Origin of the sequence: Corynebacterium sp. 122RC1 (genome assembly GCF_024580955.1) — a bacterium.
Classification (GTDB): Bacteria; Actinomycetota; Actinomycetes; order Mycobacteriales; family Mycobacteriaceae; genus Corynebacterium; species Corynebacterium kozikiae.
In genome coordinates this window covers 1-57,671 of record NZ_JANIKD010000006.1, presented here as the reverse complement: position 1 = coordinate 57,671, position 57,671 = coordinate 1, and the positions used below count along the sequence as shown (strand labels likewise).

Genomic DNA, 57,671 nt, shown 5'->3' with positions numbered 1-57,671 from the left:
AACCCAGCGCGCCCATCCCCCACTGAGCACTCGCCTGCTATCCCACCGTAACGCCTGCTAAGGCTGCTATGCCTGCTCTGGCGGCTATGGCTGCAGCACGCCGATTGCCAGCAGGCCCATCACAGCCAAGCCCACCGGGATGCGGTACGCGGCAAACCAGGCGAAGGAATTATTGGAAACAAACTTGAGCAGCCAAGCAATTGAGGCGTAGCCGAGGACAAAACAAATCGCGGTGCCTACGAGGAGCTGGGCCCCGGTTGCCGCTTGGCCGGCGGTGGGATTGAAAGCGTCGGGAAGCGAGAACAAACCGGATGCAAACACCGCTGGGATAGCCAGCAAGAAGGAAAAGCGTGCCGCAACCTCGCGGTCAAGGCCAGTGAACAGACCTGCGGAGATCGTGCCGCCGGAGCGGGAGACACCTGGGATCAGCGCGAGGCACTGAGCGAAACCCATGATGAGGGCGTCTTTGTACATAAGTTCGGTGTAGCCGCGGTTCTTCTTGCCCCAGCGCTCCGCAGCGATGAACACGAAGGAGAACAGCACGAGCACGGTGGCGGTAATCCAAAGGTTGCGCAGCGCATCGCGTATATAGTCCTTGGCCAGAAAGCCGATCACCGCAACCGGGATCGAGCCCAGGATCACCATCCAGCCCATACGGTATTCAAAACCGCGGGCGTGCTTGTTGAACAGCCCGCGCAGCCAGCCGGATGCGATGTTGAAGATGTCTTTGGCAAAAAACACCAACACAGCGAGTTCGGTGCCGAGCTGCACCACGGCGGTAAAGGAGGCGCCGGCGTCTTGGCCCCAGAACAGCTCGGACACGATGCGCAAATGCCCGGAGGAGCTGATGGGGAGGAACTCCGTGAGGCCCTGCACAATGGAGAGCACGATCACTTGCCACCAGGACATGTCAGTGGTGGCGCCAACTTGGGCTTGGGCAAGGATGGCGATATCTGAATTCACAAGGTGCAACGCTACCACTACTGTGAAGCAAGTGAAGTATCTACCAGTGGGTCGCAGCGGACTAAAAGTTTCCAACCTGGGTTTAGGCACCCAAACATGGGGCCGTGGCACGAGCCAAGACGATGCCACCGCGATGCTTCAGCAATACCACCTACAAGGCGGCAACTTTGTGGAGCTGGCCCCTGACGCGTTCCCCATGTTCGCCACCGCAGCCGCCGCAACCGGCATCAACAAGGATCGCGATGAACTGGTGCTTTCCGTTGCGTCTGGCGTGGATGAACGAGCAACCTACGGGCATCGAGTGGATACCTCCAGGCGCAATCTGCTCGCGGAACTGGATCACGCGCTGCGCTCCCTCCAGGTGGATCACATCGATCTGTGGACCGTGGGTCACTGGGATCCGCAGGTCCCCTGCGAGGAAGTAGCACACACCCTGAGCACTGCGATCAACCAGGGCAAAGTTCGCTACGCCGGGGTTCGCGGCTACGAAGGCTGGCAATTGGCGCTGCTGCACAGCCAGATCCCCCACCTGCTGGTTGCCGCGCAGAGTGAATATCACCTGCTTGCCCGCGGCGCCGAAACGCAGTTGATTCCCGCAGCGAGCTACCTGGGCGTCGGAGTGATTGCGGGGGCTCCGATCGCGCACGGCGTGCTCAGCGGCCAGTACCAGCACGGCATCCCTCAGGATTCCAGGGCCGCGCGCGGGCAGCATACCGACGTCCACGCGTTGCTCGCAGCCACCACCGGCGGTGAAAACGGTGAGAATGGCGAGAGGGCCAACCGCGTGCTCCGAGCCCTCGCCGCCCTCGCTACCGCAGCAGAGGGTTTGGGCATCTCCATGGCTGTTGCCGCGAGCGCGTGGGTGCGCCAGCAACCGGGCGTGAGCGCGATCGTTTCCACCCCGCGCACCCCGCAGCAGTTGCAGGAGTATCTGGAAAGTGCGCAAGTCCACATTCCTCGCAGCATTCTCGCAGCACTGGACGACGTTACCCTTTAGCCCACCTGATAGGCTTGCAGATTGTGAATCGAGACCGCAGCTTCAGCCACATCACCCGCCTCGCTGTGGGTTCCACGCTCGCCGCACTCCTGCTCAGCGCCTGCGGCACCTCAGTGGAGTCCAAGCTCAACACCGAGGAACTCACCGGCGCCATGGGCAACGCCACCCCGGTTGCCTCCCCTGCTTCGAACACCCCCGACGGCGAGGTTCTCGAACTCGGCGAGAAGCTGGCGGAAATCGAGGTGATCGGGCAGACGCTTGCCGTGCGAAGCCAGGATGGCCTCAAGCTCGGCACCCTGGAGGAGTTTCGCGCTGACGACGCAGCCAGCATCACACTCCCAAGCGAATGCGGGCGCGTTGCGGCCTCCAGCGGGAAATTTGTGCTCGCCTGTGGCCAAAGCGCATACCTGATTGACCCTGCTGATACGCAACTCCCCTCACCCATTGATCTGGGTGGGTCCTACGACCTCGCCGTGCTCAGTAGTGACGCCAACATCATCGCCGCTTCCACCCAGACAAACCAGGCGGTAGTGGTTCCTGCAGACGGTTCAGATGAGGCCGCGAAGCCCTTCGCAGTGGAAGGCACCACCTCCCAACTGGCCTTGAGCACTCGCCCCGATGGCAGCGACGCCGTGGTGCGAATCAACCGCGAAAAGACCCTCATCCAAGACATCGAACTTGAAGAACACCGCGCCGGGGCGATGCTGCGCGTCGGTTTAGGTGTAGGCGAGATCTCCGCAGGTGAGCAAGGCATGTTCCTGGCCGCGGACACCGTGGGCAACCAGCTCGCCGTGTACCAGTCCTTGGATTTCATCCGCCTTCACCAAACCACCCCCGTAGCAGAAGGCCCGTGGTCCACCGCCTGGGATGCCCAGGGCCAGCGAGCCTTGGTTGCCTCCACCGGAACAAACACCCTGTCCTCCTACCGGCTCAACACCGGCACCCCGGAGCTGGACGCAACCTGGGAAACCATTGCAGACGCCCAACACCTCGCCGTTGTGGGCAATCAGGTGGTGCTGAGCTCCGCGAGCGGGGCCGGATTGCAAATCATCGACCTTTAACACCCCCCCGAAAGACGTTTCACCCGCAGCACAAGAGGAGAAAACCTATGCCATCATTCCATGACCTGCGTGTCCGTGCATACCAAATGGCACTTCGCGGCATGTTCAAGCTATCCCCGGAGCGCATCCACGGCATCATCTCCCAGGGCATGCACGGGCTGCAGGTAGCCGCTCCGCTGCGCACTGCTGTAGGCAAGGTCGTGAGTGTGGATGACCCAATCCTGAGCCAGGAAGTCTTCGGGGTGCGCTTCCCGGCACCCCTTGGCCTTGCGGCGGGCTTCGACAAGAACGGTGAGGCGCCGGACGCGTGGGCGTCGGTAGGCTTTGGCTACGCGGAGCTGGGCACCGTGACTGCCTCCCCGCAGCCTGGCAACCCCACGCCGAGGCTGTTCCGCCTGCCGCAGGACAAAGCGATTCTCAACCGCATGGGCTTCAACAACGCGGGTGCAGCCGAAGTTGCGCAGAACCTGCGCCGCCGCAGCAGCGACGCCGTAATTGGCATCAACATCGGCAAAACCAAGGTTGTGCCTGCTGAAGGAGCGGTGGATGATTATCGCCGCTCGGCATCATTGCTTGGTGACCTCGCGGATTACCTGGTGGTGAACGTCTCCTCCCCCAACACCCCAGGGCTTCGGGATTTGCAGGCAGTGGAGTCTTTGCGCCCAATCCTTAGCGCAGTGCAGGAGGCAACACAGGTGCCGGTGCTGGTGAAGATCGCCCCGGATCTGAGCGACGAGGACGTGGACGCAGTGGCGGACCTTGCCTTGGAGCTCGGGCTGGCCGGCATCGTGGCAACGAACACCACCATCTCCCGCGAGGGACTGAACACCCCGAAGGCCGAGGTGGAAGCCATGGGCGCAGGTGGCATTTCTGGTGCCCCGGTGGCCGAGCGCGCAATGCAAGTGCTGGAACGCCTGCATGAACGCGTGGGTGGGCGCCTGGTTCTCATTGGCGTTGGCGGTATTTCCACTCCGCAGCAGGCCTGGGAGCGCATCGCTGCGGGTGCCTCGCTTCTGCAGGGCTACACCGGCATGATTTACGGTGGGCCGGACTGGATCCGTGACATCCACCTGGGCATCGCCAAGCAACTGCGCGCACATGGGCTGAACAGCATTGACCAAGCGGTGGGCTCCAAATTGCCGTGGACTTTGGGCTAACTAGAGCTGAAAAACGCTGGCCGGGAACCTTCCGACCAGCATTTTCTTCTTAGCTTCCGCTCATTGCCTACCCGCAGCGCTATTGCGGATGAGGATCGCTCCGAGGAACGCACCCACGGCGTAGAGAAGGAGCCAGTATTGCTGCCAATATGCAAAAGGCTCGTTTGGGATAAAGCGCCCCAAAACCACCAACAGTAATGCTACCGCGAGGGCGACTACCTTCACGATCCCACCCTCATCCTTGCGGTTCATCGTGGCAAAGCCGCCGAGCAGGGCAATTGCCAGAATGATGAGGAGGAAGCGTGGCGTGACGGGGAATGGCGCCATCCATCCGTCGGTGAACACTGAGATCACGCCGAAGATGAACATTGCAAACGCAACTGCCACTAATGCACCACCAACGCGGAAACCCTTGGAGATGGGAGCCTGCCTTGGAGAATCATTAGTCATTCTGGTACCAGCCCCACAGCACGGTGCGCGCAATTGAGTGGAAGTACAGGTTGAAGCCCAACACCGTTGGGGTGGCATCAGCGGGGATATCGAGCTCCTCGACGTCTACGGCGTGCACAGCGAAGAGGTAGCGGTGCGGGCCGTGGCCTGCTGGGGGCTGCGGACCGTAGTAGCCAACCTTTCCGGAGTCACCCTTCAAGGTGAGGGCCAGCTCAGCAGTGCCGGCGCCTTGGGCGAGCTCGGTGGTGCTCACCGGGATGTTGCACACGGCCCAGTGCCAGAAACCAGCCGCGGTAGGGGCGTCCGGGTCAAAGCAGGTGATTGCGATGGACTTGGTGCCTTCTGGCAGGTCAGACCACGCGAGGTGGGGGGAAACGTCGTTTCCACCCAGGTGCTGCTCCGCGATCTTGGCACCGTTTTCCAAGTCGTGAGACACCAAAGTGAACGTGGGGAGATCCTTCAGCGGGGCGTAAGGATCTGGCCCCGGGAAGCGGGAATCTTGTGCATAGTCACTCATACGTTTCAGTTTTACAGCATTGCACTCGTGGAAGCGGTGCACTTCACACAGTTTGGTTACCCCCACTCCACCGCGCGTACAACTGTGCGTAGCGCCCGCCAAGTGCGAGCAGCTCCGCGTGCGTGCCATCTTCCACGATGCTCCCCTCACTCATCACCAGAATTCGGTCCGCGTCCACGGCTTGGTTAAGGCGGTGGGCCACCACGAGCGCGGTGGAACCCGCAACGATCCTGGTGGCTGCATCCTCCAACGCCTGGGCTGTATCGCTGCCGGCCTCACTGGTTGCCTCATCCAAAATGAGCACCTTCGGCTGTTTGAGCACCACCCTGGCTAGAGCGATGTGCTGGGCAATTTCGGGAGGGAGCTCGTGGTGATTAGCCCCCACGAGTGTGTCTAACGCCTGAGGGAACGCGCGCTGGAACGCCACACTTTCCTGATCCAACCCTGCCTCGGCGAGGGCGTGCAACAGGTGTTCGTCGGAAGCCTCTGGAGCCGCCAGGCGCAAGTCCTCGCGTAGCGTGCCGGAGAACACGTGATTTTCCTGAGACACCAGGGTGATGTTTTGTGCCACCCAATCCGGGTCTACCTGGGCAATGTTGTGCTCGCCCACCGTGATGCTGCCCTCGGTGGGGGCATGCAGGCCGGCGATCAACTGTGCCAGGGTGGATTTTCCCGCTCCGGACGTGCCCACCAGCGCCGTGGTGCTGCCGGGGGCCAGGGTGAGGTTCAGTCCTTCGAGCACCTTGGCGCCATGGCTGTAGGCAAAACCCAGGTTTGACATCCGGATTTCCACCGGCTCGTTGAGTGGCTCGGGGTAAGGGAGGTTCTTTTCGGGGTTGATCGTTGCCAGCGCAACCACGCGCCCCAGGGAGGTAAAAGACTGCTGGATTTCCCCGGTAAAGAACATCACGTTGAAGATGTGCACTTCCGCGCGGAAGACCAAAAACACCGCTGCCGACGCCTGGCCCAAGGTAATCGCGTCCTCCTGGACCAGCCAGATCGCAGCGAACAGCACGCCTAGGAACCACAGGGCGTAGGCGAGTTGGCCGAATTGCAGCAACCGGAGAATGAGCGGCAGTTTGGTTGCCTCGGCGCGGACTGCTACCCAGGAGTCGCGTTCAAAGCGCTGTGCAGCCCAGGTGCCGAACCCAAACGCGCGAATTGTGCCGAGGCCGCGCAGCGTATCCAATTGCGTTGCGTTACGGCGCGACTCCGCCACAGACACCGAATTGGCGTACTCCGGCAGCCTCACAATCACGGCGCGCACGGGCAAGTACATAATGGCGATCATCAGGACTACCACCAGGCCGAAGCGCCAATCCAACAAGACCAGGGAAATGAAGGTCATCGGGAGGAGGAACGCGGTGAGGAAGATCCTCTGGCCAATCCAGCCGAAAATCCGCAGCGGTTCTTCAATGTCCCTGGTCATGCGGGTGATCACGTTGCCTGTACCCAGCTCCATGATCGCGGGAATTGGCGCCTGCAATACCGCGTGCAGGGTTTTCCGCCGAAGATCCACCGCCAAGGTGCGTAACTTTTTGCCAATGAAATAGCTCGAAGCTGCCCTGCCCAAGGCATCCGCCAAGAAGAGTAGACACACCGTGACAATGACCCCAACGAGCGCATCAGTGCCTTCACCGAAGGGCCACACCGGGGTGCCCGTGACCACATCCACTGAGTAGCCGAGCACCGTGGTGGTGGACACCATAAAGCTCAACACCACGAGGTTGAGCAAGCTCATCCCCAACCACCACTTGCGGTTGAGCGGATGATCCAAGGTTGCCAGGTAGCGCAAAACTTCACGGACGCTCGCCGGCTTGAGGCTATCCTGCAGCAGGCTGTCCTGGTGTGTTTCAGGAGACGTCATTGCTTCCACAACCTCGAATTCGTCAGCACAATAGTGGTCTTTCCGGCCCGAAACTCCTTCACGTTGCGCACCACCTTGTCCAAGGTCAAAGCATCCAAGCCGGTGGTGGGATCATCCAACAGCAACACCTTTGGCTGAGCCAACAACGCCCTGGCCAAGGCCACGCGCTGGCGCTGGCCGCCCGAAAGATTCAGGCCGGCCTCCCCCACCGGAGTGCTGGGCAGCGCGCCGTCCGGCCCGAAGCCGCCGAGCCTGCGTACCACGTCCTGCGCACAGGCCGCCTCCAGCGCCGCGTGCACCTGCGTATCACTGTGTTGGCCCAAAGGATCCACATTTTCGCGCAGCGTAGCCTCGAACAAATGCGCCTGGTGCGGGGGCGCAAGCACGCCCGGAAGGGCGCGCAACGCAGCGGCCCGTTCCTGGGAACGCGCGTCCTGCGGCCACACCTCAAGCCCGGCGCTGCCCTCATGCGGCAGAGCGACGTTAGTGGCTGCGGCGGTGGCGGCGTCGTCACCGCTTTTCGCCGCACCGTACAACGTTTCGATCCTGCCCGCCGAGGCCACACCGCGCGCCCACCAGTTCACCGCCAGGTCGAGGCTCTTGCCCAACGCATCGAATGCGGGCGGGGCGAGCATGGTGATGGTGAGGAACTCGCCGGCGGTGAATTCGCCGCGGGCCAGCTTGATGCCGGAATATGCGGCCACCACGCCCATGCACAAGGCCGGGACAATCTGGCGGATAAAGCCCAATTTGGACACCAGGGCGTTTTCCTGCAGGCCCAACTTCAACGCGAGCTCAAGCTTGCGCTCGAACTGTGCCTGGGAAGTCTCAACGGCGCCTAGGCCCTTGACCACCCGCGACCCCTGCGCCAAATCGGTGGCGAAGCCCGCGGCATCTGCCTCGGCTTGGCGACGCCGCTGCGCAATTCCCGTGACCGGAGAAGACGTGAGAATACTTGCCGCCGCCGTCAGCGCTGCACCAGCGACGAACATCACCGCCACAACCCACGAAATCGGCCCAACCACCACCACGGCACCAAGCAGGTAGCCGATCATCATCACCGGAAAATTGAAGATCTCACGGGTTTCAGCAAGGGTAGCGACGTCCGCATCCACCGTGTTCACCACAGCACCCGGGCCCTCGGTGATCTCATCAGCGGAAAGCAAACGCCCGGTCAGCCACATCCGCAACCCATGCATAATCCTGCGGATCGAGAGCGTTCCAAATGCATCCGCCATCGCCTCAGCCCAAATTTGGAAGTAAAACAGCAGTACAAAGCCCCCGAGGATCCCCAGAGCCAAGAGCGGAGAACTGAGGGTGAAGTTATGGTCGATGATCCAACCCAGCAGCTTGGGCACCAGGGCCCCTAGGAGGGCGGAGACCACTATGCCGGAGATCGTGAGCGCAACCGCGCCGGGTTCACGAAACACCACGTTGCGTGCGAACTGCTTCGGTGTGCCAAACATCCAGGTATCGGTGGGCTGGGATTCCGCTGCCGTTTGTGGTTCTTTTTGCGGTGGTGGTTGGCTGGGAACGTACCAGCGCCACAAGCGCCACTGGCGGGCCGGACGTGCAGTATTCATGAATGGCAGATTAGCAAAAGGAAGAGTATGCAAAGGATTCCAGAGAGCGCTCTGCGGATGGCTGTGGGACTGTGAGGCTGTGGGACTGTGGGGCCAATTTGCGCGCGGGCGCGTTGGTCGATAGGACGCGTTGGTCGATAGCCCAAAGTCGATAGGACGCGTTTTTCCCAAAAATGGCCGTCCTATCGACCAACGCCACGGCCTATCGACTTTAACCTATCGACCAACGCCAAAGACGGCCCCAACAGCCGAAACCCAAACCCCCAATACCCAAGACCCAAATCCGGACCCAGGCTGTGCGGATCCCACCCACCAGCACCCCACAAACACACCTTTGACAAGGCGATTTGTGGTTACACGCGCATACCTTTATAGTTATGCAAGTGCCCAGCCGAAAGGCTGAACAACACCCAAAGCCCGGGTGGCGGAATGGCAGACGCGCTAGCTTGAGGTGCTAGTGTCCTACTAACGGACGTGGGGGTTCAAGTCCCCCCTCGGGCACAACATATCGAAGTCTCGCAGTACCCACCAGGGTGTTGCGAGATTTTTTGTTCACCTACACCCCTTGCCGCCGAAGGGCACCATGGACCACACACGGATCACGCAGAAAGACCTGGCCACCACACTTCGCGTGCTTGAAGCAGCCGCCGAGCTCAACCAGGACTCCCCCGAAGCCCAGCAGCTCCGAAAGGCACTTTCCGGTCTCTACAAACAGTGGAAGAAGGCGCGCCGCCAGGAGGCCAAACAGGAACGCCGCAACGCTGACGAACAGATCCTCCGTCGCACCGCCACAGCCAGCGCCAATCGAGTAGACGACGAAACCGCCGGACTCCTCATCTCCCCCTTGGGCCAAAAGCCGGTTGCGCTCGAAGCCGGCGCGGTAGCCACGCCGCACGGGTTCGCCGGCAAGCTCCGGAAAGCGCAGAACTGCTACGTCTGCAAGAAGCCCTACACCTTAGTGGATAGCTTCCATCACCAGCTCTGCCCGGATTGCGCCGCGGACAATCGCCTGCGCCGCGAGGCCTCCGTGGACCTCAGCGGCAGGCGCGCCCTCCTCACCGGCGGACGGGCAAAAATCGGCATGTATATCGCGTTGAAGCTGCTGCGCGACGGCGCCGACCTCACCATCACCACCCGCTTCCCCGCCGACGCCGCCCGCAGGTTCGCCGCAGTAGCCGACTCCTCCGAGTGGCTGCACCGCCTGAACGTCGTTGGCATTGACCTGCGTAACCCCGCTCGCGTCGCCGAGTTCGCGGAAGACTTCGCCAAAGCACCCGTAGACATCCTGATCAACAACGCCGCGCAGACAGTCCGGCGCAGCCCCGGAGCCTACAGTGGGCTTATCGACGCCGAGCAGGCCGCACTCACCGGCGCCGCAGCGGAGGTCAAGGTGCTGAGCTACGGCCCCACCCACAATTTGCACCCCCAACAGCTCGAAAGCGCCACCGCAGCGCAACGCTGGGTAGACGAGAGCATGCTCGCGCTGCAGGCCGGGGCACACACGGAGCAAACCGTAGACGCAGGTGGGTTAATCCCTGATTTGGTGAGCCACAACTCCTGGGTGGCCAAGGTGGGCGAGGTCGATCCTATTGAAATGCTCGAGGTGCAACTCTGCAATGCCACTGCCCCGTTCATTTTGCTGAACCGGCTGCGCCCGGCGCTCATCGCAGCGAAGGCGCGGAGGAAGTATGTGGTTAACGTTTCGGCGATGGAAGGCGTGTTCGGCCGCGGCTATAAGGGGCCCGGGCACCCACACACCAACATGGCGAAAGCCGCGCTCAACATGCTCACCCGGACAGTGGCCGGGGAGCTCGTGGAGCACGGCGTGCTGGTCACCGCCGTGGACACTGGGTGGATTACGGACGAACGCCCGCACACCACCAAGCAGCGCCTCCACAAGGAGGGATTCCGCGCCCCGCTCGACCTCGTTGATGGAGCCGCCAGGGTGTACGACCCCATCGTGCAGGGCGAAAACGGCGTGGACCTCTACGGCTGTTTCCTTAAGGATTACCGCCCTCATCCGTGGTAACGCCGTCGAAGGCATCCAGCACCCGCTGCGCCGCGAGCGTTGGGGTGATCTGGGCGTCGCGGAGCTGGCGTTCCGCCAACTTCGAGGCGCTGATGACGTCCGGGTTCGTGTTGAGGCGCTGGAGCAGGGTTTCGTGCACCATGGACCACATCCACTGCACCTGCTGTTCGCGGCGGTTGTGCTCAAAGCGGCCTGATTCCAGCATCACCGCGTGGTGATCCTGAACCACCTGCCAAAAATCATCAATTCCCTGGTGCTCAATCGCGGAAATGGTGATGGTGGGTGGATGCCAGAGCGCGTCCTCCTGGCGGACCATGCGCATGGCTGCGGCCAGCTCGCGCGCAGCGCGTTTGGCGTTTTTCAGATTGGGGCCGTCGGCTTTGTTAATGGCGATGAGATCCGCCATCTCCAGCACACCCTTCTTGATGCCTTGGAGCTGGTCGCCGGCTCCGGCGAGTGCGAGGAAGGTGAAGCAGTCCACCATCTGGCTCACCGCCACCTCGGATTGGCCCACGCCTACGGTTTCTACCAGGATGACGTCGTAACCTGCGGCTTCAAAGACCACCATGGATTCCCTGGTTGCCTTGGCTACGCCGCCGAGTGTGCCCGCGGAGGGTGAGGGACGGATGAAGGCATCGTCCTCGCGGGCCAGCTTTGCCATACGGGTCTTGTCACCCAGGATCGATCCACGGGTCTTGGTGGAGGATGGATCGATGGCGAGCACCGCCACCTTGTGACCGTCGTTGATGAGTTTCATGCCGAGCGCCTCAATGAACGTGGACTTGCCCACGCCTGGTACGCCGGTGATGCCAACTCGCAAGGCGTTGCCGGAAAACGGCAGCAAGCGGACCAGCAGCTCTTGGGCGAGCACACGGTGCGCCGGCGCGGTGGATTCCAGCAGGGTGATTGCCCGAGACATCAGGGTCCGGTTGCGGCTGCGCACTCCTTCAAAGAGCTCGTCGATGTCTATGCGCCTGCGTGCGCGCTTGATCACCTCCGGGGCCACTGCGGTTGCCTCACCGAGGTCGGTTCCCGCGGTGGTGAGCAGCGATCCTAGGTGGTGTTCCAAAAACTCGTTCATGGTGGGGTGCTCCTTGAATGTGGCAACACCGGCCCCGCACATGTTCATGAGGGGCCGGTGTGTTCGAGGTGGACTACCTGCTGGTATGACTCAGCGACTGCTAGACGTCGAGTTCAATACCAAGGTTGGCTGCCAGCTTGGTCAGCATGTCGATCGCCGACTCCGCAACCACGGTGCCTGGTGGGTAGATTGCCACGGCACCGTCGTCGTAGAGCTCTTGGAAATCGCCCGGTGGGATCACGCCACCAACCACGATCATGATGTCCTCTCGGCCAAGTTTGGCCAGCTCCTCCTTAAGCGCAGGCACCAGGGTGAGGTGGCCTGCGGCGAGGGAGGACACGCCGACGACGTGGACGTCGGCATCCACAGCCGCGCGGGCTGCCTCGGCTGGGGTCTGGAACAGCGGTCCGACGTCTACGTCCATGCCGAGGTCAGCGTATGCGGATGCAACGACCTTCTGGCCGCGGTCGTGGCCGTCCTGGCCCATCTTGGCGATGAAGATGCGTGGGCGGCGGCCTTCCTCAGCCTCAAAGGCGTCAGCCATTCGGATGGCCTTCTCCACGTTATCCACGGTGCCCTCCTTGCCAACTTCTTCCTTGTACACGCCGGAAAGCGTGCGGATCTCAGCCTCGTGGCGGCCAAAGACCTTCTCCAAGGCGTCAGAGATCTCACCGACGGTTGCCTTTGCGCGAGCGGCGTCCACGGAGAGCTTGAGCAGGTTTTGCTCCAGGTCACCTGGCTCCTTGTGCTCGTTTTGGGCTGCGGCGGTCAGGGCGTCGAGTGCGCGCTGCACCTCTGCCTCATCGCGCTCTGCACGGAGCTGCTCGAGCTTTGCGATCTGCTCTGCACGCACCTTGGTGTTGTCCACCTTGAGCACTTCAATCTGCTCGTCTTCCTCAACCACGTACTTGTTCACGCCGATCAGGGCCTGGCGGCCGGAGTCAATGCGTGCCTGGGTACGGGCAGCGGATTCCTCGATGCGCAGCTTGGGGATGCCCTCGATGGTTGCCTGGGCCATACCACCCGCGGCCTCCACCTCTTCGATGTGCTTGCGTGCACGCTCAACGAGCTGCTCGGTGAGCCACTCGATGTAGTAGGAGCCGGCCCAAGGATCAACAGGGGCGGTGGTGCCGGATTCCTGTTGCAGCAGCAACTGGGTATTGCGGGCGATGCGAGCAGAGAAGTCCGTTGGCAGCGCCAGTGCCTCGTCCAGTGCATTGGTGTGCAGGGACTGGGTGTGGCCCTGGGTTGCGCCCATTGCTTCGATGGCGGTGCGGGCCACGTTGTTGAAGACGTCCTGGGCGGTCAGGGACCAACCGGAGGTCTGGGAGTGGGTACGCAGAGACTGCGACTTGGGGTTCTTTGGATCGAACTTGGCAACCAGTTCGCTCCACAGCAGGCGGCCAGCGCGCAGCTTTGCGATCTCCATGAAGGTGTTCATGGAAATGCCCCAGAAGAAGGAGAGGCGTGGTGCGAACTTGTCTACGTCCAGGCCCACTTCCTTGCCTGCACGGATGTACTCAATACCATCAGCCAGGGTGTATGCCAGCTCCAGGTCAGCGGTCGCACCAGCTTCCTGGATGTGATAGCCGGAGATGGAGATGGAGTTGAAGCGAGGCATCTTCAAGGAGGTGTACTCGAAGATGTTGGAGATGATCCTCATGGAGGGCTTTGGTGGGTAAATGTAGGTGTTACGCACCATGAACTCTTTGAGGATGTCGTTCTGGATGGTGCCGGCGAGCTGCTCCGGCGGCACGCCCTGCTCCTCAGCGGCAACGATGTACAGCGCCAGAATTGGCAGCACCGCGCCGTTCATGGTCATGGACACGGAAACGTTGCCCAGGTCAATGCCCTCGAAGAGCTGGCGCATGTCCAGGATCGAGTCGATGGCAACGCCGGCCATACCGACGTCACCAACTACGCGCTCATTGTCGGAGTCGTATCCACGGTGGGTGGCCAGGTCGAAGGCCACGGAGAGGCCCTTTTGGCCGGCGGCGAGGTTACGACGGTAGAAGGCGTTGGACTCCGCAGCAGTGGAGAAGCCAGCGTACTGGCGGATGGTCCACGGCTGGTTGGTGTACATCGTGGGGTATGGGCCACGCATGAACGGTGGCATACCGGGGAAGGAATCGAGCTGCTCGGCGGCCACGGAATCATCGCGGTCCTCGCGGTTGAACACGCGGGGGACGTCGATGCCTTCAGGGGTGGTCCACACCTGCTCGCGCAGCGCGGCGGCGTCGGTAGCGCCGGAGTGCTCTGGGGTTGCTGGGGTCTGTGCAAAATTCGGGATGGTGCTCATGGTGGCTTACGCTCCCAACTTTTCAAGCAGCGCTTCAAGCTCTGCGGCTGCGTCGATCTTTAGGTTGAGGTAACCGTCTGCGGTGAACTCATCGTTCGGTGCGCCCGCAACGAGGATGTGCTCCACACCTGCGGCGCGCAGGGCCTCGAAGGCCTCCTTGCCGTTGGCCACATACTCGGCGTCAGTACCGCAGATCACTGCGATTGGCGCAGCCTTGGCTGCCTCATCAAATTCAGGGGTACCAGGCACAACTTGGCCTGGGTTCAAAGCCTCAATGCCGCCAGAAGCCAGCAGGTTGGTGGCAAAGCCGGTGCGGATGTTGTGCTTGGCCAACGGGCCAAGTGGGATCAGGGCGATCCGTGGGCGGTTGCCCTTGACCTCCTGGAAAGCGTCCGAACGGTTGCGCATAGCTTCGAACTGCGCTGCCCAGCGGCGCACATGGGTTGGCTCCACGCGGAGGTCCGCAGGAAGCGCGGCCTCTGCAAGGTTCGGGAACTCGTTGATTGCGGTGAGCTTCTTGGTGCGGTGCGCGATGTCATTGCGCACCTTCTCATGGGAAGCATCCAGCAGTTCCTTTACTGCACCCGCCTCAACGGCCTGAGCAAAGCCACCCTTGGACTCGATATCCTGGAACACCGCCCAAGCCTTCTCGGCGAGCTGGTTGGTGAGCTGCTCCACGTAGTAGGAACCGCCGGCTGGGTCGATCACGTGGCCCAGGTGGGACTCTTCCAGGAGCAACAGGTTGGTGTTGCGGGCAATGCGGTGCGCAAACGTGCGGGAGGTGTTGGGCAGGCCACCTGGGATTGCCCAGTCGAAGGTGAGCACCTCAACATCGGTAGCGCCACCCACACCGCCTGCGAAGGCGGCCACAGTGGAACGCAACATGTTCACCCATGGATCGCGCTGGCTGAACATCACCGGTGCGGTCAGGGCATGCTGTGGTGCGCAGCCGTGCTCAGCGGCACCCAGCACCTCTGCAACGCGAGCCCACAGGGTACGGGCGGCACGCAGCTTGGAGATCTGCGCAAATTGGTCATCGCTGACCGCGTAGCGGAAGGAAAGCTGGCCCAGAGCCTGCTCGACGCTCAGGCCGGCATCTGTCAGAGCGCGCAGGTAATCCACACCCGCGGCGATTGCGAGGCCGATTTCCTCGCCATCAGTTGCACCCTGGTTGGAAAGCGATACGGCGTCCACCAGAATCGCCCGGGTGTTTTCCCGGTTTGCAGCCTCTTTTGCCAGTTCCACAGCGGCGTCAAGATCCACAGATGGGGAGCCATCAACCAAAGAAGTCAGCGGCGAGGCGCCGAGCTCCAGACGCACCGGGGTGCCCTCTTGCGCGTCGACAAGCTCGTAAAGTGCCTGAGCCTGCTTCGCGGTAGCCACACCTGCGTTCAGGCGGACGGGTGCGTACTGGAACAGCACACCCTTGAGCAGCTCGGCAAGGATTGGCTCGCCGTAGATGACGAGGTCAGTGGTGCCGTTTTCCAGAGCCGCGAGCAGCTCAGCGTTTGTTGCGTTTGCGCCGAAGGATTCGGTGACGCCCCAGCCCACGCCCTCTTGTGCGCCAGCGCCGGCTGCTGCGCGGGTGAATGGGAACTCACCTGGTGCTGCTGCCTCGCGAACTTCATCGACGCGGTTGTAGAGGGGGTTGACTTCAATGCCGTCATAGGTGGTCCGAACGAGCTTGCGCCACACATCAAGAGGAACGTCTGCAACGTCCTTCTTTTGAATGCGCGCAAACACGCTGGCCACAGATTTGTACCAAGCCTGCTGCTTGGCTTCGAATTCCTCGGTTTGGGTAAATCGTGTGTCAGTCACGAGTGGACCCTCTCCCCTTTTTGGTTCATTCAGGCTCCACATCCGCCACAGATGAGCAGAGAAGAGCACGGACAAAACTGTGAATTGTTGGCAAATTTGTGGCGCAAAGGCACAGGGCAACCACGGGGTGACCGGCGCCTCACAGCACGTTTTAGAGTGTAGCCGCAAAGCCACGGGATTTTTCTTCAAACACCCCCCAAACAGACATGAACCCCAACCAAACCCACACCACCGCTAGAGTTATCCAAGGTGAACAGTTTTCTCGAGTTTCTCCGTGGAGTTTTTCGTGACGGATTCAACACCGTTGCAGCCTGGCCTGCGTGGAAGAAACTAGCGGTCAGCGCCGCCGGGACTGCCTTCGTGGCGATCACGGTGGTGGCAGACATCCCGAGCCTGCACACCCTCCAACAGTGGTCCATGCAGCAGGGCAGTTGGTTTGTGTTCAGCTTCTTTGCCCTCTACGTGGCCATCACTCAATTTCCCATCCCCCGCACCGTGCTCACATTGAGTTCCGGTGTGCTCTTTGGGCCTGCGCTCGGCGTCGGCGTCGCCCTTGCGGCAACCACCGTCTCCGCGCTGATTTCACTGCTCATCGTGCGCCGCCTGCTTGGCAACTGGATGCGTCCGCGCCTTGCCCATCCGGCGGTGCGCGGCGTCTCTCACCGGCTACACAAGCGGGGCTGGGCATCCATCACCGCACTCCGGATGATTGCGGCGGTGCCGTTTTCCATCCTCAATTATGTTGCAGCGCTCAGCCCCGTGCCTGCTCTTGGCTTCACCGTGGCTACGCTGGTGGGCTCCGCGCCGGGCACGGTGGTCACGGTACTGCTCGGCAACTCTCTAGCCACCGGTGCCGACACCCAAATCCTGCTTGCCACACTTGGCCTCGCGGCGCTGGGGATTCTGGGTTTGATCCTCGACACCCGCATTCCAGTCAAGCCCTGAGCGTAGACCTTGCTATGCTGTGGACATTATGTACGCACTGCATGCCCGTTATCGTGGCCGCGAACGCCGCCGCGCACAGTTTGTGACCCAATCAGCCAAAGCACTCTCCACCCTGGAGGGAGTCGGCGAATTCCAGGTGCTTGGCGTGGAGGACATCTCAGCGGAAATCCACACCGCCGCGGCTGTCACCGACACCACCATGGCGCTGCTATCCGCGGGCGACTGGGCAGTAAGCATCGCAGCCGTTGCCGGCGAAGGCTCGCCTCTGCCGGAACTTGGAGCGGCGTCCGACGCCCCCAGCGCCGCACAACTCCTCGCCCAACGGGAGCTCGGGGCGCATGCCCGCGCGGGAAGCGTGAAGGTGGCCATACAGGGTTACGGCCAGGGCGAGCAACAGCTCGCCAGCAACATCTCCGGCACTTTCACCATGCTCGCCTACATCCTGGCAAAGCGCACCGCGGAAGGCCGGGAGGCAACCAGCCTCATGCGCGCCGGCCTCAATCAGAATGAGGCCGCAGAAGAATTGGGGATCTCCAAGCAAGCGATGAGCCAGCGCTTACAGGCTGCCGGTTGGCAGGCTGAGTTGGCTGGCTATCAGATTGCGCTTTCGCTGCTGAGTCAGGCGCGCTAGTTCGTCTCTGTCCCCGGCTCCGTTTCAGCAGCAAGGTGCCGGGGCTGCTCAGTGGCTGTCGCGGAGGGGTTGCCGAATCCCTGGTCCTGCTCGAGCTGCTCGAGCTGCTTTGGCGCTATGGACGCATCAGCCTCAACATTGGCCTCAACATTGGGCACCGCGGTGTTAGCCACTGCTTCATCCACGGTTTGCTTGGCCACCTTGTTGGCCTCGGCGAGTGCGGCTTGGATTTCTGGGTTGCTGTTGGTGTTGAACCAGGCTTCGTGATCGTCCTCAGAGGCGATGTCCAGTGAGTGTTGATCCGCAGGGGTGGGTTCGTAGCGGAACACCCCGTCTTCGCCCTTGTTGGCCAGGGCCTTTGCAAACTGCTCCAGGGAATCCCCGAACTGCATTGGGATCATCCACATGGTGGACGCGGAGCCCTGGGCGAGCTGTGGCAACTTCTCTAGGTACTGGTAGGCCAGCACCTCTGGGGTCACCTGAGCGGCCTTGATGGCGGCGTTGACCTTCTGGATCGAGCGCGCCTCACCCTGTGCCTCCAACAGCTTTGCCGCACGGTGGCCCTCGGCGCGCAGAATGGTGGACTCGCGTTCTGCCTCCGCAGCCAGGATGGCTGCATGCTTGGAGCCCTCAGCCTCCAGGATCTGCGCTTGCTTTTCACCCTCAGCTGTGCGGATGTCCGCCTCGCGCTTACCCTCGGCCGCCAAGATGGTGGCGCGCTTCTCACGCTCCGCACGCATCTGCAGCTCCATGGCCTGCTGGATGGATGGTGGTGGATCAATTGCCTTGAGCTCCACGCGGGAAATGCGCAGGCCCCACTTGGTGGTGGCAGCGTCCAGCTCGCCGCGCAGGCGGCGGTTGATCATCTCACGGGACACGAGGGCGTCTTCCAGGGTGATGCCACCCACGACGTCACGAAGCGTCGCCACACTGATCTGCTCCACACCCACGATGTAGTTGTCCACGCCATAAATGGCGCGTTCGGGTTCGTTGATCTGGAAGGTCACCACGGTATCAATGGCCACCGTAATGTTGTCCTGGGTAATCACAGCCTGCGGCGGAAAGGACACCACGCGTTCACGGGTATCAACCCTGGCGCGCACGCGGTCCACGAAGGGCACAAGGAGAGAAATCCCGCCAGAAATGGTGCGGGTGTAACTTCCCAAGCGTTCGATCACCGCTGCTTCACCCTGTGGTACCAGCACAATCGAGCGAGCTACCACCACCAGTGCGAACAATAAGAGCACCGCGACAAAGATTAATTCAAAACTCACGTCGATCCTCAATTCTTAGGCTTTGACTACGACTGCCGTGGATCCATCAATTTGTACAACCTGCACCATGGTCCCGTCCTCGAACACCTCACTGGAATCCAGCGGGCGCGCGGACCAAAAGGTGCCGTCGAGACGCACAATTCCCCCGGCTGCACTGACCTGCTCCACCACGCTGGCAGAAGAACCGACCAGCGCCTTGGTGTCATGGGCCTGGAGAGGTTGTGTCTGCAATCTCCGGCGCAGCACCGGCTTGAGAAAAAACAGCAGCCCGATGGAGGCGGCCGTAAACACCACGACCTCCACCCACACGGGAACATCCGCAAGCCCAACGCCCGCGGCAGCCAAGGCGCCGCCAGCAAGCATCAGAAACGTCAGCTCACCAGCGAAAATCTCAATGCCGGCGAGCACAATGGCAACTACTAACCAAATTAATGCACCCACGGACTAAAGGATACAGACGTTTGCTACATCAGGTCGGCCTTGGAAAGGCTCGGGGTGGTGACAAAATCCACGAGGCGCTCCACGGCGCCGACCAACGTCGTGTCCAAATCCTTGTAGGTGCTCACCGCGGAATACACCCGATTCCAGCCCTCCTTGGGGTCACTCCACCCCACGCGGCGGCACACGCCTGTTTTCCAATCCTCACCATAGGGAACCTCCGGCCACGCGCGCAGCCCCAGGCGTTCCGGCTTGACGGCCGCCCAAATGTCAATGAATGGATGCCCTGTCACCAGCACATCTGGACCCACCTGCTCGGTCAGGCGCGATTCCTTGGAACCCTCCACCAAGTGATCAGCGAGCACCCCCACCCGCCGTTGTGGCGACGGACCGAACTCGTTGAGCCTCGCCTCCAAATTGTCCAGACCCTCTAGGTACTCCACCACCACACCCTCAACACGCAGGTCGTGCCCCCAAACCTTTTCCACAATGGCCGCGTCGTGAATGCCCTCCACCCAGATCCGCGACGGCGCCGCCACCTTGGCCTGCACGTTTTCCACGCGCCGCGAACCGGAGTTGGAACGGTTCTGGCGGGGGTCGCGCTGCTCCACATATCGAGTGAGGGTCACGCGCTGGCCGTCGATCATGAACGCGCCGGGGCGCATCTTGAAAATCCTGGTTGCCCCGCGGCGGTCCTCCAGGCGCACGAAGTCGCCGTCGTAGGTGCGCTCAAACCCCACTACGGCACCCACATAACCATCGGCGAGCACTTCCACGACCTCGCCCGGCTTGGCCGGTACCTGCGGAAATTGCCGCGGTTGCTTGCGTTGGTGTCCTTGCAAAATGTCGCCACTATACGGATCCATAGGCTCCAAGGGTATCGGCTAGGCTTGAGCAATCATGGATTTGCGCGCACATGTCTACTCCCCAACCCAAAACGCAGCGATATGGTGGGCAGCTTGGCTGTATCATCAGCAAAGTTTCGACGCGCTCAGCGAGGCACTCGAGCAGCTCGGCGGGCTTTTCACCACCCCAGACGGGCAGGGCCTCACCGAGCTGGCGGCGTACGTGCGAAGGCACGCCGAGCTCGATAAGGACCAGGGGCGGGAGTTGGGGTTAGAGCCCCACCACCCGCGGGTGGAATTGCTGCTCGCCGGGCCAGGTAACACCCACGACGCAGGTCAGACAGCAGCGATAGCAATCCTGAACGCTCAGGAGGAAGCGATGTTGCTCACTCCGAAGTTTCTGCCGGAGGTCACGCTGTGGGAATCGGAGATGCACGGCCCCTTGCGGACGCGGGCATTTTTGAGCCCCGGCGACGCCGACGCCCTGCTCACCCAAGCCACCAACACTGCCGCCCAGCTCATCGAATCAATGGACCACGGGACATCAAGCCACGCAAATCCGCGGCTCACGGTGGGAACGTTGCAGGACTTTTATGAAAACCCCGCGGGGCTACCCCCAGAGGTGCCGCCGCGGGCGGGCAAACTCATTGCGCGCGCGGACCGCGTTGCAGCGATCGTGGAAACAGTGGTGGACCGCTTAGGCGATCACACCTTTGACCCAGAGCTCCTTGGCCTGGGCAGGCCGATTCGCCTGGCCCGCATGGCCGCGGTGAGCTACTGCTGCGCCGAGTGGGGGCGCTTGCGAGGCTGACAGCACCCCACTGCGCAGGGCGCACCGTCCACGGTGCAGCCGCGCTGAGCTACCGGGCCCTCTACGGGGATGTCCCCCGGAGCCGAAAGCCCCTGCACCAAATCCACCACCAAGGCTGCGAATTCCGGCCACGGACCGACGGTGGCCGCGCGGGCGACTTGCATGCCTAGGTCCTTGGCGGCGTCGGCCAGCTCATTATCCAAATCCCAAACCACTTCCATGTGATCGGAAATGAAACCAATCGGCACCACGACCACCGCGCTTACGCCCTGGTGGTGGAGCGCTTCCGCGTGGTCCACGATGTCCGGCTCGAGCCACGGAATGCGGCCGTTGCCAGAGGCGGACTGCCACACAACGTCGTAGTCCGTGATGCCCAGTCGCTGGGCGGTGCCCGCAGCGGCTTGAGCGACCTGATTGGAGTAGAGCGTGCCGTCGGAGGCGATCCCGGAGCCCTCATCAGCGGGAACCGGGATGGAGTGAGCGGTGAACACCAGGCGCGCTTGCGCTGAAGCCGCCGCGAGCTGCGGATCAGCAAACCCAAGTTCTGCAAATGCCGCGCGGGTGGCTCGCGCCTGCATGTCCAGGAAATCTGGGTGCGCGAAAAACTGGCTGAGCTTGTAAAAGTGCACCTCGCTCAGGCCTTCTTCGGCGATGAGCGCCCGCATCTTTTGGATGTCCTCATCGTACTGGTAGCAGCCGGAGTAGCCGCCCCATGCGGAGGTGGCGAACACTGCCACGTTCTGGTGGCCGGCCTGGGCGATCTCGCGGGCCGCATCCCCCGCGTAGGGCTTCCAGTTGCGGTTGCCAAAGTACACGGGGATATCCATCCCGCGAGAACGCAACTCCTGCTCAATGTTGGCGATCATCTCCCGGTTGAGCGCATTGAGTGGGCTGACGCCACCGAAGTGGTAATAGTGGGCACCCACCTCATCAAGGCGCTCCGGAGGGATACCGCGCCCAGCGGTGACGTTTTCCAGGAACGGGCGGACCTCATCCATGCCCTCGGGACCGCCGAAAGACAACAGCAATAAAGCGTCGATTTCCTCAACGGGAATGCTTGCCGGAACGTACTCAGAAGTTGTGTGCGGACCCATAAGGAAACAGCATAGAAGAACCCTCGCTTCAAACGAAAGTTGGACAAACAACTTCACCCCGTACCTTGCCCCACCATGGCGGTGAGGTTGGTACGGGGTGTCGGGACCTTAGGGCGTGCCCTTAGATCAGGCGCACTGCGTACGGGCTCATCCCAGACCAGCGCACTGGGGAGATGCGGACAGTGGAGCCGGAGTTTGGCGCCTCGAGCATCTGGCCGTCGCCAAGGTAGATGGCCACGTGCTGCTCAGCATTGGGACCGTAGAAGATCAGGTCACCGCGCTGCATCTCGGATGGGTTGATCTTGGTGCCGCGCTGGTACTGGTAGCCGGTGTAGTGCGGCAATTCAATGCCAACGCCAGCGAATGCGTAGAGCACCAGGCCGGAGCAGTCAAAGCCCACCTTGTTGAAATCACCGTAGGAGTCGGCAACGCCACCGTCCCGAATACCGCGGGTTGGGCCATTCGCATCGCCACCACCCCAGGCGTAGGGGGTGCCAATTTGCGCCATCGCGCGAGAAATCACGGCCTCAATCTTTTCCTCACGGTTTCCGGAAGTCACCGCGGGAGTGGAAGCGCTTGCCGACGCCGCGCTCGTTGCCGGTGCGGAAGCAGATTCACTTGGGATCACGGAGGATTCGGTACCGGTTGCGCCCGCTGCGCCTGCTGCATCTTCGAGGGTCACATAGAGGTCATCCTCTGCCTGCTCAGCGGTGGTAGGCTCGCTGGCCGGGGTCTCAGCAGGGGTTTGCGCCTGGGGTGCGGTGGTGGTTGCACTGACCAGTGCCTCTGCTGCCGCCACGGACTCTCGGCGTGCCTGTTCCTCACGGGCTGCAGCGGCCTCGGCTTCACGAGCGGCCTGCTCCGCGGCCTCCTTGGCGGCCTTTTCTTCGGCAGCACGCTGTGCCGCTGCGGCTGCCTCGGCCGCACGGCGAGCTTCCTCAGCCTTCTTCCGAGCCTCTTCCTCAGCCTTCTTGCGGGCTTCCTCTGCAGCGAGGTACTGCTCGTATTCAGTGCGCTGGTTCTCCAGCTCGGTGACCTGGCCGCGAGCAGCATCAAGCTCACGCTGCGCCTCTACGCGCTGTGCAATCAGGGCTGCGTGCTCTGCCAGCTTTGCCTCGAGCTCGGCGTTGGAGCGGTCCATCTCCGACTGCACGGTTGCGCGGGCCTGCTCTGCTTCGCCAGCGCGCAGCTCTGCCACGTTGCGGGCCTCGCGGAGGCGAGAATCGTTGTTCGCCTGCTCGGTGCGCAGGCGATCCAAAGTAGCAATGACCTCCCGCTGCTTGTCAGCGTTCACACGGAGATAGGTTTGGCGAGCCAGAGCGTCCTCGGTGGTGGCATTGCCTGACACCGCACCCACGCCTGAAGCAGAAGCAGAACGGCGGTACTGGGAGCGAGAAATCTCATTGAGGGCGGCTTGCGCCTTGGCGATCTCCTCCTGAGTCGCATCCAAATCACCGCGCGCGGAGGTCACTTCCTGGCGGGCCTGCTCAGCAGCCTGCTGCGCCACGTCCAAGTCCACTAGGGCCTTGTTCACGGCTTCGCGGAGGCTACCGATGGTCAGCTCAATCGAGGAGATTTGTCCGTCGGCGGCAGAAATAGAAGTAGCGAGTTGCGCCACAGACGCCTCAGAAGAACCGACTGCAGCCTGTGCGGCTGCGATCTCTGCATCGCTTGGGTTCGCGGGCTGTGCGTACGCGAGCGGTGAAAAAGCAACCGCGGCGGCAACAGTGACGGCTGCGATACGGGTGCCTGCCATCGCCAACTGGCGGGTTGGGCGCGCCGCCGCCGTTGGGGTCAAAGCCAAACGAGTCACGTGGTCTCCTAGAGCATTCATATTGGAGCCAATGTTTGACTCCTCAAGTTCTCAAACGGCTCACAGGGTCTAGGAGGCAAACTTGATTATTCCAGCGCGTGCTTCCCCACATGCGCGAAAGGTTCTTGCTTCCTTTGAGTCCCAGTTCCGAAGTCCATCCTCCATAGGAAATGAAAGTCAAGTTTCTGGGATCGACCCGTGAGCCGACATTTGAACCATAAAGCACTTGCGTCACTTTGTCTGCATCGGTTTTAACCAATCCCGCTAGAAAACCTGCGTCACATAAGTCCCAATTTTCACAGGGGCGTGTCTGACCTGCGACGATATTGTTGCCAAAACGTTACTGTGATTTAAGTTACATTTTCAATACTGTCCGGCGTGGCGCATTGACTTCTCCGTACCGAACTACTCACCAACCCTCAACCGTTGCTTCAGGATAGTAAATGATACAAACTTGATCTAAGTCACTCTCTACCCTTGTAGCTTGATTCCGTCCCGCAGCCACACGATGTTGGGGAACGCTGCGGCGCTGGGCTCGTCGTAACACGCCTGCGCAGCGGAAGATACAGCCCCGTTTGTGGGTGGATGCCAACGCCAAACGGAAGCTCCACCGCGCCCATACGGGGTGAATCCACCACAACAGGACAGCCGTACTGTTAGGATGTGCGTGAGGCGACGCGCCTTTTGCTGCGCGCGCAACGATCACCTGCAGAAAATCAACATTTCCTATATGAAGTGGAGCTCACTGTGACCGAAAGCAAGAACTCCTTTAACGCCAAGCAGAAGCTTGAAGTTGGCGGGAAGTCTTACGACTACTTCGCCCTCAGCGCTGTGGAAGGCATGGAGAAACTTCCTTACTCCCTGAAGGTTCTTGGTGAGAACCTCCTGCGCACCGAAGACGGCGCAAACATCACCACCGAACACATCCAGGCAATCGCAAACTGGGACCCAAGCGCTGAGCCAAGCGTGGAAATCCAGTTCACCCCTGCACGCGTGCTCATGCAGGACTTCACCGGCGTTCCTTGTGTGGTGGACCTCGCCACCATGCGTGAGGCCGTGAAGACCCTGGGTGGCGACCCAAACAAGGTTAACCCACTCAACCCAGCAGAAATGGTGATCGACCACTCCGTGATCATCGAGGCCTTCGGCGCTTCCGATGCACTGGAGAAGAACGTTGAGATCGAGTACGAGCGCAACGAAGAGCGCTACCAGTTCCTGCGCTGGGGTGCGGAGAACTTCTCCAACTTCCGCGTGGTTCCTCCAGGAACCGGCATCGTCCACCAGGTGAACATCGAGTACCTGGCTCGCGTGGTCTTTGACAACGAAGGTCTGGCCTACCCAGACACCTGTATTGGCACCGACTCCCACACCACCATGGAAAACGGCCTGGGCATCCTGGGCTGGGGTGTGGGCGGCATCGAGGCTGAGGCTGCAATGCTCGGCCAGCCAGTGTCCATGCTCATCCCACGCGTTGTGGGCTTCAAGCTCACCGGTGAGATCCCAGCCGGCGTGACCGCAACCGACGTGGTGCTCACCATCACCGACATGCTCCGCCAGCACGGCGTGGTGCAGAAGTTCGTGGAGTTCTACGGCAACGGTGTGAAGTCCATCCCACTGGCAAACCGCGCCACCATCGGCAACATGTCCCCAGAGTTCGGCTCCACCTGTGCGATCTTCCCGATCGACGAGGAAACCATCAAGTACCTCCACCTCACCGGCCGCCCAGAAGAGCAGATCGAGCTCGTTGAAGCCTACGCAAAGGCACAGGGCATGTGGCTGGAGCAGGACGCACCTGAGGCAGAGTACTCCGAGTACCTCGAACTGGACCTCTCCACCGTTGTCCCATCCATCGCCGGCCCCAAGCGCCCACAGGACCGCATCCTGCAGTCCGAGGCAAAGGAGCAGTTCCGCAAGGACCTCACCTCCTACACCACCGACGAGGTGTGCCGCGACGAGTCCATCCCAGCCATCAAGATGGGTGCGGAAGGCGAAGGCAACGACCCAGCACCAGTGCGCGAGGCTGGCTTCAACTCCTCCCGCGCAGGCAACGGCGAGTCCGCAGCAGCCGGCGCAACCGGCCGCCCTTCCAAGCCAGTAACCGTGCAGTCCCCCAACGGCGGCGAGTTCACTCTCGACCACGGCATGGTGGCCATCGCTTCCATCACCTCCTGCACCAACACCTCCAACCCATCCGTCATGGTGGGTGCAGGCCTCATTGCCCGCAAGGCAAATGAAAAGGGCCTCAAGGCAAAGCCATGGGTCAAGACCATCTGTGCACCAGGCTCTCAGGTTGTGGACGGCTACTACCAGCGCGCCGACCTCTGGAAGGACCTCGAGGCCCTGGGCTTCTACCTCTCCGGCTTCGGCTGCGCATCCTGCATTGGTAACTCCGGCCCGCTTCCAGAGGAAGTCTCCGAAGCAATCAACGAGCACGACCTCGCCGCGACCGCCGTCCTCTCCGGCAACCGCAACTTCGAAGGCCGCATCTCCCCAGACGTGAAGATGAACTACCTGGCCTCCCCAATCATGGTCATCGCCTACGCCATCGCCGGCACCATGGACTTTGACTTTGAAACCCAGGCACTTGGCCAGGACCAAGACGGCAACGACGTGTTCCTGCGCGACATCTGGCCATCCACCGAAGAGATCGAAGAGACCATTGCTTCCGCAATCTCCCGCGAGCTCTACGAGGCCGACTACGCAGACGTATTCAAGGGCGACGAGCAGTGGCAGGCCATCAAGATCCCAACCGGCTCCACCTTCGAGTGGGACGAGGCCTCCACCTACATCCGTAAGGCTCCATACTTCGATGACATGGGCATCGACCCAGAGCCTGTCACCGACATCACCGGCGCACGCGTGCTGGCGAAGCTCGGCGACTCCGTGACCACCGACCACATCTCCCCTGCGTCCTCCATCAAGCCGGGCACCCCAGCCGCCCAGTACCTGGACGCCAACGGTGTGGAGCGCAATGACTACAACTCGCTGGGTTCCCGCCGCGGCAACCACGAGGTCATGATGCGCGGCACCTTTGCCAACATCCGTCTGGCAAACCAGCTCGTGGACGTCACCGGCGGCTACACCTTGGACTTCACCAAGGAAGACAAGCCACAGTCCTTCATCTTCGACGCCTGCCAGAACTACAAGGCAGCCGGCATCCCACTGGTGGTGCTGGGTGGCAAGGAGTACGGCACCGGTTCCTCCCGCGACTGGGCTGCAAAGGGCACCAACCTGCTCGGTGTGAAGGCCGTGATCACCGAGTCCTTCGAGCGCATCCACCGCTCCAACCTCATCGGCATGGGTGTGATCCCACTGCAGTTCCCTGAGGGCGAATCCCACGAGTCCCTGGGCCTCGACGGCCACGAGACCTTCGATATCACCGGTATCGAGGAGCTCAACGAAGGCCGCACCCCGAAGACCGTGCACGTCACCGCCACGAAGGAAAACGGCGAGAAGGTTGAATTCGACGCTGTTGTGCGCATCGACACCCCAGGTGAAGCCGACTACTACCGCCACGGCGGCATCCTGCAGTACGTGCTGCGCCAGATGATCAAGGCGTAACACCATAAAAGGGGGGCTGCGTGCCCCCTTTTTTTCCACCCAAGGAGATCCCCAATGCCAATCGTTAGCACCACCGAGCTCACGCAACGGCGCCAGGAAATCCTTGAAGGCGCACGGCGCTGCTTCGCCGAATACGGCTACGAATCAGCGACCGTGCGCAGGTTGGAAGAAAGCATCGGGAAATCCCGCGGCGCAATCTTCCACCACTTCGGTGACAAAGAAAACCTCTTCCTCGCCCTCGCGCGAGAAGACGCCACCCGCATGGCAGAAGTAGTAGCCGCAAACGGCCTAGTAGCAGTGATGCGTGACATGCTCGCCCACCCCGAACGCCACGACTGGCTCGCAACACGCCTCGAAATCACCAAAATGCTACGCACCGACCCCACATTCCGCGCCAGGTGGCAAGCACACCAACAAGTACTGGATCAAGCGGTCCGCGCACGACTTGAAGCCAACGCCGCATCAGGGCGGATGCGAGACGACGTTCCCATCTCTGTACTACACACATATCTGGAAACGATGCTCGACGGGTTCATCACCCGCCTAGCCTCAGGTGCCCCCACCGAAGACCTAGAAGCCGTACTCAGCCTCGTGGAACAATCCGTGCGCGCGCATGCAGTACACTAGCCCGTTATGGTCAACATCCTGCTCGTCTCCCCACGCAAAGGCGAACACATCGCCGCCGCAGAATACCAAGACGTCCTCAAAGCAACCGGGCTCACCCCTGACCAAGTGACCCACCGAATGCTTGACGACGCCACCAAGACCGTAGGGGACACGGCTGGATTTGACGGCATCATCGTAGGCGGCAGCCCGCTGCTGGTCACCTCACCTGAATACGACGACTGGCAACTCCAAGTACACAAAGAGCTTGAAGCACTCCTAGCCAACCCCCTGCCTGTGTTCTTCCTCTGCTACGGCAACACCTTCGTAGCCAGCATCACCGGAGGATCAGTGAACAGGGAATGGGCGGAAGACTCAGGGCCCACCGTCGTCCGACTCACCGAAGCTGGCCTCAACGACCCCATCACCTCCGGCCTCCCCGCCGAATTCCTCGCGGTCACCGGGCACACCGAGAACGCTGCGAGCGTCGGTACCGGAGTGGAACTCCTTGCCACCGGCCCCACCTGCCCGATCCAAATCGTGCGCGCCAACGCCAGCACCTGGGCCTGCCAATTCCACGCCGAGATGGACGCCGACGCGCTGCAAACCCGGATGGACTTCTACTACGACTACGGCTACTTCTCCCCCGCCGACTACGACACAATTGTGGCAACTACCCACAAATACACATACGACGGCGCACACCAGGTGCTGCGCAACTTCGTAGCCTATTGCGAGTAACATCTCTGGCATGTTTGCCATTATGACTGTGACCGGTGTAGACCACACCGGCATCATCGCTGCCGTGTCCACCGCCTGTGCCGAAATGAACGTGAATATTCACAACGTCTCCCAAACCCTCATGGGTGAATACTTCACCATGATCCTGCACGTTGCCTTCGACGAAGCAGAGGTGGACATCGCCACCATTCAGGAGCGGATGGACGCAGTGGGCGAGCAAGAGCAACTGGTGATCCGCATCCAGTCACAGGCCATCTTCGACGCAATGAACGTGATCTAATGACCATCCAACACTCAGCGTCAAACATCCTCGACACCATCGAAATGATCGAGCAATACCGGCTCGACATCCGCACCGTCACCATGGGCATCTCCCTGCTCGACTGCGTGCGCGGCACCATGGAAGACACCTGCGAGGCCGTCTACCAAAAAATCACCACACAGGCAGAACACCTAGTTGCGCAGTGCGAAAGCATCGAGCGGGAACTCGGCATCCCCATCGTCAATAAACGCATCTCCGTCACCCCGATCGCCCTGATCACCTCTGCCGTTGAGGGCTCCCCCGTAGCACTCGCCCACGCACTCGACCGAGCGGCGAAAGAAGTGGGAGTGAACTTCATCGGCGGCTACTCCGCCATTGTGGAAAAAGGCATGACCGCCGGGGACGAGCGCCTGATCCGATCCATCCCCGAAGCCCTCACCGAGACCGACGTCGTATGCTCGTCAGTCAACATCGGTTCCTCCCGCGCCGGCATCAACATGGACGCCGTGGCACTCATGGGCGAAGTGATCAAGGACGCCGCCGCACGCACCGCCGACCGCAGCGCCATCGCCTGCGCCAAACTCGTGGTGTTCGCCAACGCCGTAGGCGACAACCCCTTCATGGCCGGCGCCTTCCACGGCGTAGAGGAACCAGACTGCGTGGTATCCGTGGGCGTCTCCGGCCCAGGTGTGGTCAACCGGGCACTAGGCGACCTCGATGGCGCGACCCTCGACGAAGTAGCCGAAGCCATCAAAAAGGCGGCCTTCAAAATCACCCGCGCCGGCCAACTCGTGGGCACCATGGCATCCGAACGGCTCGGCGTGCCATTTGGTATCGTCGATCTCTCCCTAGCCCCCACCGCGGAGCTCGGCGATTCCGTCGCGCACATCATGGAGCACATGGGGCTTGCGCAGGTAGGCACCCACGGCACCACCGCAGCACTCGCACTGCTCAACGACGCCGTCAAGAAAGGCGGCATGATGGCATGCTCACGGGTGGGCGGGCTGTCGGGCTCCTTCATCCCAGTGTCCGAGGACAAGGGAATGATCGACGCCGTCCGCGCGGGAAACATCAGCATCGACAAACTCGAGGCCATGACCGCAATCTGCTCCGTGGGACTAGACATGGTGGCAATCCCAGGCGACACCAGCGCCAGCCTCATCTCCGGGATGATCGCCGACGAAGCCGCCATCGGCGTCATGAACCACAAAACCACCGCCGTGCGCGTCATCCCCGTACCCGGCACAAAACCCGGCGACGAAGTGAACTTCGGCGGGCTCCTCGGCTACGCCCCCGTCATCCCCGTCTCCCAAGTAGACAACGCCGCCTTCATCAGCCGCGGAGGATTCATCCCCGCGCCCGTACACGGATTCCGGAACTAAGCCAGCTCCACCAACTCCATGTAATCATCGCTCCACAAATCCTCATCGCCATCCGGCAAAACGATCACACGCTCAGGCTCAAGGGCCTTCACCGCGCCTGGGTCGTGTGTCACCAACACCACCGCGCCCGAATACGTCCGCAACGCATCAAGAACCTGCTCGCGCGACACCGGGTCCAGGTTATTGGTGGGCTCATCAAGGAGAAGGACGTTGGCTCGGGAGCTCACGAGCGCGGCAAGGGCTAGGCGGGTTTTCTCACCACCAGACAGCGTGCCGGCCGGCTGATCAAGCTGCTCCCCCTGGAACATAAACGCACCGAGCAGGCCACGCAGGTCCTGCTCCCCCGCCTCCGGGCAAGCCTCAATGGTGTTCTGCCACACCGACTTCTCAGGGTCGATCGTGTCATGCTCCTGGGCAAAGTAACCGATCTTCAGCCCGTGGCCTGTAACGATGCCGCCTTCGCCGTCGGTACGCTCCACACCCGCCAACAATTTCAGCAACGTGGTCTTGCCCGCGCCGTTGTAACCCAGCACCACCACGCGGGAACCCTTGTCAATGGCAAGGTCCACACCGGCGAACACCTCCAGGGAGCCGTACATCTTGGTCAGCCCCTTCGCATTCAGAGGGGTCTTGCCGCAAGCAGCCGGCTCAGGAAAGGAGATGTGTGCCACCCTATCCGCCTGCCGGACATCATCCAGCGAACCCAACATGCGATCCGCGCGTGCCAACATCTGCTTCGCCGCAGCCGCCTTCGTTGCCTTCGCACCGAGGCGCGCAGCCTGATCCCGCAACGCAGATGCCTTCTTCTCCGCATTCGCGCGCTCACGACGGCGACGAGCCTCATCCGTAGCACGGGCATCCAAATACTTCTTGAACCCCATGTTGTAGACATCGGCCTCGGCGCGGACAGCATCGAGGAACCAAATCTTGTTGCAGACAGCCTCAAGGAGATCCACGTCGTGGGAAATCATGATCAGGCCGCCTTCATGCTTGGAAAGGAAGCCGCGCAGCCAGGTGATCGAATCCGCATCAAGGTGGTTCGTGGGCTCGTCAAGCAGGAGGGTGGTCTGGGACTTCCCCGAACCCGCGGAGGCAGCGAAGAGGATCTGCGCCAACTCGACGCGGCGGCGCTGGCCACCGGAAAGGGTTTTGAGCTGCTGTTCTAAGATGCGGGCGGGAAGGCCCAGGTTGTCGCAAATCTGAGCGGCTTCTGCGTTGGCCTCATAGCCACCGAGCGCGTGATAGCGCTCTTCCAGGCGGGCGTACTTCTTAATGGCCTGATCCCGCTTGGCTTCCGACTCCGTAGTTTCCATGATCTCCTGCTGGCGCTCCATGTTGCGGATGATGGAGTCCAGCCCACGGGCGGAGAGGACGCGGTCACGGGCCGTCTGCTCGATGTTGCCCTCACGGGAGTCCTGGGGGAGGTAGCCGATCTCACCGCTGCGGGTCACCGAGCCGGCGTATGGTTCAGTTTCCCCTGCAAGTATGCGCATGGTGGTGGTTTTTCCTGCGCCGTTGCGGCCAACGAGTCCTATCCGGTCTCCGGGCTGCACTCGGAGATGCTGGCCGGGTGCGTTGAGGAGGGTGCGTGCACCGACGCGGACTTCAAAATCATTGGTCACAATCACCGGACGATTGTACCAATTGTCAAGTGGGTGACTTCGCGGGGCGGGCGTTCTGTGGAAAACTTGGCGAAATTCCACAGAAACAGCGGGTTGGGTACTGTTTGTCATTGCAGCGGGATTGACTTGCTGGTTACCTAGCCGCCATGAACACTTTTGATGTTGCGCGCGCCTACACAGGCCTGGGGGTTGACTTTCTTGTCGACGTCGCCAGGGCTGCGCGCAGCATGCCTCGAGCGCAGCTCGCGGAGACGCTGGGTATGGAAACCAGCGAAGTGGGGCGGCTGCTTTGGATCCACGGTTTCTACACCGGCGCTGCGGTCAAGCGGGCGGCGAAAGGCTACGGGCTTGGGGTGCTGCGGGTACTGGCATCCGCGGTGAACCAGCTCACGGCGAAAGATGTCTCTCGGGATGAGGTGCTGATTGAGTGCCTGAAGGCTGTTACTGGGATGAGCGTGGACAAGGCGAAGGCACAAGCAATTGCCATTGTGCGGGAGCATAATCTCACGGGCGTGCCGGTGAAGCGGCTGCCGAAGGCCCAGACGCAGAAGAAGGCGGACGCTGCCGGACAGCGGCGGTTGATGGGGCAGTTTGCGGACGCCGACCTCACGCAGGTCGAACAAAACCTCGCGCCGCGGGTGCGTCAGCTAATGAAGAACGAGGGCATGGAGCATGCGCAGGCGTTCGCAGTGGCAATGCTGGAGCTGCTGAAAGGCGGGCAGCCGCACACCAAAAAGGTCTACATGCCGCTGCTCTTCCTCCCACTGCGCCCCAGCGAGGGCTATTTCAGCGACGGGCATGTGTACACGGCTGATGGGTGTGGCGTGCCTCTCCATGAGCTCGACGGTGTGGAGATCTCCGATACTGGTTTCGTGATCGTGAGTGCAGCCAATGAAAAAGGTGAGATCATGGCGGAGGCGTTGCCAATCCGACGTTTCGCCAACGAAGAGGAACGCCTGGTCATGCGCACCGAGCTCATGATCTGCCCGCACCCAGACTGCGACATGCCGGCATGGAAGTGCCAGTACCACCACATTCAGGCCTGGTCCAATGGTGGGGCCACAGTTATTGAGAACATGATGCTGCTGTGTAGACCACACAATGCCGCAAACGATGACGGGGACCGAGACAAAAATGGGCGGATGTTCCGCGACGCGCGCGGAAGACCCGCCTTCAGGAGGCACGATAAAGCGCCACCTGAATACAACAGCCACCCCGCCACCAAAAAAGGATGGCGAGCGGAAGCTGAACTACACGCTGAAGCCTAGAGCCCGAAGCTGCTCGCGGCCGTCTTCAGTGATCATGTGAGGCCCCCAAGGCGGCATCCACACCCAATTGATGGTGAGCTTGGATGCTGCCCCATTGCCGACCACTGCGGACTGTGCCTGGTCTTCCAGCACGTCCGTAAGTGGGCAAGCGGGTGAGGTGAGGGTCATGTTCACCTGTGCTTCATCGTTGTTTTCGATCCAGATGTCGTAAACGAGTCCTAGGTCTACAACATTGATTCCGAGCTCGGGATCGATCACATCGCGCAAGTACTCCTCCACGTCTGCAGCGCGGGCCAGATCTGCTTCGGACTGCTCGGGTTTCGTTGGCACAGCTTCTTCAGTCATTTTTTCTCCAATGCATCAGCAGTTGCAGCTTGGAAGGCCTTCCAACCAAGCAGAGCGCACTTTACGCGCGCAGGGTATTTGGCCACACCAGCAAAGGCCACACCATCTCCGATGACCTCTGGGTCACCCTCCACGGTGCCGCGGGAGGTCACCATTGTTTCAAACTCCGCAAGCTTGTGCAGCGCCTCATCCACGTTCAGTCCCACGATTTCTTCCGCCATCACAGAAGTGGAGGCTTGGGAAATGGAGCAACCTTGAGCTTCGTAGGAAACATCGGCCACTGTTTGGCCGTCGTCGGAAAGGAGTACCCGGAGCGTGATTTCATCACCGCACGAAGGATTGACGTGGTGAACCTCTGAATTGAAGTCTTCACGCAGCCCTGCGTGGTGAGGGTGTTTGTAGTGATCCAGGATCACTTCCTGGTACATGGATTCAAGGTTCATTGGAAAAATTCCTTGGCGTCCTCGATGGCTGCGGCCAGTCGGTCGATTTCGTCCTTCGTGTTGTAGAGGTAGAAAGATGCCCGTGCGGTGGACTGCACACCGAGGCTTCGGTGAATTGGCCATGCGCAGTGGTGCCCGACGCGGATGCAGACGCCCCGGTCGTCGAGTACCTGCCCTAGGTCGTGGGGGTGGATGCCGTCAACAACAAAGCTGATTGCCCCGCCGCGGTTTTCCGCGGTGGTTGGTCCCACAATCTGAAGCCCCTCAATCGCCTGCAGTTTCTCCAGCGCATAGGCCGTGAGCTCGTGCTCGTGAGCTGCGATGTTTTCCATCCCGATCTCGGAGAGGAACTCCACTGCCGCCCCTAAACCTACTACTTGGCTCGTCATCTGCGTTCCAGCCTCGAAGCGCTGCGGCGGCGCGGCATAGGTGGTGTGCTCCATGGTGACCACTTCGATCATCGATCCGCCCGTGAGGAACGGCGGGAGCGCGGCTAGGTGTTCACGTTTGCCGTATACAGCCCCCACTCCACTCGGCCCGCACATCTTGTGCCCCGAGAACGCCGCGAAGTCTACGTCGAGCTCGTGGAAGTTCACTGGCATGTGTGGGACGGACTGGCACGCGTCTAGTACCACGAGCGCCCCCACCTCTCTCGCTCGCCGCACGAGTTCCTGTACCGGCGCCACAGCCCCGGTGACGTTTGATTGGTGGGTGAACGCTACCACTTTCACGGTGTCGTCGAGTTCAAGTGAGTCTAGGTCGATTCGTCCGTCTGGAGTGGCGGCGTACCATTTGAGGGTTGCGCCGGTCCGTTTGCAAAGCTCTTGCCATGGCACGAGGTTGGCGTGGTGTTCAAGTTCGGTGATGACAACGGTGTCGCCTTCGCCCACGTGCAGCTCCCCTGCTTCTGGGTTGCTAAGGGTGTAGGCGATGAGGTTGAGCGCTTCGGTGGCGTTTTTGGTGAACGCGAGTTCGTCGCCGTGGGCGCCCACGAACGCAGCAATTTTGTCACGTGCTGCTTCGTAGGCGTCGGTTGCTTCCTCGGCTAGTTGGTATGCCCCACGGTGTACGGGGGCGAAGGTCTCTAGCACGAAGCGGCGTTCTGCTTCCCACACCGAGGTTGGGCGTTGCGACGTGGCCCCGGAGTCCAGGTAGGCAAGGGTGGCTCCGCCGCGCACGGTTCGTTCCAGGATGGGGAATTCGGCACGGATTGCCTCGGTGTTGAGTGTCATGATTGCAGGAATTTGTCGTAGCCGTTTGCTTCGAGTTCGTCGGCAAGTTCTGGGCCGCCAGACGTCACGATCTTGCCGTTGGCGAATACGTGCACGTAGTCAGGCTGCACGTAGTTAAGGATGCGCTTGTAGTGGGTGATCATGAGGATGCCGCCGCCGGTTTCTTCCTGGTAGCGGTTGATGCCCTCGGAGACGATGCGCAGGGCGTCCACGTCGAGTCCGGAGTCGGTTTCGTCCATTACTGCGAACTTGGGGCGCAGCAAGTCGAGCTGCAGTACTTCGTGACGCTTCTTTTCGCCGCCGGAGAAGCCTTCGTTGACGGAGCGCTCGGAGAACGCTGGGTCAATCACGAGTTGTTCTTGTGCGGTGCGCACTTCCTTGACCCATTCGCGCAGCTTGGGTGCTTCGCCGCGGACGGCGGTTGCTGCGGTGCGCAGGAAGTTGGCCATGGAGACGCCTGGGATTTCGGTTGGGTATTGCATGGCCAGGAAGAGGCCGGCGCGTGCGCGCTCGTCTACTTCGAGTTCGAGGATGTTTTCCCCGTCCAGCAGCACTTCACCTTCGGTGATTTCGTAGCGTGGGTGGCCTGCCAGGGTGTAGGCGAGCGTGGATTTGCCGGAGCCGTTGGGGCCCATGATGGCGTGGGTTTCACCGGAGTTGATGGTGAGGTTTACGCCCTTGAGGATTGGCTTTGGCTCGGCGTTTTCGTCGGAGGGGATGACTTGGGCGTGGAGGTTGCGGATTTCAAGAGTGCTCATGTGGGTGTTCCTTAGGCTTTGTGAAGTTGGCGGTCGAGTTCTTCGGCTACGCGGCTTTCAAGTTCTTCGCGGATGCTGGCCACTGGAATGCGGCCGATGACCTCGGAGAAGAACCCGCGCACGATAAGGCGGCGTGCTTCTTCGAGTGGGATACCGCGTGCGCGGAGGTAGAACTCTTGTTCATCGTCAAAGCGGCCCACGGTTGCGGCGTGGCCTGCGCCGGTGATTTCGCCGGTTTCGATTTCAAGGTTTGGCACGGCGTCTGCGCGTGCGCCTTCGGTGAGGACGAGGTTGCGGTTCGCCTCGTAGGTGTCGGTGCCCTGTGCGTTAGCTCGGATGAGTACGTCGCCTACCCAAGCGGTGCGGGCGTCCTTGCCTTGGAGTGCGCCCTTGTAGAGCACATTGGAGCGGCAGTTCGGCACGGCGTGGTCTACGAGCAGTCGCTGCTCGAAGAACTGCCCTGCGTCGGCAAAGTAGACGCCGAGCAGTTCGGCGTCGCCGCCTGGGGCGGTGAACTTGACGCGCGGGATGAGGCGCACAAGCTCGCCGCCGAAGACTGCGGTGTTGAGGCGCAGCACAGCATCGCGTCCGACGATCGCGCATTGGCCCGAGGCGTGGACGGCGTCGTCGTCCCAGGATGCGTCCACGATCACCGTGAGGCGGGCGGCGTCTCCGAGAACGAATTCCACGTTGTCGGCGTGGGTGGCGCTGCCGGTGTAGCGCAGGTCTACTACTGCTTCCGCGCCGGTGGCTACCTCAATAACCAGGTGGCCAAAGGTGACTCCCTCGCCGGCGCCGGTAAAGCTCACCACGATTGGTTCCTCAACCTTGGTGTTGGCGGGCACGCTCACCAGGGTGGCGGAGGTTGCGGAGGAGTAGGCCTGTGCACCTACTCGGTCCACTGCCCCGCCTGTGCGGCCCACGCGGGCGTCGTCCATGCCTACGGTTTCTACGGTGACGGGCGCTTCGGCCTTTACCGCGTATTCCGCGCTGGCCACGTCGCCAAAGCTGCCGTCGTGCAGGCCCCGCAGGCGGCGCAGCGGCACGAATTGCCACACTTCGTCGCGGCCTTGGGGGACCTCAAAGTCTTCGACGGAGAAGGAGGTGAACAGGTCGCCTTTGTTGTTGTGGACGGTTGCGTTTTTGACCATTTAGCCCACGGATCCTTCCATTTGCAGTTCGATGAGGCGGTTGAGCTCGAGGGCGTACTCCATTGGCAGTTCCTTGGCGATTGGCTCCACGAAGCCGCGCACGATCATGGCCATTGCCTCGTCTTCCGCGATGCCGCGGGACATGAGGTAGAACAACTGCTCCTCGGAGACCTGGGAGACGGTAGCCTCGTGGCCCAGGGAGACGTGGTCGTTGCGGATGTCGTTGTATGGGTAGGTGTCGGAACGGGAGATGTTGTCCACCAGCAGCGCGTCACATTCCACGTTGGAGGTGGAGTGGTGGGCGTTTGCGTTGATGCGCACCAGGCCGCGGTAGGCTGCACGGCCGCCGCCGCGGGCCACGGACTTGCTCACGATGTTCGAGGAGGTGTAAGGCGCCATGTGCGTCATCTTTGCGCCGGTGTCCTGGAACTGGCCTTCACCAGCGAAGGCCACGGAAAGCACCTCGCCCTTTGCGTGGGGGCCGGTCATCCACACGGCTGGGTACTTCATGGTCACCTTGGAACCGATGTTGCCGTCCACCCATTCCATGGTGGCGCCCTCTTCGCACTTGGTGCGCTTGGTGACCAGGTTGTACACGTTGTTGGACCAGTTCTGAATGGTGGTGTAGCGGCAGCGACCACCCTTCTTCACGATGATCTCCACAACGGCGGAGTGCAACGAGTCGGACTTGTAGATTGGCGCGGTGCAGCCTTCCACGTAGTGGACGTAGGCGCCCTCATCCACGATGATCAGGGTGCGCTCGAACTGGCCCATATTCTCGGTGTTGATGCGGAAGTAGGCCTGCAGCGGGATCTCCACGTGCACGCCCTTAGGCACGTAGATGAAGGATCCGCCGGACCACACTGCGGAGTTGAGGGCGGAGAACTTGTTGTCACCAGCGGGGATGACGGTGCCGAAGTACTCGCGGAACAGTTCCTCGTGTTCCTTGAGCGCGGTGTCGGTGTCCACAAAGATCACACCCTGGGCTTCCAGGTCCTCGCGGATTTGGTGGTAGACCACCTCGGACTCGTATTGTGCGGCAACGCCTGCAACGAGGCGCTGCTTCTCGGCCTCTGGGATGCCCAGGCGGTCGTAGGTGTTCTTGATGTCCTCTGGGAGGTCTTCCCAGCTCGTTGCCTGCTGTTCGGTGGAGCGGACAAAGTATTTGATGTTGTCAAAGTCAATGCCGGAGAGGTCGGCGCCCCAGGTGGGTAGTGGCTTCTTGTCAAAGATTGCCAGGGCCTTGAGGCGCTGTTCGAGCATCCATTCCGGTTCGTTCTTCTTCGCGGAGATGTCTCGCACTACGTCTTCGTTCAGGCCGCGGCGCGCTGAGGCACCTGCGACGTCGGAGTCGTGCCAGCCGTAGTTGTATGGGCCGATGGACTCGATGATCTCGTCGTCGGTCTGTGGACTAGTCATCAACCGCTCCTTTCTTATGGGTGTGTATCGGGGTGATGGGGATGTTGGTGGTGCAGATGTTGTGCCCGTCAGCGATGGAGGCCAGCGGTTGCACGTGGTGGCCGAGCAGCTCAGCGATTACTTGATGCTCCGCCTCACAGAGTTCGGGGAACTCCTGCGCTACCTCCGCAATTGGGCAATGGTGCTGGCAAATTTGCACACCTTTGCCCGCTTGGGTGACGGTGGCGGCGTATCCGTGATTGCTGAAGGCTTCCACGACGGCTGTGGCCGTTTCGCGTATCGACGCCTCGTCGCGCGCGCTCGGTGCGGCGATTCCCTGGAGGATCCGCTCAACACGCTTGAGTGCGAAAGATTTCACAGCCTCCTGCCCCGCAGTCTCCCGCAGGGTTTCCAGGGCGAGTGCCGCGAGGGTGTCATATTCATGGCCAAACTGGGCTCTGCCACTCGCGGTGAGCCGGAACGCCTTTGCAGGCCGCCCACGTCCATGTGAACGGCGGGCTGGTGCCAGTTCAGCGAGGCCTTCATCAACGAGCACATCTAAATGCCGCCTGATCCCGGTGGCGGACAGCCCCAACTGTTCCGCCAATTGCGTTGCGCTAATCTGCCCCGCCTTCAGGATGAGGAGCATGATTTCGCGGCGGGTTTCGCCTTCGGTGGATCGAGCATCCGCCCCATGTACTTTGGCGATTGCTCTCACCTCCTTTACTCGAATCCGGTCTAGACATCCGTGGCCGCGGACATCTTTTAGCAACACTAATATGTCGCTATTCATTCCGCCACTTTCCGACCTTGTAAGATAAGCGGCGTGAGAAAACGCGTGCGCGAGGCCGCAAGGCGCCTATGGAGCGAGGCCCCCCAAGTGGGGCGGGCCGGTTCGCGCTCGGCTCATTTGCACGTGGAGGTGCCCACCCAGCGGGTCTTTGGCCTCGTTGCCACAGCAACGGGTGTAGACATTTTGCAGCGCGCTCACCTGCGCTACACCGACCTCCGAAAATTCGCCTTCATCCGCTGGCTCGGCACCCTCGGCGCGTTGCTGCTCGGTTTCGGGGCCCTCGGCGCCGGGGCGCTTCCGGTGGTGGACAATCCCTACACAAGTTTCCCGGGTGGCGCGCTCATGGTGCGCATGATGAGCGCGTCGATGATGCTCTGCTTCGTCGGTGTTGGCTGCCTTGTGGTTGCCTGGGTACTGCTTGCGCCGTTCACGGGCGCCTTCCTGTTCCCCAAGCAGCGCGACCCCGGCGTCGTCAGCGTGAGTATGCTGCGGCGCACATTTCTGGCGTGGAGCTTGCCGATCCTGGCGAGCGCGCCAATGTTTACGCAGGATATCTACAGTTATTTGGCCAACGGCTCGATTACCCGCCAGGGCTTGGACCCTTACGTGGCGGGGCCGGTGGAAATCTTGGGCGCGGACGACCCACTGGCCAGAAGCGTTCCCTTTATTTGGGCGAACTCCCCCTCACCATATGGCCCGGTGGCGTTGGGGATCGCCAAAATTATCAGCATTGTGACCTCAGATAATGTTGCGTGGGCGGTGTTCGCGCACCGGCTGTGCTCCATCGTTGGTGTGGCTCTCGCTGGCTGGGCAATCGTGGCGCTAGCAAAGCGCTGCCGGGTGCGCCCCCAGGCTGCACTATGGCTCGGTGTACTCAATCCGCTCACGATCTTGCACCTGATCGGCGGCATCCATAACGAGGCGATTCTCCTGGGGTTGATGCTGTGCGGGCTGGAGCTGGGGCTGCGCGGAGCCTGGCGGCTGGAAACTGGGCTGTTTCCCAGCGCGGCAGCGCACATTGCCGCCTCCGGCTTACTGATCTCTTGCGCCGGCATGGTCAAGGTCACCGGCTTTATGGCGCTAGGTTTTGTGGGCATGGTGCTGGCCCGCAGCCTGCATGCGCGTGGCTTGGCAAAGTGGTGGGCCCTGACGCTGGCGATCGCCTGCCAGATCCTGGTGTTGTGCCTGAGTGTCGCGTTGGTGACGTGGGTGTCCGGGATTGGCTTGGGCTGGATCACCAGCCAGGGCGGCGCGGTGACGATCCGCAGTTGGATGTCCGCAACCACCTCGGTGGGCGTGATTTTCGGCTGGGTGGGAATGGTCTTAGGCCTCGGTGATCACACGGAGGCCATGCTGAGCGTCACTCGCGGCGTGGGCATTGCGGCTATCCTCGCGTTCACGGTCCGCATGCTTTTCGCAGTGTTGAACGGCCGGATTGCTGCCGTGGGCGGGCTCGGCGTAGCAACATTGGTGCTGGTGGTGCTGTTCCCCGTGGTGCACCCCTGGTACGCGCTCTGGGCAATTCTGCCGCTTGCGGCATGGGCAAACAGACTGCTCTTCCAAGTTGGCGTGCTTGTCTACTCGGTGGTGGTTTCCTTCATGGTGCTGCCCAGGGGGCTTTCCTTGCCGCCGCTGACGGTGTTCACGGTGTACGTGGGTTCTTTTGTGGCTTTGGCAATTCTTCTTGCAGTGTTGTGGTGGGCCTTCAACGCTCGCAGCCGGCGTCGCCTACACTAAACACCCGAGACGATTCGCTTGTGAGGAAGAAGGAACATGCCCGGACCTGCGCTGGAAGTTCGCGGAGTGAGCAAACGCTTTGGCGCCAAAACAGCGGTGGATAACGTGAGCTTCAGCCTCAACGAAGGCGAGGTGCTGGCATTGCTTGGGCCCAACGGCGCAGGCAAAACAACCACCATTGAGATGTGCGAAGGCTTCCAAACCCCGGATCAAGGCAGTATCAGCGTGCTTGGGTTGGATCCCAGCTCGCAAGCCGACGCCGTCCGGGCGCAGGTGGGCATCATGTTGCAGGGCGGGGGTTCCTACACCGGCATTCGGGCGGGTGAGGCGCTGCGCCTGGCCGCGTCGTATAGCGAAAACCCCCTGGACCCCGCATGGCTGCTGGAGCTGCTTGGGCTGCAGAACGTGGAAAAAACCTCCTACCGCAGACTTTCAGGAGGCCAGCAGCAACGGCTTTCGCTAGCGATGGCGCTGGTGGGGCGGCCGCGGCTGGTGTTCCTGGATGAGCCCACTGCGGGCATGGACTCGCAGTCGCGGCACATGGTGTGGGAGCTCGTACGCGCACTGCGTGCCGACGGCGTGGCGGCAGTACTCACCACGCACCTCATGGATGAGGCGGAGGCGCTCGCCGATTCCGTGGTGATTATCGACCACGGCAAGGTAGTGACCTGCGGCTCCCCCGCGCAACTGCGCGGCAGCAACGCCGCCAACGCAAGCTTCAGCACTGAGGTCGCGTTGCCGGTAGACCTGCGCACGCGCCTCGGCGCTGTGGAAACCCGCCCGCTGCACTACCGCCTGACGCAGCCAGCAACCCCGGCCCTGTTGGCGGAGGTGGCGCACGCCTGCGCTCAGGAGGGCATCTTGATCACGCAGTGGTCAACGCATCAGCAATCCTTGGAAGATGTCTTCCTTGAAATCACCGGTCACGAGCTGCGCAGTTAGGAATAACAACAGTGTTTGCACCAGGGACGTTTCGCCCACAACCCACACCAGCTTCCGCCGCAGCGATGCTCGCCGCGCAGACGAAAATGGAGGCCAAGCTTTTTCTGCGCCACGGCGAACAGCAACTGCTAAGCTTCGTGATTCCGCTGGCCATGCTCATCGCGATTGCAACATTGCCACTGCTCGATTCGCCGCAACCCCTGCAGGACAGCTTTCCGGTACTTCTGGCCATCGCTGCGATGAGCTCGGGCTTCACCGGTCAAGCCATTTCCCTTGCCTTTGACCGGCGCTATGGCGCGTTGAAGCGCACCGGTGCTTCGGGGGTGCCCAGTTGGGTGATCGTGAGCGGGAAGGTGCTCGGGGTCGCGGTGGTAAGCCTGCTCCAAGTGGTGTTGCTCACGGTTGTTGCGTTGCTTTTTGGCTGGAACGGCAACTTCGGTCTCGGTGTAGGGGTGTTCGTGGTTGGCGTGGTTGCTTTCGGTGCAATGGGCCTGTTGATGGGCGGGACGCTGAGTTCGGAGCTTGTCCTGGGCCTGGCCAACCTTATCTGGTTTGCGCTGGTGGGCGTTGCTTCCTACCTCATCTTCGTGGCCCCGGAGGTTCCCCGCGCGCTGGAGCTTATTCCTTCCGTGGCGCTGTCCCAGGGCCTCGTGCACGCCTTTGATGGGGTGTTCCCCGCCTTTGAAATCCTGATATTGCTGGGCTGGACGGCCGCAGCGGCAATTGCCGCAATCAAGTGGTTCAAATTCGCGTGACACGGCCAACGAGCCATGGACGCGGAGTAGAATGAACCAACGTGTCTAGCCTAACCACAGCCCCTTCAATACAAACCCAACGTAAACTCGCGCTGAGCCTCTTGCTGGCTCAGGGCGGTATCACGGTGACCGGCTCCATTGTGCGCGTCACTGGTTCAGGACTCGGCTGCAATACATGGCCGAACTGCCACCCCGGCTCTCTGGTGCCGGTGCCAGGCGCTGCACCGTGGATTCACCAGGCTGTGGAGTTTGGCAACCGCCTGCTCACTTTCGTCTTGGTGGCACTCACGGTCGCGGTGTTCGTTGCGGTACTGCGCGCTGGTCGGCGCAAGGAAATCATCATCCACTCGGTGATTCAGGGTGTCGGTGTGATCATCCAGGCGGTGATCGGCGGCATCTCCGTGTGGCTAGACCTCAAGTGGTGGGCCGTTGCTCTCCACTTCCTGCCGTCCATGCTCTTGGTGTGGCTCGCGGCAATTCTGTTTGTGCGGGTGGGTGAACCCGACGACGGCGAAGTGCGCTACACCTACTCATCTGGCCTGCGTTGGCTGGCTGCGCTCGGTGCGGTGCTGCTCTCCGGTGTGCTTATGACCGGCACCATGGTCACCGGCGCTGGCCCGCACTCCGGTGATGATGGCGTTGGTATGGAAGGCCGCCTTGAGGTGGACATCGATTGGATCGCGCATGTTCACGCATGGGTCATGTACGCCTACCTTGCTGCAACGGTACTGCTCCTCATTGGCCTCATTTTGCAGCAAGCGCCACAGCGTCAGCGTAATCAGGCATGGTTGCTCATCGGAATGATCTTGGTTCAGGCGGCAGTGGGTATTGGCCAGTACCACCTGCAGGTTCCACGCTGGAGCGTTCCTATCCACATCGGCTTGTGCTCCTTTGTGGTTGCTGCCACGGCAATTCTGTGGGCCATCGGTAAGGTGCGCGTTGGCGGCCAAGCAACCCTGACGGGAAGCCCCGCAGGGGACGCGAAGCGCACGGTCACCGTGTAAAAGCTTCCGTATAAAAGCTCAAGAAAAGGGGCCAGTCCGCAGTGGACGGGCCCCTTCTTCTGTGCACCCAAAAACTACTCCCCACCGGCTAAGGTCTACTTTTGCAGTCCAACCGATGGGGAGACGTTCAGCAATTGTGCAGCTTGTGACCGCTTAAGCGGTGAAGCGGCGTGCAGCGAAGGCGGCTGCGCCGATCACGGAGAGCACAGTCAGCGAGAGCAGCACGGAGGCAACTGGGTTCACGCCGGTCTGAGCGGCAACACCACGGACAGCGTCGTTGGCCTCACCCTGTGCGGAGGAGCCTGAACCGGAAGCGGAGGCGGAGGAACCGCCGCCTGCACCGGAGGAGCTGATTGCTGCGGCAACGCCGAGGCCTGCTGCGATGGCCAGTGGGTTGATACCGGTGGTTTCAAACTCGTAGATCTGGCCCTGGATGCGTGCGGCAAATGCTTCAACGCTGATGGCTTCGCCGTCTGCGATCTCGGCGAGCTGCTTGCCAGCGTCTGCCTGGTTCAGTACGTAGAAGGTTTCATCCTGTGCGAGGTACCAGGTCTGGCCGCCCCACTCCACAGTGTATGGAGGGTTGCCGGACTTCAGACGCTCAACGAGCGCCTTGGCTGCGGCAACATCGAAGGCCGCCTCGGAAGAGCCGAGTGCGGAGGAGGAGGCGGTGGACTCCTCGCCTGCAGCGTCAGCCTCCAGGACTGCCTTGATAGCTGCGGCCATCTCTTCGAAGGTGCGGGTCTCAGCACCTGCGGTGTAGGTGTCGTTCTCCAGGCTCCAGGTCACGCCTTCGAGCTCGATAGTGAAGCTTGGGTCGTTACCTTCGATGTTGCGCAGGGCGGTTTCGAGGCTGGTGCGCTCAGCTTCAGTCAGGCCAGAGGCTGCTGCAGTGGTGGTTTCGGAAGAAGTGAGAGAGCTCTGAGCCACGGCCTGAGGCGCGATCGCCAGGGAGCCGGCCAGGGCCAGAGAAAGTACGGAAATACCGATTCGCTTCATGAGGGGGAAGACTCCTTGAAGTTGTAGTAAGTGGATTCGGTGCTGCAATAGCGCCGCGTACCGGCAAGCAATCAAGTCACGCCAGTCACGCCAGTCACAACAGCACCACACGCACTATTAAACACACTAGTCACAAAAGTCTCAAGTCTTCCTTAAGAGTTCTTTCAGCCACTCCTCGCAGTTGAGCGCGCCGAAAAGACCATTTCCGCAGGCGCAAACGATGCGCATTCCCCCCACCCCCGCAACACGCATTTACCGTTGAATTTCAGTCACACGATCCAAAACCAGTGACTCCGCATCCCGAGCCTGCCCCGCTGGCGCCTGGTTGGCGTCGGTAGGCGGGGCTTGAGGGGCACGGCGGCCTGGGTACGGCTGAGAGTTAGCAAAAGGCGCGCGATCTACTTCCCGCGCAGCGCCGTCAGGGCTCTCCACGCCGGTTTGCGGTGCCGGCTCAGCGGTCTCATTCGCTTGAGCCACTGGGGCGTCCTCGGTGGCTTCGTCAGCAAAGCCTAGGAACTGCCAGCCCACCACCACATTGCGCACCGATTCCGCAAACACGTTCTGCGGCTGGATGCAGCTAATGGTGAGCAGACGCCCGGGGGTAGCCTCGGTGCCCCACACGGCGTCATCGGTGGAGAGGGTGTCCTTCTGCGGTGAGTGCAGATCCGTGACCTGGTACACCAAGTAGCGATCACCTGAGGATTCGGTCTTGAGGAACATTCGGTCGTTGACCGCCACGGAATGCGCATCGGCGGAGACGTCGTAAAGCTTGTCAAACACCGCCGCCACCCCAGCTCCCGCATGTCCCGCAATCACCACGATGTCCGAGGCATCACTCGCGGGCAATTCGTAGGGTCGATCCTCGGGGGTGTAGGTGCAGGCCTCGGTGATGCTCTCCGGGTCGATCGCGCCGTCCACCGTGCGGCAAGAACCCTCCTCAAACGCCGCAGTGAGCTCGATACGCGGAATCACCATCTCCACCGCTGGGGATGCAGCAATGGTTGAGGTGTCCACGTCCTGCGCAGGGGGCACTTCCGACGTCTCCATGTTCGCTTGCGTCCGCGCCGGCAGCGGCGCCACCTCTTCAACGGAGACCTGCGTTGACGAACACGCAGAGACCGCAGTCAACGCAATCAGAGCAGCAGCAGCAGCAACAGCCGTTCGGGCGAGCGTCAACCCCTTCACGTGCATGGTTACACCCCGACGCCGATCATGTGGGCGATGGTTTCCAGCCCCAGCACGGCGTCCACGGAAAGACCAACGAAAAGGATGGAGAGGTAGTTGTTGGAGAGGATGAACAGCTTGAGCGGCTTTACCTTCGCGCCGGCCTTCACGCCCTGGTGCAGGCGGATCGCCATAATGAGGAACCACACGCCGGAGGCCACAGAAATTACCGCATAGATCCAGCCGGCGGCGGGGATAAGCAGCCAGGTGGTGATCACGGTGGCCCAGGTGTACCACACGATCTGCTTGGTTACCTCAAGTTCGGGTCGCACCACGGGAAGCATGGGCACGCCGGCTGCGGCATAGTCTTCCTTATATTTCATGGCCAGCGCCCAGGTGTGCGGTGGGGTCCAGAAGAAGATAATGAGGAACAGCACAATCGCCTGCCACCAGTGCGCGGGCGTTGCGGCCGGTAGGTTATCGGTGATCACTGCCCAGCCGACCATCACGGGCATACAACCCGCGGCACCGCCCCATACGATGTTCATGTGGGTCCGGCGCTTGAGGTACTTGGTGTACACCCCGATGTAGAAGGCGATGGTCAAAAGGATGAACCCAGCGGCGAGCCAGGAGTTGCACAACAATCCGAGCCACAGCACGGAAGCGATGGTGAGCACCCACGCGAAGATGGAGGCGTTGCGGTTGCTCACGGTGTGGCGCACCAGGGGGCGGGCACGGGTGCGGCCCATCTTCTGGTCAATATCCGAATCGGCCACCATATTAAAGGTGTTTGCCGCCGCGGCACCCATCCAGCCGCCGAACAAGGTGGCCAAGATGAGCACAATGTTGTTTTCGCCGCGCTGCGCCTGAAGCATCGCAGGGATGGTAGCAACGAGGAGAAGTTCAATGACCCGCGGCTTTGTCAGTGCGATATAGGCCTTGATTTTCTCCAAGGCGATTCCCTCCATTACCAATTTCTTCAGCTACTTGTACCGAATTAGATTCATCTTCAAAAAGCCAACTCTAGCGGCCTGCGCCCACAAGCGATAAACGGCGCACCGAAAAGGTCGGCCAGGGAAGCGAAAAAGTTCCCCAGATCATTGTTTTCCCCCAAAGCACGTGATCCGACGCCACCCGACGCAGGCGCAAACCAACATCGGCACGCGGAGCAATATCACAACCAACAAAGCTTCAAAGGCGGCTACAGTGGTGGGAGTTATCCAACAATTCTGAAAAGAAAAGGACTCCCCCGTGGCTTTGTCACCCGAACTTCAGGCTCTCACCACAGCAAACTACCCATCAGATTGGACTGAGGTAGACACCAAGGCGGTGGACACCGTCCGCGTCCTGGCCGCCGACGCCGTGGAAAACTGCGGATCTGGCCACCCAGGTACTGCGATGAGTCTCGCGCCATTGGCGTACACCCTTTACCAGCGCGTCCTGGACCACGACCCAGCAGACACCAACTGGGCAGGCCGTGACCGCTTTGCCCTTTCCTGCGGCCATTCCTCACTCACCCAGTACATCCAGCTCTACCTGGGTGGTTTCGGCCTTGAGCTTGAGGACCTCAAGGCGCTGCGCACCTGGGGTTCACTCACGCCGGGCCACCCTGAGTACCGCCACACCAAGGGCGTGGAAATCACCACGGGCCCCCTGGGTCAGGGCCTGGCTTCCGCGGTGGGTATGGCCATGGCGGCTCGTCGTAAGCGCTACTTGCTCGACCCCGAGGCACCTGCCGGGCAGTCCCCCTTTGACCACTACATCTACGTGATCGCTTCCGACGGCGACCTGCAGGAAGGCGTGACCGCAGAGGCCTGCTCCCTCGCCGGTACGCAACAGCTCGGTAACCTGATTGTGTTCTGGGATGACAACCGTATTTCTATTGAGGACAACACCCAGATCGCCTTCACCGAGGACGTGGTAGCCCGTTACCGCGCCTACGACTGGCAGGTGATTGAGATTGAGGGCGGCGAGGACGTTGCCGCAATCGAGGAGGCAGTTGCCAAGGCCAAGGCGGAGGTCAACCGACCAACCTTTATTCGCGTCCGCACCGTCATTGGCTACCCTGCGCCAAACCTCATGAACTCCGGTGCCGTCCACGGTGCCGCACTGGGCAAGGATGAGGTTGCCGCAACCAAGAAGGTACTCGGCTTTGATCCCGAGGAGACCTTCGCCGTTGCCCCTGAGGTCATTGAGCACACCCGGAAGCTTCGTGAGCGCGGCGCCGAGAAGCACGCCGAATGGCAAGAGCGATTCAACAAGTGGGCAGAGGCCAACCCGGAGGGTAAGGAACTGTTCGAGCGCCTGAGCACCCGAACCCTGCCTGAAGACTTCGACGCCGAGCTCCCCACCTGGGAGGCGGGCGAATCCGTGGCAACCCGCAAGGCCTCCGAGGCGACACTGCAGGCACTGGGCAAGACCCTGCCTGAGCTCTGGGGTGGCTCCGCCGACCTCGCAGGCTCCAACAACACCGTGATCAAGGGTTCCCCGAGCTTCGGCCCAGAAGAAATCACCACGGAGACCTGGACCACCACTCCGGGTGGCCGCAACCTGCACTTCGGCATTCGCGAGCACGCCATGGGCGCAATCCTCAACGGCATCTCCTTGCACGGTGGCACCCGCCCATACGGCGGCACCTTCCTGATTTTCTCCGAGTACATGCGTCCCGCCGTGCGCCTCGCCGCACTGATGGAAACAGACGCCTACTACGTGTGGACCCACGATTCCATTGGCCTGGGCGAGGATGGCCCAACCCACCAGCCAGTCGAGCAGCTCGCTGCGCTGCGCGCAATCCCCGGCGTGGCCGTGCTGCGCCCAGCCGATGCCAATGAGACAGCAGCCGCCTGGCGCGCAGCCCTGCTGGCCGATGAGGGCCCGAAGGGACTCGCACTGACCCGCCAGAACCTCCCTGTGCTCGAGGGCACCAAGGAGAAGGCCACCGAGGGCGTGGTGCGCGGCGCATACATCCTGGTGGAAGGCTCCAAGCCAACCCCTGACGTTATCCTCATGGGCACCGGCTCCGAGGTGCAGTTGGCAGTGGAGGCCGCAAAGACCCTGGAGGCACAGGGTGTTGCCGCCCGCGTCGTGTCAGTGCCTTGCCTTGACTGGTTCCTGGAGCAAGACGCCGCATACCGCGAGGAGGTGCTGCCTGCTGCAGTCACCGCTCGCGTGTCCGTTGAGGCCGGCATCGCAATGCCGTGGTACCGCCTTCTTGGTGACCGGGGCCGCGCGGTTTCCCTGGAGCACTTCGGCGCCTCCGCCCCATACGAAAAGCTCTTTGAGGAGTTCGGCATCACCGCTGAGGCAGTAGTCGCCGCCGCAAACGAGTCCCTGCAGGCCTAACCCAGAATGTGGAAGGAATAACCCATGAATGCAATTGATGCCCTCGCCGCCGCAGGTACTTCGACCTGGCTGGATGACCTCTCCCGCGAGCGCCTGAACTCCGGTAATTTGGCGGAGATCATTGAATCCAAATCTATCGTCGGCGTGACAACCAACCCTGCGATTTTCGCCGCCGCGATGAGCAAGGGCAACGCCTACGACGAGCAGATTGCCGCCCTGCGTGAAGAAGGCGCCACCGCCGACAACGCCGTCTACGCAATGAGCATTGATGATGTAAAGGCAGCCGCCGACCTATTCACCACCATCTACCAGGACTCCAAGGGCTACGACGGCCGCGTGTCCATCGAGGTGGACCCCCGCATCTCCGAGGACCGCGAGGCTACCCTGGCGCAGGCCCGCGAACTCTGGGAGCGCGTGGACCGCGAGAACGTGATGATCAAAATTCCAGCAACCCCTGGTTCGCTTCCCGCCATCACCGACGCCCTGGCCGAGGGCATCTCCGTGAACGTCACCCTCATCTTCTCCGTTGCCCGCTACCGCGAGGTCATCAACGCGTACATTGAGGGCATCAACCGCGCCGCCCAAGCTGGCCTCGACGTCTCCAAGATCCACTCCGTAGCATCCTTCTTCGTCTCCCGCCTGGATACTGAGGTAGACAAGCGCCTGGAGGAGATCGGTACCGACGAGGCCCTCGCTCTTCGCGGCAAGGCCGGTGTGGCCAACGCGCGCCGTGCGTACGCGGTGTTCCAGGAATTCTTCGACTCCCCCGCCGCCGCCGAGCTCCCCGACGGCGCGAATGTGCAGCGCCCCCTGTGGGCGTCGACAGGCGTGAAGAACCCCGAATACCCCGCAACGCTGTACGTCACTGAACTGGCCGGGCCTTCCACGGTGAACACTATGCCGGAGCCCACCATCGACGCCACCCTCGCCGCGGACAATGTTTCCGGCGACACCCTGAGTGGCACCGCGGAGGAGTCGCTGGCAATCTTCGAGCAGCTCAGCGCCGTTGGCATTGACTTTGAAGATGTGTTTGCCACCCTGGAGCGCGAGGGCGTGGACAAGTTCGTCCAGGCCTGGGATGAGCTCCTGAGCTCCATGGAGCAGCGCCTCAGTTAGGCGGCCCGCAGAACACACCCACACCAAGCCGGTGATTTTGGGTGTGTTTTGCTCATTAAAGGAATTTCCCTTCAGACAAAATATCTGTTTGAAGGTAGAAATAGGTAGACAAAGGTAGACTAAACAACCGTGACTGACCAGCTTCAACAACAACACGGGCCGTGGATCAACCCACTGCGCGACCCCAATGACAAGCGCCTGCCGCGCATTGCCGGGCCCTCCGGCATGGTGATCTTCGGTGTCACCGGTGACCTCGCCCGCAAAAAGCTGCTGCCCGCCATTTATGACCTGGCGAACCGCGGCCTCCTGCCGGCAGGCTTCCCGCTGGTGGGATACGGCCGACGTGACTGGGACCAATCAGACTTCCAGGATTACGTTCGCAAGGCGGTTGAGGCTGGGGCACGCACGGAGTTCCGCGAAAACGTGTGGCACCGCCTCGCCGAGGGCATGCACTTTGTCACCGGCAATTTTGACGATGACCAGGCCTTTGACAACCTGGCCACCAAACTTGAGGAGTTGGATTCCGAGCGCGGCTCCGCCGGCAACTGGGCCTTCTACCTCTCCGTGCCACCGGACTTCTTCTCCGACGTGTGCCACCAGCTCCAGCGCTCCGGCCTGGCACAGGCGGGTCCACAGCAATGGCGCCGCGTCATTGTGGAGAAGCCTTTTGGCCACAACCAGGAGACCGCCACCAAGCTCAATGAGCTGATTAACTCCGTGTTCGAGGAGAAGTCGGTGTTCCGCATCGACCACTACCTGGGCAAAGAGACGGTGCAGAACATTCTGGCGCTGCGCTTTGCCAACCAACTGTTTGATCCGATGTGGAACTCCCACTATGTGGATCACGTGCAGATCACCATGGCTGAGGATATTGGCCTCGGCGGCCGCGCCGGCTACTACGACGGCATCGGTGCCGCCCGCGACGTCATCCAAAACCACTTGATCCAACTGCTGGCGCTGGTGGCAATGGAGGAGCCGATCGACTTCACCCCGGAGCAACTGCAGGCAGAAAAGATCAAGGTGCTCAAGGCCACCCGCGCGGTCGAGCCCCTAGCTAAGACCACTGCCCGCGGCCAGTACACCTCCGGCTGGCAGGGTTCCGAGTTTGCCAAAGGCCTGCGCGAGGAGGAAGGTTTCGATCCCGAATCCACCACGGAGACGTATGCCGCCTGCACCTTAGAGATCAATTCCAGGCGCTGGGCCGGCGTGCCTTTTTACCTGCGTACGGGCAAACGCCTGGGCCGCAGGGTCACGGAGATCGCCCTGGTGTTCAAGGACGCACCTCACCAGCCATTCCCTGAAGGTTCCCGCCATGCGCAGGGCCAGAACGTGGTGGTGATTCGAGTGCAGCCCGATGAGGGCATGATCATGCGGTTTGGCTCCAAGGTGCCAGGCTCAGCCATGGAGGTTCGTGACGTCAACATGGACTTCTCCTACTCTGAGGCCTTCACCGAGGAATCTCCGGAGGCATACGAACGCCTTATTTTGGACGCCCTTCTGGATGAGGCCAGCCTCTTCCCCACCAACGAAGAGGTGGAGCTGAGCTGGCAGATCCTTGATCCAATCTTGGATTTCTGGGCAGAAAACGGCCGCCCCGACGAGTACCCAGCCGGTACGTGGGGCCCGGAGTCCGCTGATCGCATGTTGTCCCGTTTTGGCCGCGCGTGGCGCCGCCCCTAACGCCCGCCTTTTGCAAGGAGTCTTTCCGTGATCTTTGATCTTCCAGAGACCAACACCCAACAGATCGCCAAAACCCTGGTGCGCATCCGCGATACGGGCAACCAAAACACCACTTCCAGGGTGCTCACGCTCATCGTGATCGCGCAGGCATCCGACGACATCGATGCCATCATCACCGCCACGAACGATGCCTCCCGCGAGCACCCCTCACGTGTGATCGTGCTGGTGGTAGACGACACTGAGGCAGAAACCCGCCTGGACGCCCAGGTGCGCATCGGCGGCGACGCCGGCGCCAGCGAGGTTGTCCTCATGAAGCTTCGCGGCGAGGTAGGCAAGCACCTGGTCCACGTGGTCACTCCCCTCTTGCTCCCGGACACCCCAATCGTGGCCTGGTGGCCCTACTCAGCGCCGGTGAACCCTGGCCAGGATCCACTTGGCAAAATTGCGCACCGCCGCATTACCGATTCCCAGTACGATCCCCCGGTGGACGCGCTCTACAACCGGCGCAACCACTACACCCCAGGTGACTCGGACTTCGCCTGGGCGCGGCTCACCCCGCTGCGCGGCATCCTGGCCTCCACCCTGGACCAACCCCCTCATGAGATGGTGCAAGAGGCAAAGGTGTATGGCCACCACGATTCCCCAAGCGTGGACCTGGCCGCTGGCTGGCTCACGGACCGCCTCGGTGTGACTGTAACCCGCGTCAACGCGGACACCACCGAGTTTTCCTACGATTCCGCTGGCCGCGCCCATGTGCCCATCTCCAAAGTGGAACTTGTCCGGCCCTCGGGCACCGTGGTCATTGAAACGGTGGCCGACCCGGAGGTGCTGCGTGTGAGCCTGCCCGATCGCGCACCCGCCCTGGTTGCGGTGAGCCTGCGCACGGAGGCCGACTGCCTCGCCGAAGAGCTGCGGCACCTGGACCCAGACATCGCCTACGCCCGGGCACTTCGCGGCCTGAGCCGGGTGGAATACCTCACGCACTAAGGAGAGCCCAATGGTTGAAGTATTGCGACTGCCAGATCTTCAGGCCGTGATCGACCAAGCCGCCGAGCGTTTCCTCGAGGTAGCGCGTGCCGACGGCGCCAAACACATCGTGCTCACCGGAGGCGGGGCCGGTATCGGCCTGCTGCGCAAACTGCGGGACGCCGATGTGGACTGGAGCGGTATCCACCTCTACTTTGGCGACGAGCGCAACGTACCCGTTTCCCACGAGGATTCCAACGAGGGCCAGGCACGCGAGGCGCTGCTGGACCACATTGCCATCCCGGCGGAGAACATTCACGGGTACGGCTTGGGCGAAGTGTCCATGGATGAGGCAGCGGCAAAGCTCGAAGCAATCCTGCCTGAGCACTTCGATCTGCACCTTATGGGCATGGGCGGAGAGGGCCACATTAACTCCCTGTTCCCCCACTCACAGGCAACGGCCGAGGAGAATTGTTTGGTGGTTCCTGTGGAGGATTCCCCCAAACCACCAGCACAGCGTGTGACCCTCACCTTCCCCGCCATTGCGCGCGCGAAGCGTGTGTGGCTGCTGGTTGCCGGCGAGGAAAAGCATGAGGCTGCCCAGCATGTGATTGACGGGGCCGACCGCATGGACTGGCCCGCAGCGGGTGCGAAGGGCCAGGAGGAAACGCTGCTGTTCCTGGCGTAGAGGTGTGCGCATATGACTACAACCAACGAGATCAGGGTCGCGGAGGTAGCGGACGCGGGGGTCGTCGCAAAGCTATTGCGCGATTTCAACACAGAGTTTGATACCCCGGTTCCCGAAGGCCTTGAGGAGCGGTTTGCGCAGATCATCGCACACGACGACGCCTTCGTTCTCCTCGCCGGCGATATTGGTTTCGCCTACGTCACCCTGCGCCCGAGCCCGTATTACGACGGGCCGGTGGCGATGCTCGACGAGCTCTACGTCGCACCTGCCCACCGCAATCGCGGGGTCGGCACGGCGCTGCTGCAGCGGGTCTTCGAGGAGATCCGCAAGCACAGCGCCGGCGAATTACAAATCAACGTCGACGAGGTAGACACCGATGCGCGCCGCTTTTACGAACGCCACGGCCTGACCAACATCGAGCAAGGCTCCCGCATGCTGCTCTACATCCGGGAGCTTTAGGCCGGAAGCGATAGCTTTGCGACGAGCCCACCACCGGCCCGCGGCGCAAGCACCAGGGATCCGCCATGGGCGTTCGCGATCGCATCGACGAGTGCCAGCCCGAGCCCGTGGCCGGCACCTGCGGTGCGTTCGGCGCGCGCGAATGGTTCGGTCCAGGTTGCAACCTCGGCCGCGGAGTAGGTCTCGCCGCCGGATTCCACGGTGACCTCAGCGAAGTTGCCCACCTTGCGCAGGGTGAGCGCGGGGTTGTTGCCGTGGGTGAGTGCGTTGCGCACCAGGTTGTCCACCGCCTGGCGGGTCAGGGTGGGGGAGGCGTCCACGGTCACGGGCACGGCGTCGGCGGGGACGTTGCGGTCGGCGCACACCTCGCGGCACAGTTCTGCCAGGTCGAGGCGCTGCCGGTCGCGCACGTCCACGTTGGCCAGCTGGAGTAGGGCGGCGACGGTGTCGGCGCTGCGGGCGTTGACCTCGCGCACGCGGGTTAGCGTGGGACGCAGCCCGCCGTCGTCGCCGGTCAGGGCCACGTCTGCCATGGTCTGGATGGTTGCGATCGGAGTCTTCAACTCATGGGAGGCGTTGGAGGCGAACCGGCGCTGGCGCTCCACTGCGCCCGCCAATTCGTCGAGCATGACGTTGAGCGCGTCTGCGAGTTCGCCGACCTCGTCGTCGGGACCATGGTGGGTGATGCGGGCTGAGAGGTCGCCGCGGGTGACGGAGGCGGCGTCGTCGGCAATGTCGCGAAGAGGTTTGATCACCAGGCCTGCCACGAACCAGCCGATCACACCCGCAAGCAGGGTCAACAGGGCAAGTACCGACAGGGAGGCGAGGAGGACGCGGCGCAGGATCTCGCTGGTGATCGGCACGGCACCGTCGATGATGACACCGTCCTCCACCGTGGGGAAGGTGGCCGTTACCGGCACCGGGGTGAGCTTCAGGTAGGCATACACCAGCCCGATCAGAGCCAACCCCATCCCAAGCACCGTGGCCACGAACATCACCGTAATGCGGGCCCGCAAACTCAGCCTCATCGTTCCTCCTCCGCCACGTAGTAGCCGGCGCCGGCCACGGTGTGCACGATGCGCGGTTCGCCTAGCTTCTTGCGCAGGTGCGACACCGTCACGCGCGGGGAGTTGGTGAACGGGTCCGCGTTTTCGTCCCACGCCTCCGCGAGCAGGTCCTCGGCAGAGATCACCCCGCCGTCGGCCTCCATGAGTACCTCGAGCACAGCGAACTCCTTCGGGCTCAGTGGCACCGTCTCGCCACCACGGGTGACCTCGCGCCGAAAGGTGTCTAGGCGCACATCCCCGCAGCGATACACCTCGCCGCGCGCCGGGGCGTTGCGCTTCGCCAACGCATTAACCCGCGCGATTAACTCCGGCACCTCGAACGGTTTGGGCAGATAATCGTCGGCGCCGAGCCCGAAGCCTTCCAGCCTGTCGTCCAGGGAGCCGGACGCGGTCAGCATGATCACCCGGGTCGCGGGATGCGTATCGACGACCCACCTGCACACCTCATCACCATGCAACCCCGGCAGGTCCCGGTCGAGCACGACGACGTCGGGGCGGGTGTCGTCGATACGCGAACGCGCCTCCAAGCCGTCATACACGGCACTAGCCTGCATGTTTGCGTTGTTGAGTGCGGTGGCGATGGCGTCGGTGAGATAGGCTTCGTCGTCGATCACAAGTACCCGAATTGTCATGAGCCCGATCGTATCGGCGGGGGTGTTGCGCCCACGTTAACGTCACCGCAACATCTGGCTGCGTAACTTCCACAGCCATGCAGACCCGAAACGTAGGAATCGACGCCGCCCGCGCGCTGGCACTCGTCGCCATGATGGTCGCGCACCTCACCGTCCAAGAGGGCATCACTGCACAGGTGCTGTTCGGCTTCCCGGCCGCACTGTTCGCCTTCATCGCCGGTGTCTCAATGGGGTACATGCGCGCCCAGCCCGCCGAGTTCATCGTGCGCGGCATCCTTCTGATCGCCCTGCACTTCGCGCTCGCCCCATTTTCGGGGTCGATCGTGGTGGTGCTCGGCACCATCGGGGTCTGCATGGCGCTGCTCGCCTGGGCGCCACGCTGGGACACACCACTGTTGCTGTGGCTCGCGTGCGCCCTCACTTTTGGCTCGGCGGTGCTCGCGCCGTCGTCCTGGCCGTACCCGCCCATGATGTGGGCCACGCTCATGATCGCCGGCATCCTGTTCAAACGCTACATGCCGTTGTGGCCCGGCCTCGTGGTCGGCGGGGCGCTGTTCGCCCTGGATGTGGCGCTGCGCTGGACCACACCGTTGCCACCGCTTCTCGACGCCACCGGCCACACCGGAGGACTCATGGACGTTGTGGGCAGCGTGGGGGCGTCGATAAGCATCTGCGCCCTGTGCTGCCTGGCGCAACGCTGGCTCGGATGGCTCGCCCCGCTGGGCCGGATGCCGCTGACTCTGTACTGCATCCACGTGCTCACCGCCGAGTGGCTCAACGTTTGGGTGACCGTGGGCGGCGCCATCGTGATCGCTTACGTATGGCTCGCGATATTTCAGCGCGGGCCGCTTGAAACTGTAATTCGCCGCATCACCGCGGTAGTGAAGGAGAACAATCGTGAAAAAGCTCGCAGCTAGCCTCGCCGTCGCAGGCGCCCTCGTCGCCCAGCCCGCATGGGCGATGGAAAGCACCACCTTCGCCGGCGACGTCGACGAAGCCAAGCCCGTGGTCTCCGTGCGTGTCGACGACTCCGATCCCGACGACGGCGTCTGCACCGGCACCGCCATCGACCCCCACTGGGTCATCACCGCCCGCCACTGCGTCGAGGCCGCCGCCAAGCCGGGCGGCTCGGTGCGCACCGGCCAGGGAGACGACCAGCGCGTCTACAAGGTGGACCGCCACGAGGTTGCCCCGCGCGGCGACATCGCCCTGCTCCACACCGAAGAGGAAATGCAGCTAGATACGTTCGCCGAGGTTGCAGACGAGGTCCCCGCCGGCGCTGTGAACATCTACGGCTGGTCCTCCGACGGCTCGGGAGGCTCCACCGAGCTGCCCTCCGCCGAGGCCGAGGTCCGCGGCGATTCCCCGCTCGCCCTTTTCGACGCCCCAACCGCCCTCGAGGTCGCCCTCAAGAACGGCGCCCGTATCCAGCCGGGCGACTCCGGCGGCGCTATCTTCGCCGACGGCAAGGTCGCCGGCATCATGTCGGCTGGACTCTTCGAGGACCCGGACAACCCGACGGAGGAGGAAATGACCTCTAATGCCGCCGTCGCGGTGGCGCCGGTTGCCGAGCAGGCCGAGTGGATCCGAGGCGTCGTCGGTGGTGAGGGTGCGGATTCTTCCGCGGACGCTTCTCCGGAAGCTGAGGCTGAGCCATCGGCTTCCTGGCGCAACGTCGCGATCGGCCTGGGCGTTTTGGCCCTCGTCGTTGCTGGGTTCCTGGTGCTGCTGCGCCGCCGCTCCAACTAGGCTTTGTGTTGAGGGGGTGTTCCTATATAGGTTGTCAACTCCGTGGGTGAGATTGTTGGGGGTGTGAAGGGCTTCTGTTTTACTTCGGCGATGTTGTTTTCGGGCATGCTGAGGGGCCGATTGGGCTTCCTGCGCAATC

The 57,671-nt window shown here is 61.9% G+C and carries 51 protein-coding genes and 1 tRNA gene; 26 read left to right on the top strand and 26 right to left on the bottom strand.

What is annotated here, in order from left to right; translation table 11 throughout:
* Positions 1–84 precede the first annotated feature (84 nt).
* The gene (locus tag NQ050_RS04555) at positions 85–909 is read right to left on the bottom strand and encodes an undecaprenyl-diphosphate phosphatase (RefSeq protein ID WP_257038170.1); all 825 of its coding nucleotides are present in this window, start codon (positions 907–909) and stop codon (positions 85–87) included.
* An 85-nt stretch (positions 910–994) separates the two neighbouring features.
* On the opposite strand from NQ050_RS04555, the gene NQ050_RS04550 reads away from it, so the two are divergent.
* From NQ050_RS04550 to NQ050_RS04540, 3 genes are read left to right on the top strand one after another with little or no spacing between them, the layout of a single operon-like run.
* Entirely contained in the window at positions 995–1,960 is a 966-nt protein-coding gene (locus NQ050_RS04550; protein ID WP_257038099.1) for an aldo/keto reductase, read from the top strand.
* A 23-nt stretch (positions 1,961–1,983) separates the two neighbouring features.
* Positions 1,984–3,021: a YncE family protein gene (locus tag NQ050_RS04545; RefSeq protein ID WP_257038098.1), complete on the top strand. Its 1,038-nt coding sequence runs from the start codon at positions 1,984–1,986 to the stop codon at positions 3,019–3,021.
* Positions 3,022–3,068: 47 nt separating this feature from the next.
* Entirely contained in the window at positions 3,069–4,178 is a 1,110-nt protein-coding gene (locus NQ050_RS04540; protein ID WP_257038097.1) for a quinone-dependent dihydroorotate dehydrogenase, read from the top strand.
* Positions 4,179–4,238: 60 nt separating this feature from the next.
* Here the strand turns inward: NQ050_RS04540 and NQ050_RS04535 are convergent, their stop codons facing one another.
* Genes NQ050_RS04535 through NQ050_RS11190 form a run of 4 tightly spaced genes read right to left on the bottom strand, consistent with a single transcriptional unit; the run spans position 4,239 to position 8,595 of the window.
* Complete coding sequence (locus NQ050_RS04535) at positions 4,239–4,628, bottom strand: hypothetical protein (protein ID WP_257038096.1); 390 nt, start codon at positions 4,626–4,628, stop codon at positions 4,239–4,241.
* Positions 4,621–5,145, bottom strand: coding sequence for a YbhB/YbcL family Raf kinase inhibitor-like protein (locus tag NQ050_RS04530; protein ID WP_257038095.1), 525 nt, complete (start codon positions 5,143–5,145; stop codon positions 4,621–4,623). The genes NQ050_RS04535 and NQ050_RS04530 overlap by 8 nt, the downstream gene beginning before the upstream one ends.
* A gap of 43 nt (positions 5,146–5,188) precedes the next feature.
* Positions 5,189–7,012, bottom strand: coding sequence for an ABC transporter ATP-binding protein (locus NQ050_RS04525; protein ID WP_257038094.1), 1,824 nt, complete (start codon positions 7,010–7,012; stop codon positions 5,189–5,191).
* Positions 7,009–8,595: an ABC transporter ATP-binding protein gene (locus NQ050_RS11190; RefSeq protein WP_306428473.1), complete on the bottom strand. Its 1,587-nt coding sequence runs from the start codon at positions 8,593–8,595 to the stop codon at positions 7,009–7,011. Before NQ050_RS11190 ends, NQ050_RS04525 begins: the two co-directional genes overlap by 4 nt.
* Before the next feature lie 415 nt (positions 8,596–9,010).
* On the opposite strand from NQ050_RS11190, the gene NQ050_RS04510 reads away from it, so the two are divergent.
* Positions 9,011–9,096: transfer RNA gene (locus NQ050_RS04510), tRNA-Leu, on the top strand.
* A gap of 82 nt (positions 9,097–9,178) precedes the next feature.
* Positions 9,179–10,624: an SDR family oxidoreductase gene (locus tag NQ050_RS04505; RefSeq protein ID WP_257038093.1), complete on the top strand. Its 1,446-nt coding sequence runs from the start codon at positions 9,179–9,181 to the stop codon at positions 10,622–10,624.
* Here NQ050_RS04505 and meaB read toward each other — a convergent pair.
* From meaB to NQ050_RS04490, 3 genes are all read right to left on the bottom strand, one after another.
* Positions 10,596–11,705 carry a methylmalonyl Co-A mutase-associated GTPase MeaB gene (gene meaB / locus NQ050_RS04500; RefSeq protein ID WP_257038092.1) on the bottom strand — a complete coding sequence of 370 codons (1,110 nt, stop codon included), beginning with the start codon at positions 11,703–11,705 and terminating at the stop codon, positions 10,596–10,598. The two genes, NQ050_RS04505 and meaB, sit on opposite strands and share 29 nt — an antisense overlap.
* A gap of 100 nt (positions 11,706–11,805) precedes the next feature.
* The gene (gene scpA, locus NQ050_RS04495) at positions 11,806–14,004 is read right to left on the bottom strand and encodes a methylmalonyl-CoA mutase (protein ID WP_257038091.1); all 2,199 of its coding nucleotides are present in this window, start codon (positions 14,002–14,004) and stop codon (positions 11,806–11,808) included.
* 6 nt (positions 14,005–14,010) lie between these two features.
* Positions 14,011–15,822 (bottom strand): methylmalonyl-CoA mutase family protein, encoded by a 1,812-nt coding sequence (locus tag NQ050_RS04490; protein WP_257038090.1) that lies wholly within the window; start codon positions 15,820–15,822, stop codon positions 14,011–14,013.
* 249 nt (positions 15,823–16,071) lie between these two features.
* Here NQ050_RS04490 and NQ050_RS04485 point away from each other — a divergent pair, with 249 nt between their 5' ends.
* Positions 16,072–16,767, top strand: a complete 696-nt coding sequence (locus NQ050_RS04485) for a TVP38/TMEM64 family protein (RefSeq protein WP_257038089.1) — start codon at positions 16,072–16,074, stop codon at positions 16,765–16,767.
* Between the two features lie 28 nt (positions 16,768–16,795).
* Complete coding sequence (locus tag NQ050_RS04480) at positions 16,796–17,398, top strand: MarR family transcriptional regulator (protein WP_257038088.1); 603 nt, start codon at positions 16,796–16,798, stop codon at positions 17,396–17,398.
* On the opposite strand, the gene NQ050_RS04475 is transcribed toward NQ050_RS04480, so the two are convergent.
* From NQ050_RS04475 to NQ050_RS04465, 3 genes are read right to left on the bottom strand one after another with little or no spacing between them, the layout of a single operon-like run.
* Positions 17,395–18,678: an SPFH domain-containing protein gene (locus tag NQ050_RS04475; RefSeq protein ID WP_257038169.1), complete on the bottom strand. Its 1,284-nt coding sequence runs from the start codon at positions 18,676–18,678 to the stop codon at positions 17,395–17,397. The two genes, NQ050_RS04480 and NQ050_RS04475, sit on opposite strands and share 4 nt — an antisense overlap.
* A 9-nt stretch (positions 18,679–18,687) precedes the next feature.
* Complete coding sequence (locus NQ050_RS04470) at positions 18,688–19,113, bottom strand: NfeD family protein (protein ID WP_257038087.1); 426 nt, start codon at positions 19,111–19,113, stop codon at positions 18,688–18,690.
* Positions 19,114–19,136: 23 nt separating this feature from the next.
* A complete protein-coding gene (locus NQ050_RS04465; protein ID WP_373456406.1) occupies positions 19,137–19,976 on the bottom strand; it encodes a DUF3097 domain-containing protein in 840 nt (279 codons plus the stop codon).
* 34 nt (positions 19,977–20,010) lie between these two features.
* Here NQ050_RS04465 and NQ050_RS04460 point away from each other — a divergent pair, with 34 nt between their 5' ends.
* The gene (locus tag NQ050_RS04460) at positions 20,011–20,766 is read left to right on the top strand and encodes a hypothetical protein (protein ID WP_257038085.1); all 756 of its coding nucleotides are present in this window, start codon (positions 20,011–20,013) and stop codon (positions 20,764–20,766) included.
* Here NQ050_RS04460 and NQ050_RS04455 read toward each other — a convergent pair.
* Together NQ050_RS04455 and NQ050_RS04450 are read right to left on the bottom strand one after the other, a co-directional pair.
* Entirely contained in the window at positions 20,730–21,860 is a 1,131-nt protein-coding gene (locus NQ050_RS04455) for a ferrochelatase (RefSeq protein ID WP_257038084.1), read from the bottom strand. The two genes, NQ050_RS04460 and NQ050_RS04455, sit on opposite strands and share 37 nt — an antisense overlap.
* Before the next feature lie 121 nt (positions 21,861–21,981).
* Positions 21,982–23,616 carry a DIP1281 family NlpC/P60 protein gene (locus tag NQ050_RS04450; protein WP_306428478.1) on the bottom strand — a complete coding sequence of 545 codons (1,635 nt, stop codon included), beginning with the start codon at positions 23,614–23,616 and terminating at the stop codon, positions 21,982–21,984.
* Between the two features lie 804 nt (positions 23,617–24,420).
* Between NQ050_RS04450 and can the strand changes: the two genes are divergently transcribed.
* From can to NQ050_RS04425, 5 genes are read left to right on the top strand one after another with little or no spacing between them, the layout of a single operon-like run.
* The gene (can, locus tag NQ050_RS04445; protein ID WP_257038082.1) at positions 24,421–27,234 is read left to right on the top strand and encodes an aconitate hydratase; all 2,814 of its coding nucleotides are present in this window, start codon (positions 24,421–24,423) and stop codon (positions 27,232–27,234) included.
* Between the two features lie 54 nt (positions 27,235–27,288).
* Complete coding sequence (locus NQ050_RS04440) at positions 27,289–27,861, top strand: TetR/AcrR family transcriptional regulator (RefSeq protein ID WP_257038081.1); 573 nt, start codon at positions 27,289–27,291, stop codon at positions 27,859–27,861.
* 6 nt (positions 27,862–27,867) lie between these two features.
* A complete protein-coding gene (locus tag NQ050_RS04435; protein ID WP_257038080.1) occupies positions 27,868–28,578 on the top strand; it encodes a glutamine amidotransferase in 711 nt (236 codons plus the stop codon).
* 10 nt (positions 28,579–28,588) lie between these two features.
* Complete coding sequence (locus NQ050_RS04430; protein ID WP_257038079.1) at positions 28,589–28,858, top strand: ACT domain-containing protein; 270 nt, start codon at positions 28,589–28,591, stop codon at positions 28,856–28,858.
* Positions 28,858–30,222: a PFL family protein gene (locus NQ050_RS04425; RefSeq protein WP_257038078.1), complete on the top strand. Its 1,365-nt coding sequence runs from the start codon at positions 28,858–28,860 to the stop codon at positions 30,220–30,222. The genes NQ050_RS04430 and NQ050_RS04425 overlap by 1 nt, the downstream gene beginning before the upstream one ends.
* Here NQ050_RS04425 and NQ050_RS04420 read toward each other — a convergent pair.
* The gene (locus tag NQ050_RS04420) at positions 30,219–31,850 is read right to left on the bottom strand and encodes an ABC-F family ATP-binding cassette domain-containing protein (protein ID WP_257038077.1); all 1,632 of its coding nucleotides are present in this window, start codon (positions 31,848–31,850) and stop codon (positions 30,219–30,221) included. The genes NQ050_RS04425 and NQ050_RS04420 overlap by 4 nt on opposite strands.
* A 140-nt stretch (positions 31,851–31,990) precedes the next feature.
* Here NQ050_RS04420 and NQ050_RS04415 point away from each other — a divergent pair, with 140 nt between their 5' ends.
* Positions 31,991–33,112 (top strand): HNH endonuclease signature motif containing protein, encoded by a 1,122-nt coding sequence (locus NQ050_RS04415; RefSeq protein ID WP_257038076.1) that lies wholly within the window; start codon positions 31,991–31,993, stop codon positions 33,110–33,112.
* Here NQ050_RS04415 and NQ050_RS04410 read toward each other — a convergent pair.
* From NQ050_RS04410 to NQ050_RS04380, 7 genes are read right to left on the bottom strand one after another with little or no spacing between them, the layout of a single operon-like run.
* On the bottom strand, positions 33,095–33,457 hold the full coding sequence (locus NQ050_RS04410; protein ID WP_257038075.1) for a metal-sulfur cluster assembly factor: 363 nt from the start codon (positions 33,455–33,457) through the stop codon (positions 33,095–33,097). The two genes, NQ050_RS04415 and NQ050_RS04410, sit on opposite strands and share 18 nt — an antisense overlap.
* Positions 33,454–33,900 carry a Fe-S cluster assembly sulfur transfer protein SufU gene (sufU, locus tag NQ050_RS04405; protein ID WP_257038074.1) on the bottom strand — a complete coding sequence of 149 codons (447 nt, stop codon included), beginning with the start codon at positions 33,898–33,900 and terminating at the stop codon, positions 33,454–33,456. The genes NQ050_RS04410 and sufU overlap by 4 nt, the downstream gene beginning before the upstream one ends.
* Positions 33,897–35,132 (bottom strand): cysteine desulfurase, encoded by a 1,236-nt coding sequence (locus NQ050_RS04400; RefSeq protein WP_257038073.1) that lies wholly within the window; start codon positions 35,130–35,132, stop codon positions 33,897–33,899. Before NQ050_RS04400 ends, sufU begins: the two co-directional genes overlap by 4 nt.
* Positions 35,129–35,890: a Fe-S cluster assembly ATPase SufC gene (sufC, locus tag NQ050_RS04395; protein WP_257038072.1), complete on the bottom strand. Its 762-nt coding sequence runs from the start codon at positions 35,888–35,890 to the stop codon at positions 35,129–35,131. Before sufC ends, NQ050_RS04400 begins: the two co-directional genes overlap by 4 nt.
* A gap of 11 nt (positions 35,891–35,901) precedes the next feature.
* Complete coding sequence (sufD, locus tag NQ050_RS04390; RefSeq protein ID WP_257038071.1) at positions 35,902–37,041, bottom strand: Fe-S cluster assembly protein SufD; 1,140 nt, start codon at positions 37,039–37,041, stop codon at positions 35,902–35,904.
* Positions 37,042–38,460 (bottom strand): Fe-S cluster assembly protein SufB, encoded by a 1,419-nt coding sequence (gene sufB, locus NQ050_RS04385; protein WP_257038070.1) that lies wholly within the window; start codon positions 38,458–38,460, stop codon positions 37,042–37,044.
* Positions 38,453–39,088 (bottom strand): helix-turn-helix transcriptional regulator, encoded by a 636-nt coding sequence (locus NQ050_RS04380; protein WP_373456447.1) that lies wholly within the window; start codon positions 39,086–39,088, stop codon positions 38,453–38,455. The genes sufB and NQ050_RS04380 overlap by 8 nt, the downstream gene beginning before the upstream one ends.
* A gap of 177 nt (positions 39,089–39,265) precedes the next feature.
* Between NQ050_RS04380 and mptB the strand changes: the two genes are divergently transcribed.
* The 4 genes from mptB to NQ050_RS04360 all read left to right on the top strand — a co-directional run bounded on the left by mptB (position 39,266) and on the right by NQ050_RS04360 (position 43,670).
* A complete protein-coding gene (gene mptB, locus NQ050_RS04375) occupies positions 39,266–40,969 on the top strand; it encodes a polyprenol phosphomannose-dependent alpha 1,6 mannosyltransferase MptB (RefSeq protein WP_373456446.1) in 1,704 nt (567 codons plus the stop codon).
* A 36-nt stretch (positions 40,970–41,005) separates the two neighbouring features.
* Positions 41,006–41,911 (top strand): ABC transporter ATP-binding protein, encoded by a 906-nt coding sequence (locus NQ050_RS04370; RefSeq protein ID WP_257038068.1) that lies wholly within the window; start codon positions 41,006–41,008, stop codon positions 41,909–41,911.
* A 65-nt stretch (positions 41,912–41,976) separates the two neighbouring features.
* Positions 41,977–42,666, top strand: coding sequence for an ABC transporter permease (locus NQ050_RS04365; protein ID WP_257038167.1), 690 nt, complete (start codon positions 41,977–41,979; stop codon positions 42,664–42,666).
* Between the two features lie 41 nt (positions 42,667–42,707).
* Positions 42,708–43,670, top strand: coding sequence for a heme A synthase (locus NQ050_RS04360; protein WP_257038067.1), 963 nt, complete (start codon positions 42,708–42,710; stop codon positions 43,668–43,670).
* A 153-nt stretch (positions 43,671–43,823) separates the two neighbouring features.
* Here the strand turns inward: NQ050_RS04360 and NQ050_RS04355 are convergent, their stop codons facing one another.
* The 3 genes from NQ050_RS04355 to NQ050_RS04345 form a co-directional block, all read right to left on the bottom strand.
* Complete coding sequence (locus tag NQ050_RS04355; RefSeq protein ID WP_257038066.1) at positions 43,824–44,669, bottom strand: hypothetical protein; 846 nt, start codon at positions 44,667–44,669, stop codon at positions 43,824–43,826.
* Positions 44,670–44,921: 252 nt separating this feature from the next.
* On the bottom strand, positions 44,922–45,860 hold the full coding sequence (locus tag NQ050_RS04350) for a hypothetical protein (RefSeq protein ID WP_257038065.1): 939 nt from the start codon (positions 45,858–45,860) through the stop codon (positions 44,922–44,924).
* Between the two features lie 2 nt (positions 45,861–45,862).
* Positions 45,863–46,786 carry a heme o synthase gene (locus tag NQ050_RS04345; RefSeq protein WP_257038166.1) on the bottom strand — a complete coding sequence of 308 codons (924 nt, stop codon included), beginning with the start codon at positions 46,784–46,786 and terminating at the stop codon, positions 45,863–45,865.
* A gap of 298 nt (positions 46,787–47,084) precedes the next feature.
* On the opposite strand from NQ050_RS04345, the gene tkt reads away from it, so the two are divergent.
* The 6 genes from tkt (at position 47,085) to aac(3)-XI (ending at position 54,084) form a co-directional block, all read left to right on the top strand.
* A complete protein-coding gene (gene tkt, locus NQ050_RS04340) occupies positions 47,085–49,175 on the top strand; it encodes a transketolase (RefSeq protein WP_257038064.1) in 2,091 nt (696 codons plus the stop codon).
* A gap of 24 nt (positions 49,176–49,199) precedes the next feature.
* Positions 49,200–50,291 (top strand): transaldolase, encoded by a 1,092-nt coding sequence (gene tal / locus NQ050_RS04335; RefSeq protein ID WP_257038063.1) that lies wholly within the window; start codon positions 49,200–49,202, stop codon positions 50,289–50,291.
* Positions 50,292–50,420: 129 nt separating this feature from the next.
* A complete protein-coding gene (gene zwf / locus NQ050_RS04330) occupies positions 50,421–51,971 on the top strand; it encodes a glucose-6-phosphate dehydrogenase (protein ID WP_257038062.1) in 1,551 nt (516 codons plus the stop codon).
* A 27-nt stretch (positions 51,972–51,998) separates the two neighbouring features.
* Positions 51,999–52,958 (top strand): glucose-6-phosphate dehydrogenase assembly protein OpcA, encoded by a 960-nt coding sequence (locus tag NQ050_RS04325; protein WP_257038061.1) that lies wholly within the window; start codon positions 51,999–52,001, stop codon positions 52,956–52,958.
* Positions 52,959–52,968: 10 nt separating this feature from the next.
* Positions 52,969–53,625, top strand: a complete 657-nt coding sequence (gene pgl, locus NQ050_RS04320) for a 6-phosphogluconolactonase (RefSeq protein ID WP_257038060.1) — start codon at positions 52,969–52,971, stop codon at positions 53,623–53,625.
* Positions 53,626–53,637: 12 nt separating this feature from the next.
* Positions 53,638–54,084, top strand: coding sequence for an aminoglycoside N-acetyltransferase AAC(3)-XI (aac(3)-XI, locus tag NQ050_RS04315; RefSeq protein ID WP_046095284.1), 447 nt, complete (start codon positions 53,638–53,640; stop codon positions 54,082–54,084).
* On the opposite strand, the gene NQ050_RS04310 is transcribed toward aac(3)-XI, so the two are convergent.
* A complete protein-coding gene (locus NQ050_RS04310) occupies positions 54,081–55,112 on the bottom strand; it encodes a HAMP domain-containing sensor histidine kinase (RefSeq protein WP_046095285.1) in 1,032 nt (343 codons plus the stop codon). The two genes, aac(3)-XI and NQ050_RS04310, sit on opposite strands and share 4 nt — an antisense overlap.
* Positions 55,109–55,777 carry a response regulator transcription factor gene (locus NQ050_RS04305; protein ID WP_368734676.1) on the bottom strand — a complete coding sequence of 223 codons (669 nt, stop codon included), beginning with the start codon at positions 55,775–55,777 and terminating at the stop codon, positions 55,109–55,111. Before NQ050_RS04305 ends, NQ050_RS04310 begins: the two co-directional genes overlap by 4 nt.
* A gap of 83 nt (positions 55,778–55,860) precedes the next feature.
* Here NQ050_RS04305 and NQ050_RS04300 point away from each other — a divergent pair, with 83 nt between their 5' ends.
* Positions 55,861–56,700 carry a DUF418 domain-containing protein gene (locus NQ050_RS04300; protein WP_257035490.1) on the top strand — a complete coding sequence of 280 codons (840 nt, stop codon included), beginning with the start codon at positions 55,861–55,863 and terminating at the stop codon, positions 56,698–56,700.
* Positions 56,681–57,532, top strand: a complete 852-nt coding sequence (locus tag NQ050_RS04295; RefSeq protein WP_049147424.1) for a trypsin-like serine protease — start codon at positions 56,681–56,683, stop codon at positions 57,530–57,532. The genes NQ050_RS04300 and NQ050_RS04295 overlap by 20 nt, the downstream gene beginning before the upstream one ends.
* The last annotated feature ends 139 nt before the right edge of the window (positions 57,533–57,671 follow it).

Bases quoted from the DNA above. Each gene is read 5' to 3' on its own strand.
- pgl (WP_257038060.1), top strand. From the start codon at position 52,969: ATGGTTGAAGTATTGCGACTGCCAGATCTTCAGGCCGTGATCGACCAA.
- NQ050_RS04505 (WP_257038093.1), top strand. From the start codon at position 9,179: ATGGACCACACACGGATCACGCAGAAAGACCTGGCCACCACACTTCGC.
- NQ050_RS11190 (WP_306428473.1), bottom strand. From the start codon at position 8,595: ATGAATACTGCACGTCCGGCCCGCCAGTGGCGCTTGTGGCGCTGGTAC.
- NQ050_RS04435 (WP_257038080.1), top strand. From the start codon at position 27,868: ATGGTCAACATCCTGCTCGTCTCCCCACGCAAAGGCGAACACATCGCC.
- sufC (WP_257038072.1), bottom strand. From the start codon at position 35,890: ATGAGCACTCTTGAAATCCGCAACCTCCACGCCCAAGTCATCCCCTCC.
- NQ050_RS04350 (WP_257038065.1), bottom strand. From the start codon at position 45,860: ATGCACGTGAAGGGGTTGACGCTCGCCCGAACGGCTGTTGCTGCTGCT.
- NQ050_RS04425 (WP_257038078.1), top strand. From the start codon at position 28,858: ATGACCATCCAACACTCAGCGTCAAACATCCTCGACACCATCGAAATG.
- NQ050_RS04300 (WP_257035490.1), top strand. From the start codon at position 55,861: ATGCAGACCCGAAACGTAGGAATCGACGCCGCCCGCGCGCTGGCACTC.
- NQ050_RS04410 (WP_257038075.1), bottom strand. From the start codon at position 33,457: ATGACTGAAGAAGCTGTGCCAACGAAACCCGAGCAGTCCGAAGCAGAT.
- NQ050_RS04415 (WP_257038076.1), top strand. From the start codon at position 31,991: ATGAACACTTTTGATGTTGCGCGCGCCTACACAGGCCTGGGGGTTGAC.
- NQ050_RS04460 (WP_257038085.1), top strand. From the start codon at position 20,011: ATGGATTTGCGCGCACATGTCTACTCCCCAACCCAAAACGCAGCGATA.
- sufB (WP_257038070.1), bottom strand. From the start codon at position 38,460: ATGACTAGTCCACAGACCGACGACGAGATCATCGAGTCCATCGGCCCA.
- NQ050_RS04355 (WP_257038066.1), bottom strand. From the start codon at position 44,669: ATGAAGCGAATCGGTATTTCCGTACTTTCTCTGGCCCTGGCCGGCTCC.
- NQ050_RS04380 (WP_373456447.1), bottom strand. From the start codon at position 39,088: ATGCTCCTCATCCTGAAGGCGGGGCAGATTAGCGCAACGCAATTGGCG.
- NQ050_RS04400 (WP_257038073.1), bottom strand. From the start codon at position 35,132: ATGACACTCAACACCGAGGCAATCCGTGCCGAATTCCCCATCCTGGAA.
- NQ050_RS04535 (WP_257038096.1), bottom strand. From the start codon at position 4,628: ATGACTAATGATTCTCCAAGGCAGGCTCCCATCTCCAAGGGTTTCCGC.
- NQ050_RS04430 (WP_257038079.1), top strand. From the start codon at position 28,589: ATGTTTGCCATTATGACTGTGACCGGTGTAGACCACACCGGCATCATC.
- NQ050_RS04455 (WP_257038084.1), bottom strand. From the start codon at position 21,860: ATGGGTCCGCACACAACTTCTGAGTACGTTCCGGCAAGCATTCCCGTT.
- sufD (WP_257038071.1), bottom strand. From the start codon at position 37,041: ATGGTCAAAAACGCAACCGTCCACAACAACAAAGGCGACCTGTTCACC.
- NQ050_RS04465 (WP_373456406.1), bottom strand. From the start codon at position 19,976: ATGGATCCGTATAGTGGCGACATTTTGCAAGGACACCAACGCAAGCAA.
- scpA (WP_257038091.1), bottom strand. From the start codon at position 14,004: ATGAGCACCATCCCGAATTTTGCACAGACCCCAGCAACCCCAGAGCAC.
- NQ050_RS04530 (WP_257038095.1), bottom strand. From the start codon at position 5,145: ATGAGTGACTATGCACAAGATTCCCGCTTCCCGGGGCCAGATCCTTAC.
- sufU (WP_257038074.1), bottom strand. From the start codon at position 33,900: ATGAACCTTGAATCCATGTACCAGGAAGTGATCCTGGATCACTACAAA.
- NQ050_RS04480 (WP_257038088.1), top strand. From the start codon at position 16,796: ATGTACGCACTGCATGCCCGTTATCGTGGCCGCGAACGCCGCCGCGCA.
- NQ050_RS04555 (WP_257038170.1), bottom strand. From the start codon at position 909: ATGTCCTGGTGGCAAGTGATCGTGCTCTCCATTGTGCAGGGCCTCACG.
- NQ050_RS04440 (WP_257038081.1), top strand. From the start codon at position 27,289: ATGCCAATCGTTAGCACCACCGAGCTCACGCAACGGCGCCAGGAAATC.
- tal (WP_257038063.1), top strand. From the start codon at position 49,200: ATGAATGCAATTGATGCCCTCGCCGCCGCAGGTACTTCGACCTGGCTG.
- NQ050_RS04525 (WP_257038094.1), bottom strand. From the start codon at position 7,012: ATGACGTCTCCTGAAACACACCAGGACAGCCTGCTGCAGGATAGCCTC.
- NQ050_RS04365 (WP_257038167.1), top strand. From the start codon at position 41,977: ATGCTCGCCGCGCAGACGAAAATGGAGGCCAAGCTTTTTCTGCGCCAC.
- NQ050_RS04450 (WP_306428478.1), bottom strand. From the start codon at position 23,616: ATGGCAGGCACCCGTATCGCAGCCGTCACTGTTGCCGCCGCGGTTGCT.
- NQ050_RS04310 (WP_046095285.1), bottom strand. From the start codon at position 55,112: ATGAGGCTGAGTTTGCGGGCCCGCATTACGGTGATGTTCGTGGCCACG.
- NQ050_RS04370 (WP_257038068.1), top strand. From the start codon at position 41,006: ATGCCCGGACCTGCGCTGGAAGTTCGCGGAGTGAGCAAACGCTTTGGC.
- meaB (WP_257038092.1), bottom strand. From the start codon at position 11,705: ATGAACGAGTTTTTGGAACACCACCTAGGATCGCTGCTCACCACCGCG.
- NQ050_RS04540 (WP_257038097.1), top strand. From the start codon at position 3,069: ATGCCATCATTCCATGACCTGCGTGTCCGTGCATACCAAATGGCACTT.